Genomic DNA, 56877 nt, shown 5'->3' on the forward strand with positions numbered 1-56877 from the left:
ATCAGTTTACGCCGAGATTGCAAGGCTGTCGGAAAACCTTCGGAGTGCGGCCGCCGCGCGGGCGTCGCGCACGCGCGAATACAGCACGACCTGCGAGTGCGGCAGCGGTGGCAAGCCGAATTTCGCGCCGACGTCGACCAGCGTGCGCGGGGCGACGCGCCGCGCCAGCGGACAGACCGCGAGCCCGGCTGCGGCGGCCGCCGTGACCGCTGCGACGCCGCCGCCCGTAAAGCGCTCGCGCCACGGCCGTCCGGCATGCTCGAGTGCGCGCAGCGCGGCGGCCCGCACGCCGCACGGCCCGGCCAGCACCGCGAGCGGCAGCGGCTCGCCGGCGCGCGGCGTCCAGTCGGGCGCGGCGAGCCACGCGAGCGGTTCGGTAAATAGCAGCGTGCCGTCGTCGCGCGGAGGATCCTCGCCTGGTTCGTGCCGCACGATCGCCGCGTCGAGTCGCCTTTCGTCGTATTGCACGATCAGGCTCGCCGACGTGCCCAGGTGCATTTCCAGCGACAGCCCGGGATCCTGCCGGTGCAGGCTCGTCAGCACGGCCGGCAGGTCGGGCACCGCAACGTGTTCGCTGACGCCGAGCGACAGGCGGTGCGTGCCGGCCGAAATCGCGCCGAGCGCCTGATCGTGCGCGTCGAGCAGCGCGCGGGCGGCGGGCAGGAAGTTCTCGCCGTCAGCGGCCAGCTTGACGACACGCGGCGTGCGCGCGAGCAGCGGCTTGCCGAGGTGCGCTTCGAGCCGTTTCAGCTTCAGGCTGACGGCCGATTGCGTGGTGCCGAGCGCGTCGGCGGCGCGCGTGAAGCTCGCGAGATCGGCGACCAGCACGAACGCGCGCACCGCATCGAGGTCGAGGACTTTCATTTCAGACGTAAATGGATGAAATATTGATTGATGACTGTTAATTATAGTCAGGCGCACCTAACCTGACGTGGCGTTTCCATTTTTCAACGTCACCGAAAGGAGCAGGATCATGCCGTTCACCCGTATCGCAGTGCGCGAAGGCAAACCGGCCGCCTACCGTGCGGCGCTCGTCGACGGCGTGCATCGCGCGCTGATGCACACGTTCAACGTGCCCGAGGACGACATCTTCATGGTCGTGACCGAGCATTCGGCCGAGAACTTTGTGTTCGGCCGCCACTACCTCGACATCGAACGCAGCGACGATCTCGTGATGATCCAGATCACGGCGAACAACACGCGCACGCTCGAGCAGAAGCAGGCGCTGTACCGGACCATCGCCGAAAACCTCGCGCGGCAGCCCGGCGTGCGGCCGCAGGACGTATTCATCAGTCTCGTCGAAGTGCTGAAGGAGGACTGGTCGTTCGGCAACGGCATCGCGCAATACGTCGTCTGATACGTCGTTTGATGCGCGACAGGCGCGGCAGGGCCAGATCGTCTCCTGCGCGTTTTTGCGGCGTGTACTATGGAAGCTGCTTCACGGGCGACGCCGGCGCGGACGATGCGCCGGCGATTCTTCATGTGCAGGAGCCTCCATGTCGCGTGTGCTGGAAATCGTGTTGTGCCTGTCGCTGGAAGGTTGGCCGGTCAAGACGGGAAGCCGGGCCCGTGGCGAGCAGCGCGACTTCGGTGCCGAACTCGTCCGTGCTTGGCGGATCTGCCCGCAGGTGCGGATGCGGCGCGGCCAGGAGCGCGTGACGATCGAGCCGTGCCAGGTCGAGGAAGCCGAGACGAACCCCGGCGAGTGCTGGTGGACGTGGATCGAGTCGAACGCGCAGGGGCGCCGGGTCGTCGCGTCGCGCACGAAGGCATTCGCGCCCGGTGTCGTGGCGCGTGAGTTGTTCGATGCCGAGCATGCGGGCATCGTCGTGGCCACGCCGGTGTCGGTGCCGATCGCCGATTCGGAATCCGCGGAGGCCACGGGCGAGGGCGACCGCGTGACGGCCGGCGCCGTCGACGAAGCGGCGGTTGCCGCATCGTCGGCGTCGGCACCGCCGCGGCTCGTCAGCGAGCGGCGGCGCGGGCGCTGGGCGGACGACAGCGGCGTGGTGGTCGAGATGACGCTCGACGACATCACCCTGCACGGCGGCACCGAGCCGCCGCGCCGCCATGTCGAGCTGCGCCTCGCGGCACCCGACTGGGAAACCGCCGCCGCACGCACGGCGGCGCTGCGCGCGCTGTTTGCCGCCGCGCGCGAGCTCAGCGGCGCATGGCCCGCGTTCGTGCAGCTGACCAGCGTGATCGATCGCGCGTGCGCGGGCGAGCCTGCCGTCGCCGGGCCGGTCAAGGCGCAACTCGTCGACCTGACCGGCATCCGCACGCAGCGGGCAGCGCTGTTCGCGCTGTCGGGTGACATCGCCGCGCAATGGCTCGGCAACGAGGGCGGCGTGCTCGACCGCGACGATCCCGAATTCGTGCACCAGATGCGGGTCGCGCTGCGGCGGCTGCGTACGCTGATGCGCTTCTTCCCGCGTTTCGCGGACGATCAATGGCAGGACACGTTCGGCGTCGACTTGAGCTGGCTTGCGGCGCTGCTCGGCACGGTGCGCGACTGGGACGTGTTCTCGACCGAGAGCCTGCCCGCGCTGATCGCGGCCGACGGCGGCAGCGCGGACTGGGACGGCACGCTCGACGCCGCGCGTGTACAGGCGATGGCCGCGCGCGTCGAACTGCGCCAGGCGCTGCATTCGGCGCGCTATGCGCGACTGACGCTCGGGTGGCTCGAGTGGCTGAGCGGGCTTGCGCTACCGCCGACCGATGCCGACGACGATGCACCGTCGCTGCGGCGTCACGCAACCAAGCGCGTGCGGCGGCTGTTCGGTCACCTGTATGCATCGCCGTCGCTCACGTCGCTCGACACGGCCGCGCGGCACCAGGTGCGGATCGACACGAAGCGGCTGCGCTACGCGCTCGAATTCTTCGCGTCGCTGGCATCGCGCCGCACGCGCAACGAAACGGTCAAGACGCTCGCGCGCGTGCAGAGCGTGCTTGGCGAGGCGAACGACACGATCGTCGCGCTGCATCATCTCGAGCAACTGGCGGCGCCCGCTTACCAGCTGGGTTTCGTGCGCGGCTACGGCGCCGCGCTCGAGCAACGCGCGGCGAGGGACGCCGAGACGCTGCTCGCGAGCCTGCGCCCGCCGAAGCTGGATGGCAAGCCGCGTTGAGCGGCGCGCGCTCACTATAATGGCCCCCCGTTTTCTTCAGACAGACCGATGAGCGACGCGTCGCCTCCTTCCTCTTCTGCCGGACCGCTCGAGCTGGGCGGCGAACTGTGGCTGCGCGCGGGCGAGCAGACGCTCGGCGGCGCCACCCGCATCGCGCTGCTCGCGGCGATCGGCGACACCGGGTCGATCACGCGCGCGGCGAAGGCCGTCGGCCTCAGCTACAAGGCCGCGTGGGATGCGATCGATACGATGAACAACCTGGCCGGCGAGCCGCTCGTGACGCGCTCGACGGGCGGCAAGGGCGGCGGCGGCACGACGCTGACGCCGCGCGCAACGTCGCTGATCGCCGCGTTCCGCACGATCGAGCGCGAGCATCGCCGCTTCATCGACGCCGCGAGCGCGGCGGTGTCCGGTTTCGACGTCGACTGGGCACTGATCGGCCGGATCGGGATGAAGACGAGCGCGCGCAACCAGCTGTTCGGCAAGGTCGAGTCGATCGTGCGCGGCACGGTGAACGACGAGGTGACGCTCGTGCTGCCCGGCGGGCAGGTGATCGCCGCGGTGCTGACGCACGAAAGCGCCGATGCGCTCGGCCTGCGGCCGGGCGCGGATGCGTGCGCGCTCGTGAAGGCGTCGTGGGTCGTGCTGGCCGTCGACGACGAAGGCGGAGCCGAAGCGTCTCTGAAGGTATCCGCACGCAACCAGTTGCACGGGACGGTCGAAACCGTCGCGGCGGGCGCGGTGAACAGCGAGGTGACGCTGGCGCTCGACGGCGGCGGGACGCTCACGGCCGTGGTCACGAACGACAGCGTCGGGGCGCTGCAACTCGACGCCGGCCGGCGTGCGATCGCGCTGTTCAAGGCATCGAGCGTGATTCTCGCGGTGACGGGCTGATTGCGCGCGGCGGCGGTGTGGGCCGTTTCCGGCGATGACCGTGGGCGGGCGAGGCGAAACCGGCGCCGCCCAACGTACGCGAGGCGCCGGCTTCGATCCCGTTTTCAGCTTGTGCCGCCAGTGCGGCTTCTCTCAGGTCAAACGTGGCCGCTTGGGCCACCGCCTTCGCGCGATCAGGTGACGCGCGTCGGCCACTCGGCGTGCGGCGTGGCGGCCTGCACGCGTCCTTCGCTCAATTGCACGACCTGGTCGCCGAATGCGGCGACGTCGTCGGGGTCGTGCGTGATGAGCACCATCGGGATATCGAGCCGCGCCTGCAGTTCGGCGAGCTCGTGGCGCATGCGCTGGCGCATCGCGCCGTCGAGTGCCGCGAACGGTTCGTCGAGCAGCAGGATGCGCGGCTGCGCGACCAGTGCGCGGGCAAGCGCGACACGCTGCTTCTGTCCGCCCGACAGCTGCGACGGGAATTGCCCGGCGAGCGTGTCGAGTTCGAACGCATGCAGCCAGTACGCGACTTCGGGCGGCACGGTCTTCGCACGCGGATTGCGCAGGCCCGACGTGAGCCCGAACGCGATGTTCTGGCGCACGTTCAGGTGCGGAAACAGCGCATAGTCCTGGAACAGGTAGGCGACGCGGCGCGCACGGGTCGGCACGTCGATGCCGCGCGCGGAATCGAACAGCGGTTCGCCATTCAGCGCGATCGTGCCTTCGTCGGGCGACAGCAGGCCGGCGATCGCCTGCAGCGTCATGCTCTTGCCTGCGCCGGACGGCCCGAACAGCACCACGCGCTGCGTGGCGGCCGTGAACGACACGTCGAGTGTGAAGCGGCGCTCCGCATTCACGTAGGTCTTGCGGATGTCGACGGCGACGCTCATGCCGGTCTCCGTCGTGCCGCGCCGCGCGTGCGGGAAGCCGATCGCGCGACGGCAAGGCGTTTTGCCGCGACCCGTGAGGCGCGGCGGTACGGATGCGGCAGGCGCGTCATGTCAGCTGGCTCCGCCCGGCGCGCGACGGCACGAGCCAGCCGGTCGCGAGCAGCACGAGCACGCAGGTGATCGACGTCACCAGCACGAGGAAGTTGGCCGTGCTGTCGTCGCCGGCCTGCACCGCCGCATAGATCGCGACCGAAAGCGTCTGCGTGCGGCCGGGCAGGTTGCCGGCGATCATCAGCGTCGCGCCGAATTCGCCGAGCGCGCGCGCGAAGGCGAGCAGCGCACCGGCCAGGATGCCGCGCGTGGCGAGCGGCAGCGTCACGCGGAAGAACACCGCGGCTTCGCCGAGCCCGAGCGTGCGTGCCGCGCGCTCGAGATGCGGATCGACGCTTTCGAACGCCGTGCGCGCCGATTTGAGGATCAGCGGGAACGCGACGACCATCGATGCGATCACCGCGCCCTGCCACGTGAAGACGAGTTCGATGCCGAGCTTGTCGAGCCATGCGCCGAACACGCCGCGCCGGCCGAGCAGCACGAGCAGGTAATAGCCGAGCACCGTCGGCGGCAGCACGAGCGGCAGCGTCAGCAGCGAATCGACCACGTCGCGCATCGGCGAGCGCCAGCGCGCGAGCAGGAAGGCGGCGGCGACGCCGAGCACGATGTCGAGCGCGGTCGCCCAGCCGGCGACCTTCAGCGACAACAGCAGCGGCACCCAGGCGTCCTGCATCATGCTGCGCTCACTTGCCCGCGGGCTTGAAGCCGAACGTGGCCAGCACGGCCTGGCCCTGCGGCGACGCGACGAAGTCGATGAACGACTGCGCCTGTGCGGCATGGCGGCTGTCCTTGACCACCGCGATCGGATAGGTGATGGCCGTCTGCGTCGGCACGGTCAGCACCACCTTCACGCGGCCCGGCATGATCGCCGCGTCGGTGCCGAATACGAAGCCGGCGTCGACTTCGCCGCGTGCGACGTAATCGAGGCTCTGGCGCACGTTGGCGGCCAGCACGCCCTTCGCGCTGACGGCGTCCCATACGCCGGCCGCACGCAGCGCGCCTTCCGTGTAACGGCCGACCGGCACCGACGCCGGGTCGCCGTACGCGATGCGCTTCACGCCGGGCGCCGTCAGGTCGTTCAGCGACGTGGGCGCGGCGACGTGGCTGTCGGCCGGCACGATCATCACGAGCGAGTTCGCCGCGAAATCGCGGCGCGTACCCGGCACGATGACCTTTTCGCCGACCGCACGATCCATCGCCTTCTGGTCGGCCGATGCGAACACGTCGGCCGGCGCGCCCTTGGCGATCTGCTGCATCAGCACGTCCGACGCGCCAAAGTTGAACAGTACCTTGGTGTCCGGATGCTGCTTCTGATAAGCATCGCCGACGGCCTTGAACGCATTCGTCAGGCTTGCCGCCGCCGACACGACCAGCGCGTCGGCGGCGGAAGCCGGCCCGCTGAACGAGACGGCCGCGGCAAGCGCGGCGAGCGGCAGCAGGCGGAGCAGGGTGCGGCGAAGCGGGCGGACGGTTGAGCGCATGGACTGGTCGTTCGAATGGAATGGTTGGAACCGTAATCGTAATATAGGGCGGGTTATAACGCTCGACATACCGTTCATGCGACGGCGCGCATGAAATCTTCAGGCCTGAATGGCGACGGGAATGACGTGCGCGCGGCCCGTCACGCGTGCAGCAACGGCGGCGATCCGGTGCGGGGCAGCGACGACGGCTGCAATGCGGGCCGGTAGTGGGGATTGGCTTTCCAGCGGGCACGGACGAACGGCCGCTCGTGCCCCGACAGTTCCAGCGCGACCCTGGTGACCCAGCGATGCGACGGCACCGTGACGCCGTGCAGCGCGACGGTGACGAGCGCGAGGCTCACGACGACCGCCGGCACCGACCAGCGGTGCGGCACTGCGTGCCACGAGCCGGCGATGAATGCCAGCGCGGCGATCGCGCCGACGATGCAGCCGGTGATCGATTCGGACGGCGAATGCGCGTCGAGCGCGACGCGCGACACGCCGACCGCGATGCCGGCCGCGAGCCCGAGCGCGATGCCGGCGATCCGCACCGTCGTGCGCGTGCGGATCAGCGCGAGGAAGATCGCGACGGGATAGACCGACGTCGACAGCATCGCGTGGCCGCTGAATCCCGTGAAGTCCCATGCGCGGATCCCGACGCCCCAGCCGAGGAATGCGATCTTGGTGAGCGCGACGACCCCGATCGCGACGGCGAGCACGCCGAGCCACGCGGCCGCACGCTGCCACGAGTAGCCGAGCGCGAGCCACACGGCGATCGTGATCGCGAGCGGCAAGGTCAGTCCGGCGCCACCGAACGCGGTGATCGTGATCCACAGGTGAGAGGACAGGTCGAACATCGGGAGAGGAACGAGCAGAGGCGGGACGAATGCTTAAATCAACGCGCGAGCCGGAGAGAACGACTACAACGGATACAAGCAGCTAAACCCCAGTATAGCGCCGCGTATGCTCGGGGCCCGTTTTTTGCGCCGTGGGGGAACTATCCGCGTGCAGGAAAAATCCCATAAACAATGCTATGGTGCATTGCACAAAGTCGAACGATCCACCGAGTGTTGTATCCCTATTTTTCCTGAACGCGAGCTCGATCGATGACCAAAAGTCTGACGAAGGTATGGCTGGGCGGCATGAAACGTATGCTGTCTCCGGCCGCCAAACGAGCGGCACGTGATGCACAGCGTATCGCGCGCGATACGCTCGAGGCCGCCGCATCGCCCGCCGCAGCCGATCTGTCCCCGCCGCGAGAGTCGCGCGTGCGGCCGCGCGCGGCTGCATGGGCGGCCGGCGAGTGGACGCGCGGCGAGCATCCGATGGCGCCCGCGCTCGGTCGCCTGGTCCAGCAGCTCGCCTACGGGCTGTACGTTCCACCTGGCCGCCGGCGCGGTGCGATACCGCTCGTGGTGATGCTGCACGGCTGCCAGCAATCGGTCGACGAGTTCGCGCAGGGCACCCGGATGAACCTGCTGGCCGACAAGCATGGCTTCGCGGTGCTGTATCCGGAGCAGTCGCTGCGCGCGCACGCGCACGGCTGCTGGCACTGGTACGAAGACACCGACCGCGCGGGGCGCGGCGAGGCGGACGCGGCCGCCTCGCTCGTCGACGCCCTCGTCGACGAGCACGGCTTCGACGCATCGCGCGTCTATGTCGCCGGGCTGTCGGCCGGCGCGGGCCTGGCAGCACTGCTCGCGCTGCACCACCCGGATCGCTTCGCGGCTGTGGCGCTGCACTCGGGCCCCGCGCTCGGCGAGGCGAATTCCGGGATCAGCGCGATGGACGTGATGCGGCGCGGCCTGCGGCAGAACCCGGCCGCGGTGGTCGACACGCTGGTCGATGCGGGGGCGTATCCGGGCATGCCCGTGTTGATCGTGCAGGGCGACCGGGACCATGTCGTCGCGCCGAAGAATGCGGACCAGTTGATGGTGCAGTTCATGCGCCTGAACGGGCTCGCGGACAGCCGCGGCGCACTGCGCGGCGGCGAGCGTGTGGAAACGCGCGAGGCTGGCGCGCAGATCACTGACGTGCGTCGCGATGGCGAGTCGATCGTGCGGCTCTGTCACGTGAAAGGGCTCGATCATGCCTGGGCGGGCGGTGACGAAGCGGTGCCGTTTCATGCGGCGGTCGGTCCCGATGCGAGCGCGATGATCTGGTCATTTTTCGAAGAAAATCGGCGCACTGTGGCGACCGAACGACGCACCGTCTGATCGACGCTGGCCAAAGCCTAGGGTTTTCCCTATAATTCGGGAAAACCCTAGTCAAAGAACCTTTGGATTGCGAGATCAAACATGTACCTGCTGAGCCACCTCTTCCTGATGTTGACCAAGAACGCTGAAAAGGCCGCGAAAGAGCGCGCCGATGCCTATCTGGCCGAAGCAACCGACATCTACGATCTCGAATTCCGCATGCGCAAGATCGATCGCGAAGCGGCGATGAACCGTCCGTTCTCGTTCGGCTCGCGTTAAGCAGCGCAGCGCGGGCCGGCTCACCAGCCGGCCCGGCGAATCACGCAAAAGGGCGTGTGTGGCGAGCAGCCGCACACGCCCTTTTTGCATTCGGCGCCGCGCGTTGCGTCAGACGACCGTCAGGCGCACCGGCACGTTGTTGCGGGTCGCGTTCGAGTACGGGCACACGTGGTGCGCCTTGTCGACCAGCGCCTGTGCGTCGGCCTTGTCGAGCCCCGGCAGCGACACGCGCAGTTCGATGTCGAGCCCGAAGCCGCCGGCGTCGTTCGGGCCGATGCCCACTTCCGCGGTCACTTGCGTGTCGGCCGGCAGCGCCTGCTTGTTCTGGCCGGCGACGAACTTCATCGCGCTCAGGAAACAAGCCGAGTAACCTGCGGCAAACAGCTGCTCCGGGTTCGTACCTTCCGCGCCCGTACCGCCGAGCTCGCGCGGCGCGGCCAGCTTCACTTCCAGCTTGTTGTCGGCGGATACCGCGCGGCCGTCGCGGCCGCCCGTGCTGGTGGCGCTGGTCTTGTACAGAATGTTCATGGTGCAGCTCCTGTCGGAAGAATGGTAGGAAGCGGTCCGGTCGGACGGGGTGTCGCCGGCCACGGAAGAAATATAGAACACAAATGATTAGTGTGCAAATGAAATTTGAAGAAAAAGCCCGGCAGTGCCGGGCCTGTTTGAGATCGACGTGCCGTCAGCCTTCGTTGGCGGCCGACAGCGCGTTGCGTAATTGCTGGAGATCCGCGCGCAGCCTGACCAGGAACTCGGGCGTTTGCTGCATCGCGCAAAAGAGATCGGCTGGCACCGAGCGCGCCTTGAGCTTCAGCGCTCGGCCTTCCGTCGTCACGCGCACGTTCACGACGCGCTCGTCGGTCGCACTGCGCACGCGTTCGACGTAGCCGAGCGCCTCGAGCCGCTTCAGCAGCGGTGTGACGGTGGCCGGGTCGAGGTCGAGGCGGGCGGCGATATCCTTCACCGCGATATCGTCACGTTCCCACAGCACGAGCATCGCCAGATATTGGGGATAGGTCAGCGACAGCTTGTCGAGCAGCGGCTTGTACGCCTTCGTCATCGCATGCGAAGTCGAATAGAGCGCGAAGCACAGTTGCTCGTCGAGCGTCTGGGGCAGCGGGGGCAGGCGGTCCATGATTCGGGTGGCGCGGCGGACGCGCTAATGATTTGCATGCAAATCATTTTGCGCGCAACAGATTCGATTGAACAGGGGGCAGCGTGAAGGTTGGGGCGGCCGGCGGCGTGCGCCGGCCGAGTCTGCGTGAACGGCCCGACTCGACGGCCCGGCTCAACGGCCCGAGGCGGGCGTTGCGGCCCCTGGTTCCTGCACGCCGAAGCAGCCGCGATAGGTCGCATAGAACGAGCAGTACATCATCGTCACGATGATGATCGTCACCGGCATCATGATCGTCAGCACGTAGGCGCCGGCGCCGAGCGCCTGCAGCAGCAGCGACAGGCCGAACGACGTGCCGAGCGCAACGCCGAACCACAGCAGCCCGTACACCACGAATGCGCCGCGATTGCGCCAGCAACTGACGATGCTGAAGAACAGCGCCTTGGCGGGCGGGATGTCGTGCCACGCGGTCAGCACCGGCGCGAACCAGAACAACATCGCGACCGGCGCGTAGAGCAGCGTCGCCAGCAGCAGCGCGCCGAGCGTGCCTTGCGCGGCAAGCGCTTCCGGCGTCGGACTCGTTTCGCTCGTCGCGCCCAGCATCATGGTGAGCAGCCCGCCACCGTCCACGATGGACGATGCGGCGAACACCAGCACCATCAGCGCGACGTAGACCACGCCGAGCACGAGCAGACGCTGTGTCGTCACGGAGCCGTACGAGCGAAAGCCGTCGATGAGGATCGTCGGCATCACCGGCTTGCCGGCCACCGTGTCGCGGCACGCGGCCATGAAGCCGACGGCGATGCCGGGGATGAACAGCAGCGGCAGCGCCGCGCCGATGACGGGCACCATCGACACCAGCGTGATCGCCAGCAGGTACGTGAAAAACAGCGTGATGAACGCGAGCGGGTTCCGGCGGAACAGCCAGATGCCTTGACGGAACCAGACATAGCCCGCTTTCGCGGGCACTTCGATCAGTTGCATGCGGTATGGGTCTCGGGAAGCGCGGGCGTGTGGGCGATACGCTCACGAAGGATGCGTTCGAAATGACCGGGGTCGTGCGGTTTGAGCATTTCGGCCGCGCGCGGCAGGTAGAAGTCGTACAGGCGCGACACCCAGAAGCGGTACGCGCCCGCGCGCAGCATGTTGCTCCAGTGGCGGCGCTCCTCGGCCGTGAACGGCCGGACCGTCTGGTACGCGCGCAGCAGCGCGTCCGCGCGCGCGACGTCGAGCACGCCCGTCGCGAGGTCGACGCACCAGTCGTTGACGGTCACCGCGACGTCGAACAGCCATTTGTCGCAGCCCGCGAAATAGAAATCGAAGAAGCCGCCGAGCCGGATGTCGTGACCGGTGCCGGGCGCCGCGTGCGCGAACAGCACGTTGTCGCGGAACAGGTCGCAGTGGCACGGGCCGCTCGGCAGCGCCGCGTAGTCGTCCGACGAGAAGAACGCGGTCTGGTGCGCGAGTTCGTCCTCGAGCAGCGTGCGCTGCGCGTCGGAAATGAACGGCACGATCGCCGGCACGTTCTCCTGCCACCACGGCAGGCTGCGCAGGTTCGGCTGGTGGCGCGCATAGTCGCGCCCCGCGAGGTGCAGGCGCGCGAGCATCTGCCCGACTTCGATGCAGTGTTCGACCCCCGGTGCGAGTTCGGCGGCGCCGTCGAGCTTCGTGACGATCGCCGCCGGCTTGCCGTGCAGTTCGCCGAACAGCGCGCCGTCGTCGCGCGGGACCGGATCCGGCACCGGCACGCCGTGGCTGGCCAGATGGCGCATCAGGTCCAGGTAGAACGGCAGCTGTTCCGCCGTCAGCTTTTCGAAGATCGTCAGGACGTATTCGCCGCGCGTCGTCGTCAGGAAGAAGTTGCTGTTTTCGATGCCGGACGGAATGCCGCGGAACGCCAGCACGTCGCCCAGTTCGTAGTGGCGCATCCATTGCGCGAGATCGGAGTCGGAAACAGCGGTGAAAACGGCCATGCGAGATGCGTCTGGTCAGTTGTCGGCACGCGCGCGGCGTGCGGCGCGACAGGAGGTGAAGGGAAAGCCGGCGCGCCGCGTCGGGATCGACGCGGCGCGGCAGGAAATCAGTAGCGGAGGTTGACCGACGGCAGGCGCGTGATCGGGACGCCCGCGTCATGCGGCTTCGGCGAGGTGTCGAGCGTCGAGCTCATCTGGTAGCGCGTGCCGAAGTTCGACTTCACGTCGATCTCGACCGGCTTGCCGCGATCGCGATACTCGGTGACCTCGGTGCCGTTCTTGCTCTTTTCATGGAAGCTCGGCGTGCGACGAATGTCGGCGAAGTCGACTTTCGACGTGACTTCGGCGCCGGGCCGGTTGATCTTGCGGAGATCGGGCAGGCCGGCGGCTTCGTTGGCCTCGGCCCGGGCCTGCGTGTCGGCGTCGGGCGTGCCGCCGGCGGCGTAGGCGGCGGCAAACGTGCCAGCGAGCACGGCGGCAGCGGCGACGAGAATGAGCGGCTTCATGATGAGTCTCCAGTGAACCTTTGGATTTTAGCAAATACTGCGCGCGGCCCGGCCCTCGCGTGCAAGCGGCGTGCGAGCGGGCGGCCATGAGCGTGACCGGGTTCCGTGGTAATGTCGTCCGATCAGACGAGGTGATGAAAATGAAGAACGATTTGAGCCGCCGGCATCGGGTGCTGACGCCTGAGAGCCCGCCCGTCGAAGCATTCGACGATTCCGTCGCCGCCGTCGCGCGGCTGTCGGCCATCTACGACACCAATACCGGCTTCCTGCGCGACGCGTTCGCGCGTTATCGCCGCCATGAATCGATCACCGAGCACGTGCGCGCGTGCTACCCGTTCGTGCGGATTCGCACCGACGTCAACACGCACGTCGATTCGCGCCGTTCGTACGGCTTCGTCGCGGGCCCGGGCGTGTTCGAGACGACCGTCACGCGTCCCGACCTGTTCGCGAACTACTATCGCGAGCAGCTGCGCCTGCTGTCGAAGAACCACCATGTGAAGATCGAGATCGGCGTGTCGTCGCAGCCGATTCCGGTTCACTTCGCGTTTCCCGAAGGCATTCACCTCGAAGGCGAGCTCGACCGCGACCGGCTGCTCGCGATGCGCGACATCTTCGACACGCCCGACCTGTCGTACCTCGACGACCGCATCGTCAACGGCACGTTCGAGCCGGCACCCGGCGAGCCGCATCCGCTCGCGCTGTTTACCGCGGCGCGCGTCGACTTCTCGCTGCACCGGCTGCGTCACTACACGGCGACATCGCCCACGCACTTCCAGAATTACGTGCTCTACACGAACTACCAGTTCTATATCGACGAATTCGTGAAGCTCGGCCGCACGCTGATGACGGAAAGCACCGATCCCGACGTGCGCGCGTACCGCAGCCAGTACAGTTCGTTCGTCGAGCCGGGCGACGTCATCACGTACAACGCGAACCTCGGCAGCGAGCCGGCCGAGGGCGCCGCGCCGCCGCGGCTGCCGCAGATGCCCGCGTATCACCTGAAGCGCGCGGACGGCAGCGGGATCACGATGGTCAACATCGGTGTCGGTCCGTCGAACGCGAAGACGATCACCGATCACATCGCGGTGCTGCGTCCGCATGCCTGGGTGATGCTCGGTCACTGCGCGGGCCTGCGCAACACGCAGCGCCTCGGCGACTACGTGCTCGCGCACGGTTACGTGCGCGAGGATCACGTGCTGGATGCGGACCTGCCGCTGTGGGTGCCGATCCCGGCGCTCGCCGAAGTACAGCTCGCGCTCGAACGCGGCGTGGCCGAGGTCACGCGTCTCGAAGGTGCCGAACTGAAGCGCGTGATGCGCACGGGCACGGTCGCGAGCGTCGACAACCGCAACTGGGAACTGCGCGATCACCGCGAGCCCGTGCAGCGGCTGTCGCAGAGCCGCGCGATCGCGCTCGACATGGAAAGTGCGACGATCGCCGCCAACGGTTTCCGTTTCCGCGTGCCGTACGGCACGCTGCTGTGCGTCTCGGACAAGCCGCTGCATGGCGAGCTGAAGCTGCCGGGCATGGCCGACACGTTCTATCGCGGCCAGGTCGACCAGCATCTGCAGATCGGCGTGAAGGCGATGGAGATTCTGCGCACGAACGGGCTCGACAAGCTCCATAGCCGCAAGCTTCGGAGCTTCGCGGAAGTGGCGTTTCAGTAACAAGCCATTGCGGTAGAAGGCTCCCCGGATGATCCGGGGAGCCTTCGCGTCCAACATGGGCGGCGATGTCTAACTTGGACGCGTCAATGGAACGGGTTGAACGCGTTCTACTTCACGTGATTTCGCGTAGTGCGCCGTCATGCTTTCGGTCGTGTGGCCGGCCAATGATTGCGCTGCCGCGGCCCCCCCGCTGCGGTTTCAGATCGGTCAGCGCTTTCGCCCACAGGTCGTGGAAGTGCGTGCCGATCTGAACGCACGTACCAACATCCAAATCATCAACGGGTCGGACGGAGCGCCAGCCTTTGTGGTGATCCCCTACGCGGACTACATGGCGCAGCACGAAGAGGAGCGCGACCTGATCCCGCACGAAGTGATCAGCGCCACAGTAGACGGGGCGACGCCCCTGCGCGCATGGCGCGAACATCTGAAACTGACACAGGCGATATCGCGGCCCGACTCGGCATCAGCCAGTCCGCGTACGCGCAGCAGGAGCGAAGCGAGAAGCTGCGCAGGTCGACGCGCGAGAAGATCGCCGCCGCGCTTGGCATCACGGCCGCGCAGCTCGATTTCTGACGCGCGGTCAGCCGCGAAAGAAAGCCGCCAGACACTACGGTGCTGGCGGCTTTTTTATGGTTCTTCGTGGAATTTCGTGAACCGATGACGATGCGTATGCCTCTGGCCGCGAAAATCCCAACCGTGTCGCCACGATGACCGTGGTCATCCTTTGTGCGCGAATGCCAGCACGATCGCGTTGCCCAGTTCGTCGACAACCCTGGTCGACGCGCCCGGCGCCGCGAACATCGTGAACTCGACATCGGGCAGGGCCGGCAGGCCGGCATCCGGCGGGATCGCACGCAAGCCGTGCGCAAGTTGTGTGTGCACGATCGGTGTCACCGCAAAGCCCGCGTGCGCGGCGGCGCACAGGCCGGCGCCGCTCGGGCACACGAGCACGATCCGGTAATCCACGCCCGCGCGGGCCAGTGCTGCCAGCGAGGCCTCACGATACGGGCAGGGTTCCGGCAGCAGCGCAATCGGCACCGGTACGCCAGGCGTGAGCGACATCCAATCCGCACCGGCCCACACAAGCGGCTCGCGCCAGAGCACGCGTCCGGTGGGCCCGTCATGGCAGCGTCCACCCATCACCACATCCAGTTCACCGTGATCCAGCGCCTGGAGCAATTCGCCCGGGATACCGACTCTGATGCTGAATGCGATGCGCGGGTACCGCACGGCAAACGCCTGCATCACATGCATCAGCCTGACATTGGCGAGGTCTTCCGACAGCCCCACGCGGATCGCGCCTGCACTCGGTTCGCGCAGCAGTTGCGCGCGCGCGTCCTGATTAAGCGCGAGGATGGCGCGCGCGTAACCCAGCAGCAGTTCGCCGTCCACTGTGAGCGTGACCGAGCGCGTGGTGCGCACGAGCAGGTCACGGCCGGTCTGTTTTTCCAGGCGCCGCAGATGCGCGCTGACCGCGGACTGCGTCAGATTCAGACGGGCCGCGGCATGCGTGAACCCGCCTTCCTGGACGACGGCCACGAAAGAGCGCAGCAAAACGGTATCGAACATGACATGCCCCGAAATACAGTGCGAATGCTACTGAGTACCGCGATGATACTTCGTTTATATTTTGAATCGAACTATGTTCTGATGAGGGCCGTCAACCCGTCAGGAGTCGTTTCATGTCGACCTTGCTGCATATCGAATCCTCCCCGCGCAAGTCGCGGTCCGCATCACTCGACGTTGCGCGCGCGTATCTGGAAGCCTGGCGCAACGCGCATCCGGAGCATCGGGTCGACGTGCTCGACCTGTGGGCGACGCCATTGCCGGAGCTCGACGGCGATGCACTCGATGCCAAATACGCGGACTTGAGCGGTACACCGCTCAGCGAAGGCCAGCAGCAAGCGTGGGCAGGTTTCCGGCAGCTGGCGCAGCGGATGCACGACGCGGATACGCTGCTGTTCTCCGTGCCGCTGTGGAATTTTTCCATCCCATACAAGCTCAAGCATTTCATCGACGCCGTGTCCCACCGCGACGTCCTCTTCTCATTCGACGAGCGTGGGTTAGCGGGATTGCTGAACGGCAAGAAAGCAGTCGTGATCTATGCGAGAGGCCTCGACTATTCAAGGCAATCGAGCACGCCTGCCGAGTCGTTCGATTTTCAGCGGCCGTTTCTTGAAGCGTGGCTGCGCTTCATCGGTATCACCGACATCGAATCGATCATCGTCGAGAAAACGCTGTTCGGACCTGAAGTCGATCACGCGGGCAGAGAGGCTGCGCGCAAACGGGCGGTGACGCTGGTACACGCAGCATCAGCATCAGCATCAGCATCAGCATCAGCATCGGCTTCGGTTGATGGCTGAACTGGCCAATGGCTGGAGACCGCCGAGCACCGACGGGCGAATGCCGCGCAAGCCGCGGGCGTAACGACAAAGGCCGCACGCGAACTTTCGTTCACGTGCGGCCTTGTTCTTTGTCCTGCGGTGCGCGACCCCGATCGACCCCGCACTCAGATGCTCAGCACTCACCTTTCTTCGCGTGTCCCGGCGGGCAATGGTAGCCGCCGTGACCGCGATGGCGCTGATGATCTTCCCACTCGCGACGCTCCCAGTAGCGGCGGCCGTCCCAGTAACGATCGCCGTGCCAGCCGATCACGACCGCAGGCCCCGGAGCGACCACGACAGGCGCGGGCGCGACGACGACCGGCGCGGGCGTGCCGATGTTGACGTCGACGTTGACGGCTTGGGCGAGGCCGGACAGCGAAAGACCGAGGCCGGCGAAGGCGAGGGCGATCAGCGAGCGTTTCATGTTGTTTTCCGTGATGTCGTTGTCAAAAGGCCGGCGCGACGCGATGGACGCGAGGGGGATCGTTCCACCGGGGGACGCCACGCCGACGAGATGCAGTGTGCAGGCGCCGCGCGAAAAAGGCGAGACGGGTTTGTTACGTCGGATTGACGTCAGATGCGCCGGCCGGATCGATGACAGGCTGCATGATTTGACAATGGCGGGCCACGCATGGGAGGCGTCGACCGCATTGCGCGATGCAGGCTGCCCGGATTTGACATTCGCCGGCGCGCGGCTGCGCGGCGGGATTAATACGGCGTTACAAAATGACGCGCGACGGGTGGCGGAATTACCGTGCGCCCGCCGCGCGGGAGACGCGATGCCGGCCGTGAGGCCGGCCATCGCACCGATCGAATTACAGATAGAACATGCGGTCTTCTTCGGGCCGCGGCGGATGGTCTTCGCCGTCCGCGCCTTCTTCCTCGCCGCTGTCCTCGTAGAACGCGAGCACGGCGTCGAGCACCTGGTCGGGATCGTCGATTACCTGCATCAGATCCATGTCTTCCGGATTGATGAGGCCCATCGGAATCAGCTGGTCGCGGAACCATTGCAGCAGCCCCTGCCAGAACGTGCTACCCACGAGAATGATCGGCACGAGGCGCGACTTCTTCGTCTGGATCAGCGTGAGCACCTCGGACAGTTCGTCGAGCGTGCCGAAGCCGCCCGGCATCACGATCACCGCGTCGGAGTTCTTCACGAACGTTACCTTGCGCGTGAAGAAGTGGCGGAAGCGCAGCGAGATGTCCTGGTAGTGGTTGCCCGCCTGCTCGTGCGGCAACTCGATGTTCAGGCCGACCGACGGCGCCTTGCCGGCGTGCGCGCCCTTGTTCGCGGCTTCCATGATGCCGGGGCCGCCGCCGGAGATCACAGCGAAGCCCGCGTCGGACAGCTTGCGCGCGATCTGCACGGCCAGCTTGTAGTGCGGCGTGTCGGGCTTGAGACGGGCAGAACCGTAGATGCTGACGGCCGGTCGGATCTCCGACAGGTACTCGGTCGCCTCGATAAACTCTGCCATAATCGTGAACATCTGCCACGATGCGCGCGCCTTCTTGGCCGTCGCGCGTTCTTGATCTGCGAGCGAACGCAGACTCGGAATCACTTTTCTCTTGTTCATAATGCCTGAAGAACGAAATCTGGAAGGTAAGACCCTGCTATTGGTTGACGGTTCGAGCTATCTGTATCGGGCTTACCATGCGATGCCTGATTTGCGTGGCCCTGGCGGGGAGCCGACCGGAGCGCTCTACGGAATCATCAACATGCTGCGCCGTATGCGCAAGGAAGTCAGTGCAGAGTATAGCGCTTGCGTGTTCGATGCAAAGGGCAAGACGTTCCGTGACGACCTTTATGCCGACTATAAGGCAAACCGTCCGTCGATGCCGCCCGATCTTGCACTGCAGGTCGAGCCGATTCACGGCGCGGTACGTGCGCTCGGCTGGCCGCTGCTGATGGTCGAGGGCGTCGAGGCCGACGACGTGATCGGCACGCTCGCGCGCGAAGCCGAGCGGCACGGGATGAACGTGATCGTGTCGACCGGCGACAAGGACCTCGCGCAGCTCGTCACCGATCACGTCACGCTCGTCAACACGATGACCAACGAGACGCTCGATCGCGGTGGCGTGATCGAGAAGTTCGGCGTGCCGCCCGAGCGGATCATCGACTATCTCGCGTTGATCGGCGACACCGTCGACAACGTGCCCGGCGTCGAGAAATGCGGGCCGAAGACGGCCGTGAAATGGTTGTCGCAATACGACAGCCTCGACGGCGTGATCGAACATGCAGGCGAGATCAAGGGCGTGGTCGGCGACAACCTGCGCCGCGCGCTCGACTTCCTGCCGCTCGGCCGCAAGCTCGTGACCGTCGACACGGCCTGCGATCTCGCACCGCATCTCGAATCGATCGAAGCGTCGCTGAAGAGCGATGGCGAAGCACGCGACCTGCTGCGCGACATCTTTGCGCGCTATGGCTTCAAGACGTGGCTGCGCGAAGTCGACAGCGCGCCCGCCGAAGGCGGCGGCGCCGACGCGCCGGAAGGCGAGCCGGCACAGGTGGTCGCGGCGGACATCGTCCGCGAATACGACACGATCCAGACCTGGGAACAGTTCGATGCATGGTTCGCGAAGATCGACGCGGCCGCACTGACCGCGTTCGACACCGAAACGACCTCGCTTGATCCGATGACCGCGCGGCTCGTCGGCCTGTCGTTTTCGATCGAGCCGGGCAAGGCCGCGTATCTTCCGGTCGCGCACCGCGGCCCCGATCTTCCCGAGCAGTTGCCGATCGACGACGTGCTCGCGCGCCTGAAGCCGTGGCTCGAATCGGCCGACCGCAAGAAGGTGGGCCAACACCTGAAGTACGACGCGCAGGTGCTCGCGAACTACGACATCGCGCTGAACGGTATCGAGCACGACACGATGCTCGAATCGTACGTGCTCGAATCGCACCGCACGCACGACATGGACAGCCTCGCGTTGCGTCATCTGGGCGTCAAGACGATCAAGTATGAAGACGTGGCCGGCAAGGGCGCGAAGCAGATCGGCTTCGACGAAGTGGCGCTCGAGCAGGCCGCCGCGTACGCCGCCGAAGATGCGGACATCACGCTGCAGCTTCATCATGCGCTGTATCCGCAGGTTGCGCGCGAACCGGGCCTCGAGCGTGTGTATCGCGAGATCGAGATGCCGGTGTCGCTCGTGCTGCGCAAGATGGAGCGCACCGGCGTGCTCATCGACGACGCACTGCTGCAGGCGCAAAGCAGCGAGATCGCGACGCGTCTCATCGAGCTCGAAGGGCAGGCGTACGAACTGGCCGGCGGCGAATTCAATCTCGGCTCGCCGAAGCAGATCGGGCAGATCTTCTTCGAGAAGCTGCAGTTGCCGGTCGTGAAGAAGACGCCGAGCGGCGCCCCGTCGACCGACGAAGAAGTGCTGCAGAAGCTGGCCGAGGATTACCCGCTGCCGAAGCTGCTGCTCGAGCATCGCGGGCTGTCGAAGCTGAAGTCGACCTACACCGACAAGCTGCCGCGCATGGTGAATCCCGCAACGGGCCGCGTGCACACGAACTACGCGCAGGCCGTCGCGGTAACGGGCCGCCTTGCGTCGAACGATCCCAATCTTCAGAACATTCCGGTGCGCACGGCCGAAGGCCGGCGGATCCGCGAGGCGTTCATCGCATCGCCGGGTCACCGCATCGTGTCGGCCGACTATTCGCAGATCGAACTGCGGATCATGGCGCACATTTCGGGCGACGCGTCGCTGCTGCGCGCGTTCTCGCAGGGCGAGGACATCCACCGCGCAACGGCCGCCGAAGTGTTCGGCGTGACGCCGCTGGAAGTCAACTCCGACCAGCGCCGGATCGCGAAGGTGATCAACTTCGGGCTCATCTACGGGATGAGCGCGTTCGGCCTCGCGTCGAACCTCGGCATCACGCGCGATGCGGCGAAGCTGTATATCGACCGCTATTTCGCGCGCTACCCGGGCGTCGCGCAGTACATGGAGGACACGCGTGCGGCGGCGAAGGAAAAGGGCTATGTCGAAACCGTTTTTGGCCGCCGCCTGTGGCTGCCGGAGATCAACGGCGGCAACGGCCCGCGCCGTCAGGCCGCTGAACGTGCGGCCATCAATGCACCGATGCAGGGCACGGCTGCCGACCTGATCAAGCTGTCGATGATCGCGGTGGACGACTGGCTGACGCGCGACCACCTCGCATCGCGGATGATCATGCAGGTGCACGACGAACTGGTGCTCGAGGTGCCCGACGACGAACTGTCGCTCGTGCGCGAGAAACTGCCGGAAATGATGTGCGGCGTGGCGAAGCTGAAGGTGCCGCTGGTCGCTGAAGTGGGTGCCGGCGCGAACTGGGAAGAGGCACACTGACGCACCCCAGCGTGATTCCCGCGTCCCGCGGCATATTGTTGCAGGGATGCTGAATATCGAGATGGTTTGCTTGTGGTCAACGCGCAAGCTCCCGGACAATGCATGTCAGTCAGGTCATTGTCGCGGGGGCAGCGCGCCCCGCGTTCCGGGATCGGCGCATCGAAGTGTTTCGAACTGCACATCGATGATGTCCGAACCGGTTAATCCAGCGGGCGGCGCGAACGCATCGCGTCTGCATCGTCCGGCGGCAGCAGTTTCGAATCGCAAAGGGGGAATCGGATGCATCGGATCATCATCGTAGGCGGAGGCGCGGGTGGCCTGGAACTGGCGACGCGGCTCGGCGATCGTTACAGCGCGCGCGGCAATCGTCCCGCGCGTGCGCTTGTCACGCTCGTCGACCGCAATCCGACCCACATCTGGAAGCCATTGCTGCACGAGGTCGCGGCCGGCAGCATGGACCCGTTCACGCAGGAACTCGAATACGCGGCGCAGGCGCGCTGGCATGGCTTCGAGTTTCAGCAGGGCGAACTGACCTCGCTCGATCGCGCGGCGAAGCGCATCACCCTGTCGCCCGTCAACGACAGCGACGGCGAGGAACTGCTGCCGGCGCGCGACCTGGAATACGACACGCTCGTGATCGCGATCGGAAGCACGACGCATTTCTTCGGCGTGCAGGGCGCGGCCGAAAACGCGATTGCGCTCGATACGGTCGGCGAGGCCGAGCGCTTCCGCAAGCGCCTGATCGCCGCGTGCATGCGCGCCGAGCACCATGCGCCGGCGCAGCCCGCGCCAGGAGCGCCGGACGAGCCGCGCATCCAGGTGGTGATCGTCGGCGGTGGCGCGACGGGCGTCGAGCTGTCCGCGGAACTGCGCAACACCGCGCAGGTGCTGTCCGTCTATGGGCTGCACAAGCTCGACCCGCAGCACGACGTCGGCATCGTGCTGATCGAATCGGGGCCGCGGATTCTGCCTGCGCTGCAGGAGCGCGTATCGACCGCAACGGCCGAGCTGCTCGAAAAGCTCGGCGTGCGATTGATGCTCGCGGAGCGTGTGACCGAGGTCGCGCCGGGTTTCGTGCATACCGCGAGCGGCAAGTCGGTGCGCGCGGATCTCACGGTCTGGGCGGCCGGCATCAAGGCGCCGTCCGTGCTGTCGAATCTTGACGGCCTGCAGGTCAACAAGCTCGGCCAGCTCGACGTGCGTCGCACACTGCAGACCTTCACCGACGACAACGTCTTCGCACTCGGCGATTGCGCGGCATGCGTATGGCCCGGCAACGAGCGCAACGTGCCGCCGCGTGCGCAGGCCGCGCACCAGCAGGCGAGCTTTCTGCTGAAGGCGATCGGCTGCCGGCTCGACGGACGTCAGCTGCCCGAGTTCACATATCGCGATTTCGGTTCGCTCGTGTCGCTCGGTCACTTCAGCGCGGTCGGCAACCTGATGGGCGGCCTGATCGGCGGCAACATGCTGATCGAAGGGCTGTTCGCGCGCTTCATGTACATGTCGCTGTACCGCCTGCACATCGCGGCGCTGCACGGCTATCCGCGCATGATGCTCGATACGTTCGCGCACTGGCTGCGCCGCACGACGCTGCCGCGCGTCAAGCTGCACTGACCGCACGGTTCGTGCTCCGACGGGCAGGGAACGCGTATCGAGCGCGTTTCCTGCCCGTTGTCGTTTCAAGTGCGGTTGACCTGGATTCGCGCACCGGCCCTGGTATTGCGCATCGTTTGGTTCCAATCCGTGGACATTCGAGCGCGCGACGGCGCTCGCCGCATGCGTGCCCCGCATGGATTTGCCGGGCCGGGGTGCCGCGGTTGTCGATACCTTTGGATGCCACCGCATGACACCGTCGTAATCGAGTCTTACACATCTGACAGTTGACGCGACAACGGATTATTGGGCATCTTGTCCGGGTTTCCGCTTGCGGCGGGGTGCCAACCGCCGCGACATCCGCGCCGTCCGCCGGCATGACGCCGGGTCGAGTCCCTGGCCGCGACGGCGGTGCCCAATCGAGGAGTGCATTCATGTTGAAACCCGAAGTCGACAGCCTGGTTCCCCACATTCCGTTCTCGCGCCGCAAGTTCATGCAGGCCGCGCTGGGCGGCACCTTCGCGGCGGCCGTGCTGCCCGTGTCGGCGCAGACGATCACGACCGACAGCACCGGGCTGGACGTCGACACCATCGAGATCCGCTCGGGCGACGCGAGCATCCCCGCGTATCGCGCGCAGCCGGTCGACAAGACAAACCTGCCGGTCGTCATCGTGATCCACGAGATCTTCGGCGTGCATGCGCATATCGCCGACGTCTGCCGCCGCTTCGCGAAGCTCGGCTATCTGGCGATCGCGCCGGACCTGTTCGCGCGCCAGGGCAATGCGTCGAAGTATCCGACGATGAAGGAGCTTTTCGACAACATCATCAGCAAGGTGCCTGACCGGCAGGTCACCGAGGATCTCGATGCGACCGTCGCGTGGGCCGGCAAGAACGGCGGTGACCTGTCGCGTCTCGGCGTGACGGGGTTCTGCTGGGGCGGCCGCCAGGCGTGGCTGTACGCGGAGCATAATCCGCACGTGCGCGCGGCCGTCGCATGGTACGGGTTCGTCGAGGGCACGACCGACGAGATGACGCCGTTCAATCCGGTCGATCATGCGTCGTTGCTGAAGGTACCCGTGCTCGGGCTGTACGGCGAGAAGGACACGAACATCACGCAGGCGTCGCTCGCGGACATGCGCAAGGCAATCCAGACGAGCGATTCGAAGCTCGCGCGTCAATCGGAGATCGTCGTGTATCCGGATGCCGGCCACGCGTTCTTCGCCGATTATCGGCCGAGTTACGTGAAGGGCGACGCTGAGGACGGCTGGAAGCGCGCGATCGAGTGGTTCCACAAGTACGGCGTGATGTGAACGACAAGGCGGCAGATGCCGCCGCCTTGTCGTCGCGCCGCGCAGGTGCTTACGGGTTCGGGCCGGTCGCGATCGGACGCGACGGATCGGCGCTCCATTCGCTCCACGAGCCCGGATACAGCGACGCGCCATGCAGCCCCGCGATTTCGAGCGCGAGCGCGTTGTGGCATGCGGTCACGCCGGACCCGCATTGCAGGATCACGCTGTTCGGTTCGGTGCCGGCCAGCAGCGTGGTGAATGTCTCGCGCAGCTCATGGCCGGTCTTGAAGCGACCGTCGGCGGCCAGGTTGTCCTTGAAGAACCGGTTGCGTGCGCCGGGAATGTGGCCGCCGACACGATCGATCGTTTCGTTTTCGCCGCGATAGCGATCCGGTGCGCGCGCATCGATCACGACGCGCGTGGCCGACGTCACGTTCGCGAGCACGGCTGCCGCGTCGACCGTCGATTCGAGCGGGGTCGTCGCGCGGAAGTCGCCGGCGGCCGGATGCGGCACGTCGGTGGTCAGCGGCTGGCCGGACGCTTCCCATGCCTGCAGGCCGCCGTCGAGCAGCGCGACGGAATCGTGCCCGAGCCAGCGCAGCAGCCACCAAAGCCGCGCCGCATAGGCGCCGCCTTGTGCGTCATAGGCGATGACCTGCTGGCCCTGCTTGACGCCGCGGCTGGCGATCAGCGTCGCGAATGCGTCGCGGGTCGGCAGCGGATGGCGCCCGTTGGTGCCGGTCTTGCGGCCGGACAGGTCGCGGTCGAGATGGAGATACTGCGCGCCGGGGATATGGCCGGCCGCATAGGCGGCTTCGCCTGCGCCCGGATCGACGAGGTCGAAGCGGCAGTCGAACACGGCGACGCTGCCCGGCGCCGCGGCCAGCCGCTCGGCGAGATTGGCTGCGGAGATGAGTGTGGTGTAGTGGGTGTGTGGCATGACGGCTCCCTGGAGTGCAAACGGCCTGATACTCCAAGTCTAAACAAAAAAAGACGGGCCGAAACCCGTCTTTTGATATGCCGAATGCCATGCGGCGCTGGCGCGCCGCGCGCGGTCAGATGTCGCCGAGGTGGCGGCGCAGAAACTCGTGGAAGTGCTGCATGCCGTCTTCCATCGGGCTCTGGTATGGCCCGACCTGCGATTCGCCGCGCGCCATCAGTGCGCGGCGGCCCGCGTCCATCCGCATCGCAATTTCGTCGTCCTCGATGGCCGTTTCCATATAGGCGGCGCGCTCGGCCTCGACGAACTCGCGTTCGAACAGCGCGATTTCCTCGGGGTAATAGAACTCGACGACGTTGGTCGTCTTCTGCGGCCCGCGCGGAATCAGCCACGACACGACGAGCACGTGCGGATACCACTCGATCATCAGGCCCGGGTAGTAGACCATCCAGATCGCGCCGAACTCCGGCGGCACGCCGTTGCGGAACTTGAGCACCTGCTCGTGCCACTTCTGGTAGGTCGCGCTGCCCGGTTTCGCGAGGGCGTTGTGCACACCGACCGTCTGCACGCTGTACCAGTCGCCGAACTCCCATTTGAGATCGTCGCACGACACGAAGCTGCCGAGGCCCGGGTGGAACGGGACGACGTGATAATCCTCGAGGTAGACCTCGATGAACGTCTTCCAGTTGTAATCGCACTCGTGCACTTCGACGTGATCGAAGTGATACTCGGAGAAGTCGAAGTGATGCTTCGTGCCGAGGTTCGCGAGATCGCGCGCGACGTTGCGGCCTTCGGCCTCGAACAGCAGCCCCTGCCAGTTCTGCAGCGGGCTCTTGCCGAGGTTCAGGCACGGCTTGTCGGGGAAGTGCGGCGCGCCGAGCAACTGGCCTTCCAGATCGTACGTCCAGCGGTGCAGCGGACACACGATGTTCTGCGTGTGGCCGCGCCCGTTCAGCATGATCGCCTGCCGATGACGGCACACGTTCGACAGCAGTTCGATCTGGTTCGCCGGGTTGCGGACCAGCACGCGACCTTCCTTCTCGGACGGCAGCGCAAAATAATCCCCCGCCTCGGGCACCATCAATTCGTGCCCGACGTAACGAGGTCCTTTCTTGAAGAGGGTTTCGATCTCGCGCTCAAGGAGCGCCTCATCGAAATATGCAGTGACTGGAAGCTGGCTGTGGGCCGACTTCAACTGAAGCGCATCGCTCAGATTGGACATTCCCACTCCCGGTGTTAGCGTGAAAGCAGTGAACAACCCAACCATCGAAAAATCGATTTAGGGAAACGGGGAATTATACCCGGTTCGCCTCGCAAGGCTAGGATTAAGTGCCTGATTTGTGTCAATTTTTTGTCGGGAGACAATCGGGGTGCGCACCCCGTGTGTCGAAGATGGGGCCGGAAGATGTGCCGGGGTGCCCACGTCGGCAGATCGGAGAATTGTCTTTTGCCGTAGAATGTCCGACTTGTTTTGAAATTTGACACCCTCGTCCATGGCGAAAACCGCATCCCCAGGCGCCACGCCGCCCGGCAATGGCACCGAACCGTTGCCGGACAATTATGAGATGGCGCTCGCGGAACTCGAGACGCTGGTTGCACGGATGGAAGGCGGCGCGTTGAGCCTCGAGGATTCACTGGCGGCGTATCGCCGCGGTGCGACCCTCGTTGCGTTTTGCCAACAGCAGCTCGAGAAAGTGGAGCAGCAGGTTCGCGTGCTGGACGGCGCGACCCTGAAGCCGCTTTCGTCCGGCACGGCCGCCACGGACGGCGAAGACGACGATCTATGACATTCGAACAATGGATGCGGTCCGTGCTCGACCGTGTCGAGGACGCACTCGGCCACTATTTGCCGGCTGATAATGTGGTGCCCACGCAGCTTCACGAAGCGATGCGTTACGCGGTCCTCGGCGGCGGCAAACGCGTTCGCCCGCTGCTGTGCCATGCAGCAGGCGAACTGACCGGCGCGACCGAAGCGGCGCGCAACGCAGCGGCGGCGGCGCTGGAGATGATCCACGTTTACTCGCTCGTGCACGACGACATGCCGTGCATGGACGACGACGCGCTGCGACGCGGCAAGCCGACCGTGCACGTGCAGTATGACGAGCCGACGGCGCTGCTGGTCGGCGATGCGCTGCAGTCGCAGGCATTCGTCGCGCTGACCGACGCCGTGGCACTGACTCCGGTGCAGCAGGCTGCGCTCGTGCGCGAGCTGGCGCTGGCGAGCGGCTCGATCGGCATGGCCGGCGGGCAAGCGATCGACCTGGCGAGCGTCGGCCTCAAGCTGACGCGCGAACAGCTCGAGACGATGCACCGGATGAAGACGGGCGCGCTGCTGCGTGCCGCCGTGCGGATGGGCGCGCTGGCCGGCGACACGCCGTCGGCGGAAGCGATGGCCGCGCTCGACGTTTACGCGGGCGCCGTGGGTCTGGCCTTCCAGGTCGTCGACGACATTCTCGACGTCACGACCGATTCGGCGACGCTCGGCAAGACGGCAGGCAAGGATGCGGCGAACGACAAGCCGACCTACGTATCGATCCTCGGCCTCGACGCGTCGCGTGAGCTCGCGGCCCAGCTGCGCGCCGAAGCGCACGATGCGCTGAAACCGTTCGGCGCACGCGCACAGCGTCTCGCCGAACTTGCCGACCTGGTGGTGAACCGGGTCAGCTGACGCGAAGCCCGCCGCTGCGCACACGCTACGGTGCGTGCAATAGAATGCGGGCGCGTTTGATTTCCTACAATGGAACGACGATGTACGACTTGCTGAAAACCATCGACGACCCGGCGGATCTGCGCCGCCTCGATCGTCGCCAACTCCAACCGCTCGCGGATGAACTGCGCGCGTTCGTGCTCGACAGCGTGTCGAAGACGGGCGGCCATCTGTCGTCCAACCTCGGGACGGTCGAGCTGACGATCGCGTTGCACTACGTGTTCAACACGCCGAACGACCGGATCGTCTGGGACGTGGGTCACCAGACCTACCCGCACAAGATCCTGACGGGCCGCCGCGACCAGATGCATTCGCTGCGCCAGTACGGGGGCATCTCGGGTTTCCCGCGCCGCAGCGAGTCCGAATACGACACGTTCGGCACCGCGCATTCGAGCACGTCGATCTCGGCGGCGCTCGGGATGGCGATCGGCAGCCAGCTGAACGGCGACGACCGCTTCTCGATCGCGGTGATCGGCGACGGCGCGATGACGGCTGGCATGGCGTTCGAGGCGATGAACAACGCGGGCGTGTCGGAGGATGCGAAGCTGCTCGTGATCCTCAACGACAACGACATGTCGATTTCGCCGCCTGTCGGCGCGCTGAACCGCCATCTCGCACGCCTGATGTCGGGCCGCTTCTACGCGGCCGCGCGTGCGGGCGTCGAGCGCGTGCTGAGCGTCGCGCCGCCGGTGCTCGAACTCGCGCGCAAGCTCGAGGAGCACGCGAAGGGCATGGTCGTGCCGGCCACGCTGTTCGAAGAGTTCGGCTTCAACTACATCGGCCCGATCGACGGTCACGATCTCGATTCGCTGATCCCGACGCTGCAGAACATCCGCGAACTGCGCGGCCCGCAATTCCTGCACGTGGTGACGAAGAAAGGCCAGGGCTACAAGCTCGCCGAAGCCGATCCCGTGCTCTACCACGGCCCCGGCAAGTTCAACCCGGCAGAAGGCATCAAGCCGTCGGCCACGCCCGCGAAGAAGACATACACGCAGGTGTTCGGCGAGTGGCTGTGCGATGAAGCCGAGCGCGATTCGCGCGTCGTCGGCATCACGCCCGCGATGCGCGAAGGCTCGGGCATGGTCGAGTTCGAGAAGCGCTTCAAGGATCGCTACTACGACGTCGGCATCGCCGAGCAGCACGCGGTGACGTTTGCGGGCGGCCTCGCGACCGAAGGGCTGAAGCCCGTTGTCGCGATCTACTCGACGTTCCTGCAGCGTGCGTACGACCAGCTGATCCACGACGTCGCGCTGCAGAACCTGCCGGTCGTATTCGCGATCGACCGCGCGGGCCTCGTCGGCGCGGACGGTGCGACGCACGCGGGCGCGTACGATCTCGCCTTCATGCGCTGCATTCCGAACATGACGATCATGGCCGCGTCCGACGAGAACGAGTGCCGCCAGATGCTGCACACGGCGCTTCAGCAGCCGAACCCGACCGCGGTGCGTTATCCGCGCGGCGCGGGCACGGGCGTGGCGACGGTGAAGGAATTCACCGAAATTCCGCTCGGCAAGGGTGAAGTGCGTCGCCGCACGTCGCAGCCGGAAGGCAAGCGCGTCGCGATCCTCGCGTTCGGCACGATGGTTGCGCCGTCGCTTGTGGCAGGCGAGGAGCTCGATGCAACGGTCGCGAACATGCGCTTCGTGAAGCCGGTCGATGCCGCGCTCGTGCGCGAACTCGCCGAGACGCACGACTACCTTGTCACGGTCGAGGAAGGTTGTGTGATGGGCGGCGCGGGCTCGGCCTGCGTGGAAGCCCTGATGGAGAGTGGGGTTATCCGACCCGTACTACAATTGGGCCTCCCTGACCAGTTCGTCGATCACGGCGACCACGCAAAGCTGTTGTCGCAATGCGGCCTCGACGGCGCGGGCATCGCGAAATCGATTCGCGAACGCTTCCTCAACGCGGCGGCCGATGTCGCCGGTCAGGCGAAGCGCGTCGCATAAGCTGGCGCCGCCTGCGGGCGGCGTCGGTGCGACTGGCGCAACCGGTCTACATTGATGCGGAAAACATGGGCCTGCGGGCCCATGTTGCTTTTCCGGCTGCCGCATGACGCGGCGTGCGCGTCGTCGGACGCGCGGCTTACAAGGATTGAAAAAGATGAACCAGATGAATCCCGCCTTCGTGATGCCCGACGTGCAGAGCACGGTGGATACCCGCCAGATTCCGATTCAGCGCGTGGGCGTGAAGGCGGTCCGGCATCCGTTGACGGTGTGCACCGAGAGCGGCGACGTGCAGCCGACCGTCGGCGTCTGGAATCTCGACGTGCGCCTGCCTGCCGATCAGAAGGGCACGCACATGTCGCGCTTCGTCGCGCTGCTCGAGGAGAATCGTGCGCCGCTGACGGTCGAGCGCTTCCGTGCGATGCTCGCGTCGATGCTCGAGAAGCTGGAAGCCGAGGCCGGCCGGATCGAGGTCACGTTCCCGTACTTCGTGAACAAGACGGCACCGGTGTCGGGCGTGCAGAGCCTGCTCGACTATGAAGTGACGCTCGCGGGCGAAAGCCGCAACGGCGAAGCGCGCCTGTTCCTGAAGGTGCTCGTGCCGGTGACGAGCCTGTGCCCGTGCTCGAAGAAGATCTCGCAGTACGGTGCGCACAACCAGCGCTCGCACGTGACGATCGACGCCGAGCTTGCGGCCGACCTGCCGGTCGAGGCGCTGATCCGCATCGCGGAAGAAGAAGCGTCATGTGAGCTGTGGGGCTTGCTGAAGCGTCCGGACGAGAAGTTCGTCACGGAGCGTGCGTACGAAAATCCGAAGTTCGTCGAGGATCTGGTGCGCGACGTCGCGCAGCGTCTCGATGCGGACGACCGCGTCGTCGCCTACGTGCTCGAAGCCGAGAACTTCGAATCGATCCACAATCACAGCGCGTATGCGCTGATCGAGCGCGACAAGCGGCACGCTGCGTGACGTTGTGCCGCTGCAACGGAAAAGGCCGCTCGATCGAGCGGCCTTTGTGTTTTGGCTGGTGATGTCCGGTGCGTCGTGCGAATCAGCGTGCGAGCGACGCGAGATCCCAGCGCGGTTTCACCGTGAACGCGTAGTCGGCGTTCGCCTGCTCGGGCCAGCGGCCGAGCCGCAATGCGCCGGCGAGTGCGATCATCGCGCCGTTGTCGGTGCAGAGCGCGAGATCCGGATAGTGCACGTCGAAGCCGCGCTTGGCCGCGGCGGCCGACAGCGCGGCCCGCAACTGGCGGTTCGCGCCGACGCCGCCCGCGACGACGAGGCGCTTGAGCTTCGTCTTCTTGAGTGCGGCGAGCGACTTCGCGACGAGCACGTCGACGGCCGCGTCGACGAAGCCGCGCGCGAGATCGGCCTTCGCGCGTTCGAGCGCTTCGCCTTCGAGTTTTGCCGCCTCGAACTTCTTCATCTGCGTGAGCACGGCCGTCTTCAGGCCGCTGAAGCTGAAGTCGAGATCGCCCGAATGGAGCATCGGGCGCGGCAGCACGACGGCGCCCGGCGTGCCCGTTTCCGCGAGTTTCGACACTTCCGGGCCGCCCGGGTAGCCGAGGCCGATCAGCTTCGCCGTCTTGTCGAATGCTTCGCCGGCCGCGTCGTCGAGCGTCTCGCCGAGCGTCTCGTACACGCCGACATCGGTCACGCGCATCAGCTGCGTGTGGCCGCCCGACACCAGCAGCGCGATGAACGGGAACGGCGGCGGTTCGTCGACGAGCAGCGGGGACAGCAGGTGGCCTTCGAGGTGATGGATGCCGACGGTCGGCTTGTTCCATGCCAGCGCGAGCGCATTCGCGATGCTCGCGCCGACCAGCAGCGCGCCGGCCAGACCGGGGCCTTGAGTGAATGCGATCGCGTCGATGTCCTCGCGGCGCGTGCCGCTTTGCGCCATGACTTCCTCGAGCAGCGGCAGCGCGCGGCGGATGTGGTCGCGCGATGCGAGCTCGGGCACGACGCCGCCGTATTCGCGGTGCATCGCGATCTGCGAATGAAGCGCATGCGCGAGCAGGCCGCGCTGCGTGTCGTAGAGCGCGAGGCCGGTTTCGTCGCAGGAGCTTTCGATGCCGAGAACGAGCATGGGTAGAGGCGGTGCGAGCTGCGTCGAGCGCGCCGCACGAAGGTAAACGTAACCGCAAATTATAGCAGGCGAGGGCCTGCCGCCGCTGGGGCGCGGCCCGGGTGCGCGGCCAGGCAGGTACAATCCGCGCCATGGAAACTTACGATATCGCCGTGATCGGCGCGGGCGCCGCCGGGATGATGAGCGCCGCAGTCGCCGGGCAACTCGGCCGCCGCGTGGTGCTGATCGACCACGCGCCGCGGCTCGCCGAGAAAATCCGCATCTCGGGCGGCGGCCGCTGCAACTTCACGAATCTCCATGCGGGCCCCGACAATTATCTGTCGTCGAATCCGCATTTCGCGCGCTCGGCGCTTGCGCGCTACACGCCGCGCGACTTCCTCGGGCTGCTCAAGCGCCATCACGTCACCTGGCACGAAAAGCACAAGGGGCAGCTCTTTTGCGATCACGGCAGCGACGCGATCATCGACATGCTGAAGCACGAATGCGATGCGGGCGGGATTGCCTGGCGCCGGCCGGTGGCCGTCGACGCGGTGCGCCACGCGCCGGCCGACGGCTTCACGCTCGACACGCAGCAGGCGGGGCCGATCCGCGCACGCGCGCTGATCGTCGCCACCGGCGGACTGTCGATCCCGAAGATCGGCGCGACCGACTTCGGCTACCGGCTCGCGAAGCAGTTCGGCCACAAGCTCGTCGATACGCGGCCCGCGCTCGTGCCGCTGACCTTTGCGCAGCGGGACTGGGAGCCGTTCGCGGCGCTGTCCGGCGTGTCGCTCGAAGTGCGCGTGTCGACCGGCGACAAGAAGCACGGCGGCGAATTCGTCGAGGATCTGCTGCTGACCCATCGGGGCTTGTCGGGCCCCGGCATCCTGCAGATTTCCAGCTACTGGCAATCCGGCGACCCGATCCGCATCGACCTGCTGCCGCAGCGCGACGTGGTGGCCGACCTGCTCGACGCGAAGCGCACGTCGAAGCGCCAGATCGGCTCGCTGCTCGCGGACTGGGTGCCGTCGCGCCTCGCTCACGTCTGGCTCGACACGCATCGCGTCGCGGCGGACGCGCGGCTCGCGGACCTGCCCGACAAGATGCTGCGTCAGATCGGCGATGCGCTGTCTGGCTGGACGCTGACGCCGAACGGCACCGAGGGCTACAAGAAGGCCGAGGTGACGAAGGGCGGCGTCGATACGCGCGAACTGTCGTCGGCGACGATGATGAGCGCGCGGGTGCCGGGGCTGTTCTTCATCGGCGAGGCGGTGGACGTGACGGGCTGGCTCGGCGGCTACAACTTCCAGTGGGCGTGGGCATCCGGCACGGCGGCCGGGCAGGCGGCGGCGGAGTTTGCGCGGGGCGCCTGACACGGCTGCGTGGGCCCCCGTTGACGGGGGCCGGCCCTTATGTCTTTGCGTGGCGCTCTGCTATACTTGCAAATCTTCCCTGCAAACCTTTATTCGTGTCGGATCATGACGATCATTCGCGTTAAAGAAAACGAGCCGTTCGAAGTCGCCATGCGCCGCTTCAAGCGCACGATCGAGAAGAATGGTCTGCTGACCGAGCTTCGTGCGCGGGAGTTTTACGAGAAGCCGACCGCCGAGCGCAAGCGCAAGAAGGCTGCCGCAGTGAAGCGTCATTACAAGCGGATCCGCAGCCAGACGCTGCCGAAGAAGCTGTACTGAACGATTGAGCGCCGCGCGATTCACTGAGCGGCGCACCGGCGACCTCCGCACGATCGGCCTCGATCTGGGGCTGCGAGTCGCCGATGCCGGATTCGAGCAACCCGCTTGAGACTTAGTCCCAAGCGGGTTTTTGTGTTGACGCCCGTTCGCGGGCGTTGAAGTCACGTTTCCATCCCGGGTGCAAGATGAGTTTGAAAGAGCAGATCAGCGAAGACATGAAGGCCGCGATGCGCGCGAAGGAAAGCGAGCGTCTGGCGACGATTCGCCTGCTGATGGCCGCGATCAAGCAGCGCGAGGTCGATGATCGGGTGACCCTCGACGACGCGGGCATCACCGCCGTGATCGACAAGATGATCAAGCAGCGCAAGGACTCGATCAGCCAGTTCGAAGCCGCAGGCCGCGACGATCTCGTCGCGAAGGAGCAGGCCGAGCTGACCGTGCTGGGCGCCTACATGCCCGCGCAGCTGTCGGACGCCGAAGTGGCTGCCGAAGTCCAGGCCGCGGTCGCGGCAACGGGCGCGGCCGGCCCGCAGGACATGGGCAAGGTGATGGGCGTGCTGAAGGGCAAGCTTGCCGGCCGGGCCGACATGACGGCAGTTTCCGCGCAGGTCAAGGCCGCGCTGTCGAAGTAAAACCCGCTTCCCGGCGCGCCGCATGCGCGTGCGCCGGGGCGTCGTATTGTCTTTTTTTCGCTCGATCCCACGGTGATTCCGCATTCGTTCCTGCAGGATTTGCTGAACCGCGTCGATATCGTCGACGTGGTGGGCCGGTATGTGCAGCTCAAGAAGGGCGGCGCCAACTTCATGGGGTTGTGCCCGTTCCATAACGAGAAGAGCCCGTCGTTTACTGTCAGCCCGACCAAGCAGTTCTATCACTGCTTCGGCTGCGGCGCGCACGGCACGGCGATCGGTTTCCTGATGGAGCATGCGGGACTCACGTTCCCGGAAGCCGTGCAGGAGCTCGCGCAATCGGTCGGACTGACCGTGCCGCACGAGCCGTCCATGCGCGGCGGAGGCGGTGCGGGTGGCGGTGACTATCCGGCGCCCGTGTCGAAATCGGTCGCGACCGCGCTGTCCGACGTGATGTCCGCCGCGTGCGACTACTACCGCAAGCAATTGCGCGGCGCGACCGTTGCGATCCAGTATCTGAAGAACCGGGGCCTGACCGGCGAGATTGCCGCGCGCTTCGGGCTCGGCTATGCGCCGGACGGCTGGCAGAACCTCGAAACCGCGTTCCCGGACTACCGCGACGACTCGCTCGTCGAATCGGGGCTCGTGATCGTCAGCGAGAAAACCGATGCACAGGGCGTCGCGCGACGCTACGACCGGTTCCGCGAGCGGATCATGTTCCCGATCCGCAACGTGAAGGGGCAGGTGATCGGGTTCGGCGGCCGCGTGCTCGGCAGCGGTGAGCCGAAGTACCTGAATTCGCCCGAAACGCCACTGTTCAACAAGGGCAGCGAGCTGTACGGGCTGTTCGAGGCGCGCCTTGCGATCCGCGAGCGCAAGTACGTGCTGGTCGTCGAAGGCTACATGGACGTCGTCGCGCTCGCGCAGCTCGGCTTCCCGAACGCGGTCGCGACGCTCGGCACGGCGTGCACGCCGATCCACGTGCAGAAGTTGCTGCGTCAGACCGACACGGTCATTTTCAGCTTCGACGGCGACTCGGCCGGCCGGCGTGCGGCGCGCCGCGCGCTCGAGGCGTGTCTGCCGCATGCGGCGGACAACCGGACGATCCGATTCCTTTTCCTGCCGTCCGAGCACGATCCGGACAGCTACGTACGCGAATTCGGCGCGGACGCGTTTTCCGAGCAGGTCGAGCGCGCGATGCCGCTGTCACAATTTCTGTTGAACGAAGCAATTGCCGGCAAGGCGCTCGACCAGCCGGAAGGTCGAGCGAAGGCGCTGTTCGACGCGAAGCCGCTGCTGCAGGCGCTGCCGGCGAACGCGTTGCGCGCGCAGATCATGCACATGTTCGCCGACCGGCTCGATATCCCGTTCGAGGAAGTCGCGGCGCTGTCGGATGTCGATGCGCGCATCGCGGCGCCGGCGCGCCAGGCGCCCGCGCGCAGCGAGCGGCGGCGTGTGACGGACAGCGAAAAGCGCGCGTTGCGTACGCTCGTGATGCATCCGCGGATTGCGTCGCAGCTCGACGACGAACAGCTTGCGACCCTGCGCGCGCTGCCTCGGATCGGCGAGCTGTTCGCCGAAGTCGTCGAGCATGCGCGTGCGCTGGGCGACGGCGCGGAGTTCCGGCTGCTGTCGGATGTCCTGCGGACGTCCTCGAACGGCGCGACTTACGAGGAAATCTTCCGCGAAATTCTGGACTATGATGAAAACGTCCGCGATTTGCTGTTACAGAATCCGGAAGACGAGACGGTGCCCGAGCGGCAGCGTGAACAGGAACGGATCGCGGGGGAGGAACTGCAGGCCGCGGTGCTCAAGATGCGCTATGACGCCTGCTGCGACCGGCTCGATCGGCTTGCGCGGCAGTCCACCTTCACACCCGAGGAACTGGCGGAATTGACGGAATTGAACCAGCAGCGAACCGACATGAAGCGTCGGCTCGGGCTGTAGGCGGCCGGGGCGCCAAGAGAGGGCGCCCCAGCGTGCTATAATATAAGGTTTCCAGCGGTTTGTTTTCTAAGCAGAGGCGAGATTCGCGATGGCAAAGACGACAGGCGGAAAGAAAGCAACAGGCAAGGGCTCGACGGAGCCGACCACGAAGGTCACAGCGGCCAAGTCTGCTTCTTCCACCAGGACAGTGTCTTCAGCCACGTCAGCCCCGGCAGGAAAGAAAACCGCGGCCGGCACTGCTCAGGCTGCGCCGGCGCCGGCAGCCAGAACACGGGCTGCCGCCAGACCCGACTCCGGGCCGGCCAAGCCGGCGGCGAAGCGGGCAAGTGCGAAAAGCGCAAGGGACACGACTGCCGCCGCGGACGAAACGGCAGTACGTACTACTCATGCACCCACGGTTCAACCGGCTGTCGTCCAGCAGCCGCGAGTCGATATAGCCGGTACGGCGAACTCCATGACCAAAAAGCTGAACGAAGTATCCGTCGATGACGACGCAAATCAGAGCGACGAGCAGCCCGCAGCCGCGGCTGCCCCGGGCAAATCCAAGGTGCGCGATCGTCGCGCCAAGGAAAAGGCGCTGCTGAAGGAAGCGTTCGCGACGAGCACGCCCGGCACGGCCGAGGAGCTCGAAGAGCGCCGCGTGAAGCTGCGCGCGCTGATCAAGCTCGGCAAGGAGCGTGGCTTCCTCACGTATGCCGAAATCAACGACCACCTGCCGGACAACTTCACCGAGACCGAAGCCCTCGAAGGCATCATCGGCACGTTCAACGACATGGGCGTGGCGGTTTACGAGCAGGCGCCGGACGCGGAAACGCTGCTCCTGAACGACAACGCGCCGGCCGCGTCGTCGGACGATGAAGTCGAGGAAGAAGCGGAAGTCGCGCTGTCCACCGTCGATTCGGAATTCGGTCGCACGACCGATCCGGTCCGGATGTACATGCGCGAGATGGGCACGGTCGAGCTGCTCACGCGCGAAGGCGAAATCGAGATCGCGAAGCGGATCGAGGACGGCCTGCGCCACATGGTGATGGCGATTTCCGCGTGCCCGACGACGATCGCCGACATCCTCGCGATGGCCGAGCGCGTCGCGAACGAAGAGATCCGCGTCGACGAACTCGTCGACGGCCTGCTCGATCCGAATGCTTCGGACTCCGCCGATACGGACGGTTTCTCGGCGAAGGAAGCCGAAGCGATCGAGAACGAGGACGAGGAAGCCGAAGAGGAAGAGGAAGAAGAGGAAGAGGAGGATGATGACGGTGCCGCCCAGGCAACCGCCAACGCCGCCCAGCTCGAAGCCCTCAAGCGCGCATCGCTCGACAAGTTCTCGCAGATCAGCGAGTGGTTCGACAAGATGCGCCGCGCGTTCGAAAAGGAAGGCTACAAGTCGAAGTCCTACCTGAAGGCGCAGGAAACGATCCAGACCGAACTGATGACGATCCGCTTCACCGCGCGTACCGTCGAGCGTCTGTGCGACACGCTGCGTGCGCAAGTGGACGAAGTCCGTCAGGTCGAGCGCCAGATTCTGCACATCGTCGTCGACAAGTGCGGCATGCCGCGTTCGGAATTCATCGCGCGCTTCCCCGGCAGCGAGACGGATCTCGACTGGGCCGAGAAGATCGCGGCCGAAGGTCATTCGTACAGCGCGGTCCTGTCGCGCAATATCCCGGCGATCCGCGAACAGCAGCAGCGTCTGCTCGACCTGCAGGCGCGCGTCGTGCTGCCGCTGAAGGACCTGAAGGAAACCAACCGCCAGATGGCGGCCGGCGAACTGAAGGCACGTCAGGCGAAGCGTGAAATGACCGAGGCGAACCTGCGTCTCGTGATTTCGATCGCGAAGAAGTACACGAACCGCGGCCTGCAGTTCCTCGACCTGATCCAGGAAGGCAACATCGGCCTGATGAAGGCGGTGGACAAGTTCGAATACCGTCGCGGCTACAAGTTCTCGACCTATGCGACGTGGTGGATTCGCCAGGCCATCACGCGTTCGATCGCGGACCAGGCGCGCACGATCCGTATTCCGGTTCACATGATCGAAACGATCAACAAGATGAACCGCATCTCGCGGCAGATCCTGCAGGAAACCGGTCTCGAGCCGGATCCGGCAACGCTCGCCGAGAAGATGGAGATGCCGGAAGACAAGATCCGCAAGATCATGAAGATCGCGAAGGAGCCGATCTCGATGGAAACGCCGATCGGTGACGACGACGATTCCCATCTCGGCGACTTCATCGAGGACAACAACACGGTCGCGCCGGCGGATGCCGCGCTGCATGCAAGCATGCGCGACGTCGTGAAGGACGTGCTCGATTCGCTGACGCCGCGCGAGGCGAAGGTGCTGCGGATGCGCTTCGGTATCGAGATGAGCACCGATCACACGCTCGAGGAAGTCGGCAAGCAGTTCGACGTCACCCGCGAGCGGATCCGTCAGATCGAGGCAAAGGCGCTGCGCAAGCTGCGTCACCCGAGCCGTTCCGACAAGCTGAAGTCGTTCCTCGAAGGGAACTGATTTCCAGCGTCTTACTTGCGAACGCCGCCGGTATCCGCGTGATGCCGGTGGCGTTTGTCCTCTTTAGCGTCTTTGTTGTTACAATGCCGGCCCGGCTTGGTTGCCGGAGCGGCGTGTAGCACACGTTGCTTCTTGTCTGGGCCCCTAGCTCATGCTTGGTTAGAGCAGCGAACTCATAATTCGTTGGTGCCGGGTTCGACTCCCGGGGGGCCCACCAGATTCCCTTCCAAGGCTATCCAAGGAAGTCTCGAAACCCGCGACGCCGCAAGGCTTCGCGGGTTTTTCTTTTGCGCGCTGCCTGAATGTGTCGAGCGTGTTGAATGCGTTCACGCCGGCGTCGCGTGTCGCATCGCCGCCACCGGGAAAACGCGCGGAGCGTGCCGTCCCGATATCATCGAAGTATGCTGTAGCGCGGTCGGCGCGCACGATCGAGAATCGTCGAGTGCGCGAACCGCAGGGCAGCGCCGCGTTCCGTTCGGCAGCCAGAACAAACACAAACAGACTTCGCCCGACAGTGGGGGCGGCCATCATGATCACGTTGCGTTCGTGGAGTGCGATTCTGTCGTTGCTGATGCTTGCCGCATGCGCCAGCCTGCCGCCGCAGGCCGGTCGCGCGCCAACGCACGCATTTACCGATACGGAAACCACGCGCCTCGGCGTCGCATTCCGTCAGCAGGCCGCCGCCCATCCGGGGCAGGACGCGTTTCATCTGCTGCGCGATCCCGTCGATGCACTCGATGCGCGCGTGCTGCTCGCCGATCGCGCGGACCGCTCACTGGACCTTCAGTACTACATCTGGCACGACGACCTGACCGGGCACGAGCTCGCGGATGCGATCATCCGTGCGGCCGATCGCGGGGTTCGCGTGCGCGCGCTGCTCGACGATCTCGGGACGAATGCGGACGACCAAAAGCTGCTCGAGATCAGTTCGCATCCGAACATCGAGATCCGGCTCTTCAATCCAGTCGCCACACGCCACTTCAAGAAGGTCGGCACGGTGCTCGAATTCTCCCGCGTCAACCGGCGCATGCACAACAAGGCGATGATCGCGGACAACCAGGCGGCGATCGTCGGCGGCCGCAATATCGGAGACGAATATTTCGGCGCGTCGTCGATGCTGGAGTTCGGCGATCTCGATGTGGTCGTGCACGGCCCCGTCGTGAACGACATCTCGACCGAATTCGATACGTTCTGGAATTCACCGTATGCGTATCCGATCGATGCGCTGGTCGGGCACGACGCGGCGCCGGGCGGCCTCGACCGGGAGCGCGAACGGTTGCGCGATTACCTGCGCGCGATGGAGGACAATCCGTACGTGCTCGAGGCGCGACACAGGCTCGACCAGATCGTGCACGGGCAGGGCACCGAGCTGTCCTGGGGCCAGGCGACGGTCCTGTACGACGATCCGGCGAAGATCGCACGCTCGCCGAAGGACAGCGACGGACACCTCATGCCGCAACTGCGCGCACTCGCGTTGCGGCCCGAGCAGGAGCTGCTGATCGTGTCGCCGTACTTCGTGCCGGGCAAGGACATGGTCGAACGCCTGCACGCGCTCACGGCACGCGGCGTGCGCGTGACGATCCTGACCAACTCGCTCGCATCGACCGACGTCGCGGCCGTGCATGCCGGCTACCGGCGCTATCGGCGTGCGCTGCTGGAAGCCGGCGTGAGGCTTTACGAACGGCGGCCGTCCGGCGACAAGAGCATTTCGAAGCAGGTCATCATCGGCTCGTCGCGTGCTTCGCTGCATGCGAAGACCTATGTGTTCGATCGCAAGAGCATCTTCATCGGTTCGATGAATCTCGATCCGCGTTCGCTGAATCTCAATACCGAGATCGGCGTTTACTGCGAGAGCGCGGCGATTGCGTCGGAAGTCGCGGCGGACCTGGAGCCGCGGCTCGATCAAATCGCGTGGCGAGTCGAATCGAGGACCGACCCGGCCGGGAAGGGGCGGCTCAAGTGGATTCAGACTGACGCGGACGGGAAAGTGACCGAACTCGATCACGAACCGGAAGTATCGGCGGCGCGGCGCATGGAAGTATGGTTTCTGGGCTTGTTTCCGATCGAATCGCAGCTGTGATTTCGCTTGCCCGCGACGACCGCGGGCGGCGTGTGCCGACGCGCAGCGTCGATCCGGAGGCCGTGCGCGCACTGGCGCTGATGCGGCTCCGGGCGCGCAAAACGACCCGCACCCGGAAACCGCACCATTCATCGCGCGATCAGCGCGCGAAATCAGACGTGCTCTGGATGAACGTGTTCAGCTTCGAGATGTTCACGCTGCCGAAGCCCGTCGTCGCGTCCCAGCCGGCCTTCGCCTTGTAGCCGTACGTGCCGCTGCCGTTGTTGCCGGACGTCACGTCGTGCACCAGCGCCGCATTGCTCGGAAAGTACTTGTAGATGCTCGACGCCGGGAATCCGAGCGCGTTGTTGTTGGCCGATTGCAGCCGCGCCCAGATGCCGGTGAAGATCGGTGCGGCGAGGCTCGTGCCGCCTTCGTTGTTCAGGTAGCCCGAGCCCCAAAGCGTATCGGACGTCTGGCCGTTCACCACGAGGATCGCGCCGGTGCGCAGGTCGGCGTCGAAACCGACGTCCGGCAGTGCGCGCTTGGTCGACCCGGTGAGGCTCGACGATTGCCACGACGGCGCGGCTTCGTACTTGCTGTAGCCGCCGCCCGTCGACCATACGGTGCCCGGCTGCCAGCTCGGATCGTTCCACACGATTTCGCTGTTGTATGCGTTGGTCGACGTGTTGGTGAATAGCGTCGTGCCGCCCACTGCGATCACGTACGGCGAAGTCGCGGGCTCGCTCACCGTGTAGGTCGAGCGCGACGGCGTGCCGCTCGCGCATTCGTACGCGCCGTGGTCGCCGGCCGATACGGAGAAGGTCTGACCTTGCGCGATGGCCTGCTTGAAGATGGTATCGTCGGTCGCCTGCGAGCCGGTGCTGTACGCGGACGATTCGCACACGCCGAGCGACACGTTGATGACCTTCGCGACGTTGTCGCTCACCGCCTTGTTGTACGCGGCGGTAATCGCGGTGAGCGACATCGACGGCGCCACGTAGAACACGACCTGCTTCACGCTGCCGCCGGCAGCGCCGACGATAGACTGGCTGTCGAGGTTCCATTCGACGGTGCCGGACGTATCGGTGTACGAACTACCTGACGGACCCGTCTGCACGACGCTGCTGCTGATCGTACCGAGGCCGTTGTTGGCGGCGAACGTGTTGAGGTCGCTGACCGTCTGCGACAGGTCGCCTTCGGAGATGATGCCGACGGTGGTTTGCGAGGCCGTCGGCGTGCCGTCGCCGCCATAGAGCGACGAGAATTCCGTCGGGTAGTGCGGCACCGCGGATGCACCTGCCGGAATCGTCAGGTTGCTGGTGTTGCCTTGCGGTTTGCTGCCCGCGCCGGTATGCATGAGCTCGACGTTCTGCAGCCCCAGCACGGCACCGACGATGCCTGAGATTGCGTTCGGCACCTGCGCGGCATCGGTGTTCGCGTAAACGTTGCGGCCGTTGCGCGTGAAGCGCTTGAGCGTCGTGCGGAACGCCGATTTGACCGTTGCCGCGGTGCCCGACGCGGACACGAGCAGGCGGTTCGGCGCAACCACGATGTTGACGAAGCCGGCCTGGCGCAGGTGCGCGACGACGGAGGCAACCTGCTGGTCGGTCGGCGCGTATTGCGCGGCGAACTGCGCCGACGTGAGGAACTGCTTGTAGTGCGGCGAGCCGGGTGTATGCAGATCGTGCAGGTACTGGTCGAGTTGCGCTTCGTTGCGCAGGTTCAGCCCGAGCACGATGTCGACCGATTCGCCGGGCGCCATCTCGGTGGCAGCCGCGGCAGCGGCGGCGGTACTGGCCGCCGGCGCGCCAGCGGTACTGCTGCTTTCACCTTGCTGGACGAGTGGCAGGAATCCCTTGGTGCGCGTTTCCGTCCAGCCGGCGGCCGGTGCGGCATGGGCGGCCGTCATGCCGAACGAAGCGGCTGCTGCTGCGGCGAAGGCGAGCTTGGCGATGCGGATGTGCTTTAGTTTCTTGTCTGCAACCTGATTCATTTTGAATTACCCCTCCGGTTGAACATCGAACTGCACGAACAACAACGATCGACGACGGCGCGGATCGTGCGCCGCCGATATCCGCCGCGCTCGCGCGGATGGCGCGGACGCGACGGGGCCTTTCGCCCGACCCGGATGGGTGGTGATCCTCCGGGGGCGAAATGCTGGAATGCTCGGTAACGGGGGCGCTGCGCCGCGATGCGGCCTGGCCGCGCCGGCAGGCCTGATGCAGGCGAGCTAGAGCAAAAGTTTCGGTATCCTGCTCATCTGGTTCGGTCCTTCGGCCTGCTGCCGGACGGCAGCTGACCAATGAATGCATCGGGATGTTGCATGCGCCAACGGAAGAAGCGACGGTCGGCGGCGAGAACTTCGGTGCGGCGGAAGCGAGAGATGCGTTGAGCGGGAACGATTGCGTGGTCTGCAGTTCGTCGGATTGCTTGCATCGGACGGTATCAAGAACGAAAGTTCGGTGTCAAACTTTTTCTGATTATATGAAACAAAGTTAAATGGAATTGAATGAAATGTTTTTGAAAAGTCATGAGGTATTTTGTAATTTTCAAACCGGAAACAGGGTGCAATTGCAGCTCCGTCCTTCGGATAATTCGCGATTCGATTCGTAATGCACGAACCGTATTCGAGAAATCATTCGAATCTCCCGTGCCCGTTTTCCGTCCCGGAACGCAGGGTTCGACGCGCGTCGGGCGCGTCCGGCGAGTCAACCTGATCATATCGACGGCTCGTCGCGAGCAGTCCAGCCGGCGACAGCGTTTCGGGAACGGGGTGGGTCGGCGCATCGTGATGGATCGCATCGGGCGGCGAAGCGAACGGATGACACAACGTGTCGACGATCAGCACGGCGACAACCAGTTGCGCGCGATGAGTCCGTTCGGCCAGTTGACGGTATTCCACCTCGTGCCGCGTTCCACGCTGCAACTGCTCGATTGGGATCGTTTAGCGGTGAAGGTGCCGCGCGCTGCTGATGGCGACCATTGCGGATCAGACGCGGGTTCTGCGCGAACACTGGCATGTGCCGCGCGGCGCATCGGGCGGCGAGCGGGCCGCGCCGGCGAACGCGGCGAAGCGCGTTCAGCGCGCGATGAAAACCGCCGCGCGTCGAGCGCGGCTATCGGTCGCTCGATGGCACGGGCACAGGCACGGCGCGACGCGCGGTGGCCGGGTCAACGGCATCCGCACGATCAGTCCGGCTTGCGCTCCGGTGCAGCACGCGGTGGCGGCTCGGCGACCGGGGTGCCGGCGGTAGGGCCACCATTCTCATCGTTCTCGGGCGCCACGGGCCGCGAACCGTCGTCATACGCGACGAGGCTGCGCTGCGGATTCGCGATCCGGATTCCGCGTTCGCGGAACAGCACCGCGATACGCCGGTTGAATTCGCGCTGCACACCCCAGCGCGCCGAGTCCTTGCACTGGATCTGTCCGGCCAGCGCGATCGTCGCGCCGTCGACCTGGTCGATGCCCCAGTAGCTGAAATCCGACAGGATGCCGTCCTTGTAATTCGGATCGTCGCGCAACGCGGCGCCGATCTCCTTCAGCGTCTCGATCGCGCGATCGATGTCCTGGCCGTACGCGATGCTGACCTTGACGGCTGCGTTGCCGAGCCCGCGATTCGTGTTGTTGACGGTCGTAACGGAGCTGAACGGGATCGTGTACAGCGACCCGTCGCCCGCGCGCAGCCGCACGGTGCGGATCGACAGGTATTCGACCGTGCCGGACACGCCGGCGAGCGTGACCCAGTCTCCCACCTGCATCGCGTTCTCCATCAGCAGGAAGATCCCGGTGATGAAATCCTGCACGAGCTTCTGCGAGCCGAAGCCGAGCGCGACGCCGAAGATGCTGGCGCCGGCGAGCAGTGGACCGATGTTCACGCCGATTTCGCTGAGGCCCGTCAGCACGACGACGAGCGCGATCATGATGAACAGCAGCGAACGCAGCATCGGCAGCAGCGTGCGTAACCGCGCCGCGCGCACGAGGTTGCCTTCGTGTGTCCACTGCTGCAGGCGGCGCTCGATCGCGATGTTCGCGGCTTCCCATACGATCAGCGCGACGACGGCCGCGATCGCGATCGTGATCAGCGCCGACGCGAGCCGATGGCCGATCGTGCCGGTCTGGAAGGCGTGGAAGATCGGCACGCCCCAGATCTGCAGCAGCACCACGACGGTCGCGACGGCGATCACCGCCGACACGATCTGGCGCACCAGCGGGTAGTAGCGGTACGCGTGCAGGTGGACCAGCGTGCGATCGTCGTCGCGGCGCTGGAACAGTCTAGCGAGTGCACCGAACACGACGATCGACACGATCCGCATGCCGATCATCGCGGCGATCGAGCGGCCGCCGAGCGTGATCAGCACGCGGTAGCCGTTGTGGACGTCGAGCGCCCACACGAACCACAGCGCCATCACGACGAATACCGAAACGGGCGCCCACGCGTCGGCGAGCGCGTTGCCGATCATCGCGAAGGCCGGCCGATCGTCGCCGGCCGCGCGGATGCGGGCGGCGACCGGCTGGCGGCACCTGAGAATCAGCGCCGAGATCATCAAGTGGCCGACGAGCGCGACGGCTTTCAGCAGCGCGACGTGACCGGCGTCGCTGAGGCCGAAGCTCGCGGCGATCTCGACCGCGGCCGTGCAGACGCCGACGACGATCGCGATCCGCGCGATCGAGCGCTGCGCGATCGCGGCCCATGCGTCGCTGACGTGCAGCAGCCGCAATTGCGGCGCATCGGGCTGGAAGAACAGCCGGCTGACAATCGTCACGAGGCGGCAGATCACGTAGATGTCGATCAGCGATTCGAGTGCGGTTTCGGTCGGCGTGCCGGCGCCGTCGAGCACCGACATCGTCAGGCTCGCGACGCCGACGAACGCCAGCAGCGGCACCACGCGCAGCGCGAGGCTGACCAGCGCGCGCGGCATCCGGCGCAGCAGCGTGGTGTGGCGCCGCGCATGGCCACGGCCTTGCGACGACGTATCGGGCGCGGCGGTGCCGTCGGCGCCGGCGCTGGCGTCGTCCGGCCCGGCTGGCTCGGGCTCGGCCCGACGCGACGATTCGGCCCGACGCGTGCCCATGGCGGCCAGCGCGCGCCGCAGGAGCCGCTTCGCGAACCATTCGACGACGAACGCGGGCACGAGCACGGCGAGGATGACCAGGATCGCGCGCGTGAGGTCCGCGCGTTCGTCGGTTCGCACCAGCCGCTCGTGCCACCAGCGGCCGACGGAGCCGACATCGAGTAGCGAGCGCAGCGATTCGTTCAGCGCGGCGCCGATTTCGCCGGCCCAATGTGCCCCCTGCCGGACGAGCATCGACGCGAGCCCGTTCGTCGTGAGCGCGGCTGGGGCGGCGGATGCCGCGCTGGCCGGTGTCGCGGCGCTCGCCGGAAGCGCGGGCGTGCTCAGCACGCCGACGGCCGCGATCGCGCGCAACGTCGTTTCGACCTGCTCGCGCTCGCGTGGATTTTGCAGGACGGAGAGGGCCTGCTGCGCCTGTTGCGGCGTCAATGCCGGCACGGCGCCGGAGGCCGCCGATGGGGCGGCTGGTGCAGGGGTAGCCGCGTGGGCGATCGATACGACGGCGGCGAGCAGCCAGCCGAGCAGGAAATGTCGCATGGGGAGGCATGCGGGCGCACATCGAAAAGTGGCCCGCCGGTCTGGACGATGGACGGAAGTTAACATGATCGCGAACGGACCCGAATAGTTCCGCCGACGAATATTCGCTTGCGACGTGGCGGGTCGGGAACGAAACGTGCTCGCCGGCACATCGATTCGGTGCAAACCACGACTGCGGCTACATGCAGCGAACTCCGGATTCCTGATGAATCAGCCCTGCTCGTCGTGAAAGATCGGCAGCACGTGCTCGGCGATTTCCTCGATGACCTCGCGCACGGGCCGGTCCGAGCCGGGATTCAGCGTGACGTGGTGCGTGCCGGCTGCGCGCATGTCCCGCAAGATGCCGACCAACGCATTCCGTCCGGTCGCGTAGCCGAGCGACAGCGCGCGGGCCGGCGCATCGCGATTCGCATCGAGATCGAGCCGCATCGACACGCCGAATGCGCGAAAGCCCGGTTGAGCCAGCCGGTCGACGGCCGCGCGCCACATCGAATAACGAGAACGCTGCGTGTCCGGATCGCGGTGGTACGTCATCCAGCCGATCGCGTTCCGAGCGATCCAGTCGACGCTTTGTCCGCCCGAACCGACCGCGAGCATCGGCACCGCGGCATCGCCGCGCGGCAGCAGCGTGAAGTCGGGTGCGTCCGGCGGTGTTTCGTCGGGCAGCACGCGGGACGGCACGCCGAGCGCGGCCGCAACGATGTCCCAATGCCGGCGATACCGGTCGCGCCGCGTTTGAGCATCGACGCCGAACGCCGCATATTCGGGCGGCCGGTCGCCGGAGCCGAGGCCGAGGATGAAGCGCCCGCCGGACAGCGTCGCGACCGACAGCGCGCCTTTCGCGATATGCAGGGGATGACGCAGCGGCAGCACGATCGCGCCGCTCGCGAGCACGATCCGGCGCGTGCGCGACGCGAGCGCGCCGAGCAGCACCCACGGATCGAGGTGCCCGACCGGGTCGGGATAGTCGGCGCTGTTCAGCGGTACGTCGCGAATCCACAGTGCGCGAAAGCCGAGCGAATCGGCCCGCGCCGCGAGTTCGAGCTGCTCGTTGAAATCGGGGACGGTCCGGCCGCCGCGCAGCAGCGGCAGCGTCAGGCCGATCGACAGCCGCTCGGCCGAGAAGATGCGCTGCGCGACGTCGGCGCGGCCGGAGGCGGGCAGGGGCATGTCCATTCCTTGAAGACGGGGCGAAGCGGGCGCGCTCCGTACGGTGTTCGCATGCTAGCGTGTTTGCGCGACGCTTGCGACGCGCGGCGAGCGATACACGGCGGCATCGGCGGGTCCGGCATGATCGGCGCCTTCGGTCACCGGGCGATCAATCGGCATGAACTGACTTCGGCAAGTGGTGGTCGGTCTTGTGGCGGGCACGGTGCTGTTCGTGTTCGGCGGCGCTCGCACGGTTGAGGCGACGCACGCCGATCTATGCAGGACCGCCGAGGAGTCGGGCATCACGGCGGGCCTCCGGGATGGGTTGCCTCGGATCACGTGCGCGCTCGACCACGCATGCGCGGCCACGGGCGGGCGATTGTAAGCGGATCGTCGGGCGTCGTGCAGGCGCAAACGTCGCGCCGGCGCACACGTCTCGCCGGCGCACACGTCACATTCCTGCAACACCGGCGCCGCGCCCGTCCGCCGATCGCGCGCGCCGTTTCCCGTCGTTTCACTTTCGAAACGTTCACGCATTTCTGTCGCCGCCCGATCTGCATCGGGGTCACTTCACCGGCCGCGCCGCCTTGCGCTGCGAAGCATGGTGCGCTCCTTGCATATCTGTGTGTGCCGTGAGCGCGATCGCCGGCGCGGTAGAGGGCCGGCCATCGCTTCAGTGGGTCGGACGCATCGAAGACGGGGACAAGAGAATGAGAACAGACCGAATCGCAACGTGTCGTGTTGCAAAAATGAATCGCCGACCTGCCCGAGAATTCGTTTCACCGTTGATTGCGGTGACATGAGCGTGCGGCTTTTCGTTCCATCCGAACAATCCGGGTTCGTTCCGAACGACGACGTGCAGGCGTGACGCACCAGGCCGACCGGTGCCAGTCGGCCGTCGGGGATGAACCGCCGAGCACGTGGATGGGCAATCAATCATGAGATATGGATCGTCATGCCGACGCGCGAAACGCCTGCGTGCCGAGCGCGACGCATGCGTGTGCCTGCCGCACGCACCGCCGCGCGGCGATCCGCCCGACATCGGGAAATCGAAGGTGTAGTCCAGGGGAAAGGTCCGCCGGCGGCGCCGCGGTGGATCCGACGACATTGTGCTGTCAGTTGATCCACTACCCCGATGGATCAATTGTTGGAGCGCCCATCGCCATGTGGTCGATGGGCGTCTTTTTTTGCTGCGCCGGTGTCGCGCGCGCCGCCGGCTCGATCGCCCGGCGTTCTGTATCATGTGCTGGCGCGCTGGCCGCACGGCTTGCCACCGCGCCCGATCACGCGCCGCCAACATGAACGACATCGCCTTGCCCGACCCCTCATCCGCCAGCCTCGATCCGGCCGCGCTCGATGCGCTGCACGCGTTCGTCGAGCGCCATCCGCGGCTGCTCGTGCTGACCGGTGCAGGCATCAGCACGGATTCCGGCATTCCCGGCTATCGCGACCGCAACGGTCAATGGATGCGCTCGCCGCCGATCCAGCTCCACGAATTCCTCGGGTCCGACACCGCGCGCCGCCGCTATTGGGCGCGCAGCATGATCGGCTGGCCCGTGGTGGGCCGTGCGCGGCCGAACCGCTCGCATGTCGCGCTCGCGCGGCTCGGCGGCACCGGCCGGATCGAGCGCCTCGTCACGCAGAACGTCGACGGGCTGCACCAGCGTGCAGGCAGCGGCGACGTGATCGAACTGCATGGCGGCATCAACGGCGTCACGTGCCTCGATTGCGGCGCGCATCACGCGCGCGCGACGATCCAGACCTTGCTCGAAACGGACAACCCCGAGCTGCTGGGCACACAGGCGGAACCCGCCGCCGACGGTGACGCGCACCTCGAATGGGCCGCGCTCGACACGTTCCGCATCCCGGCCTGCCCGGCCTGCGGCGGGCTGCTGAAGCCGGCGGTGGTGTTCTTCGGCGAGAACGTGCCGCGCGAACGCGTCGCGCTGGCGTCGCAGGCGCTCGATGCGGCCGATGCGCTGCTCGTCGTCGGCTCGTCGCTGATGGTGTATTCCGGCTACCGGTTCTGCGTGTGGGCCCAGGCGCAGAACAAGCCCGTCGCCGCGTTGAACCTCGGCCATACGCGCGCCGATCCGATGCTGACGCTGAAGGTCGAGGCGCGTTGCGCGCCCGCGCTCGACGCGCTTAACGCGCGGCTGGGCGTCGCCGGCGACGCGCCGGAGCATGCATCGTGACCGGGCCGACGTCCTCGCCCGATCCGTCCGCCCGGCTGTCGGCGCCGGCGGCCGAGCGCAATCGCGGGCCGATCCTCGACGTGCTGCGTCGCGTGCTGCCGGCCAGCGGCGACGTGCTCGAGATCGCGAGCGGCACCGGGCAGCATGCGGTCCATTTCGCGCAGGCGCTGCCGGCGCTGCGCTGGCAGCCGAGCGATCCTGACGCACACGCGCGCCGCTCGATCGCCGCGTGGGTCGCGCATGCCGGCCTCGCGAACCTGGCCGAGCCGCTGGCGTTCGACGTGCGGGATGCGTCGTGGCCGGCCGCGGCGTTCGACGCGATCGTCTGCATCAACATGATCCACATCTCGCCGTGGGCCTGCACCGACGCACTGTTCGCCGGCGCGTCGCGCGTGCTGCGTCCGGGCGGCGTGCTGTTCCTGTACGGACCGTATCGCCGCGAAGGCCGGCACACGGCGCCGTCCAACGAAGCGTTCGACCAGCAGTTGCGCAGCCGCGACCCGTCGTGGGGCGTTCGCGATCTCGAGGCGGTCGTCGCGCTCGGCCTCGACCGCGGGCTCGACTGCATCGAGGTCGTCGAGATGCCGGCGAACAATCTGAGCGTCGTGTTCAGGCGCCTGCCGCACGCGGAGCAGTGATACGCAAGCGCGCATCGCAGCCGGGTTTCCACTATCCTTTCGCCTGTGCGCGCGACCCGGTTCGGTCGCGCCCTGTTTTTTCCGGAGAATTGACTAATGGGCAAACAAGCAATCGGTGTGATCGGGCTCGCGGTGATGGGCCGCAATCTCGCACTCAATATCGAGAGCCGCGGTTACGCGGTGTCGGTGTATAACCGCAGCCGCGAGAAAACCGACGAACTGATCGCCGAATTCCCCGGCCGTAATCTGGTACCGACCTATACGCTCGAAGAGTTCGTCGCGTCGCTCGAGACGCCGCGCCGGATCCTGATGATGGTGAAGGCCGGCGAAGCGACCGATGCGACGATCGCATCGCTCAAGCCGCTGCTCGAGAAGGGCGACGTGCTGATCGACGGCGGGAATACGCACTTCACGGACACGATCCGCCGCAACCAGGAACTCGCGCAATCGGGCCTGCACTTCATTGGCACCGGCGTGTCCGGCGGCGAAGAGGGCGCGCTGCGCGGCCCGTCGATCATGCCGGGCGGCCAGCGCGACGCGTACGACCTGGTCGAGCCGATCCTCAAGCAGATCGCCGCGAAGGCCCCGTCGGACGGCGAGCCGTGCGTCGCGTACATGGGTCCGGACGGTGCGGGCCACTACGTGAAGATGGTCCACAACGGCATCGAATACGGCGACATGCAGCTGATCGCCGAAAGCTATGCCGTGCTGAAGGACGTCGCGGGCCTGACCAACGACGAACTCGGCGCGGTATACACCGAGTGGAATCAGGGCGAGCTCGACAGCTATCTGATCGAGATTACATCCAAGATCTTCGGCAAGAAGGACGAAGAAACCGGCAAGCACCTCGTCGACGTGATCCTCGATCGCGCCGCGCAGAAGGGCACCGGCAAGTGGACGAGCCAGAACGCGCTGGATCTGGGCGTGCCGCTGCCGCTGATCACCGAGTCGGTGTTCGCGCGCGTGCTGTCGTCGTTGAAGACCGAGCGCGTCGCGGCCAGCAAGATCCTGTCGGGCCCGGCCGCCGCGTCGTTCGACGGCGATCGCGCCGCGTTCGTCGAAGCGGTGCGCCGCGCGCTGTACCTGAGCAAGGTGATCTCGTACGCGCAGGGCTTCGCGCAACTGCGCATGGCGTCCGAAGAATATGGCTGGAACCTCGATCTCGGGACGATCGCGAAGATCTTCCGCGCGGGCTGCATCATCCGCGCGCGATTCCTGCAGAAGATCACCGACGCGTACGCGAAGGATCCGGCGCTCGCGAACCTGCTGCTCGACCCGTATTTCAAGGACATCGCCGCGAATTACCAGGCGTCGCTGCGCGACGTCGTGGTGGCTGCCGTAAAGGCAGGCGTGCCGGTGCCGGCGTTCGCGTCGGCGGTCGCGTACTTCGACAGCTACCGTTCCGAGCGGCTGCCGGCGAACCTTGTGCAGGCGCAGCGCGACTTCTTCGGCGCCCATACGTTCGAGCGTACCGACCGGCCGGGCAGCTTCCACGCGAACTGGTCGTAACCGGCTGGCGAGGACGGTATTGTTGCGAAATTCTATTCTTTGAGTAGGGTTTTTCGTTCCCGGATCCCGGAATTGTTGGCTCCGAGGAAACAGTGTTTTCGTTCTTTCATGGTTTTCCCTAGGTGATCTCGGGACTAAACTTTGTTCAATCGCTGCAGACATGGTGTGTGCGGCGGAGCAAAAAAATCCCGGAGGTAATCATGAAATCGCTGATCGCAACGTTCGCTGCTGCTGCTGTCCTCGCCGTTCCTGCCGTCTCGTTCGCCCAACAGAACGCCCCCGTCACCCGTGCGCAGGTGAAGGCCGAACTGGCCCAACTGCAACAGGCCGGCTACAAGCTGGGCAGCGACCGTACCGACTACCCGGCAAGCATCCAGGCAGCTGAAGCCCGTGTGAACCCGCAACAGAACGTGGCCGCTGCCGATACGAGCGGCTACGGTGCGCAACCGGCCGCCCAGCAGGAATCGGGCGCTCCGGCGGCCGCCAAGACCGGCTGGCAGGTCAAGCGCGTGTCGGATGGCGCACCGGTCTACAAGGGTCGTTAATCGTCATCGATCGCCGGCCGCATGTGCGGCCCGATGCGACCCCACGCAGTACCCGCAGCCCGTCGTTCCGCATCACGGAACGACGGGCTGTTTTCATTGGCGGCACCCGTCGTGTCAATGCAGCGGCCGTGGCCCGCGGCCGATGTCCCGGAACAGCGCGTCAGCCGGCTCCAGCGCCTGCAGCCAGGCCTCGTCGTAGCCGCTCAGCGTGTCGAGCGCGTCGCGCAGCCGCTCGATCGCGAGCACCGGCAGCTCGACGCTGTGCCGGGTGGCGCCGCTCAGGTGCGCGACGCTCGCCAGTTGGACGAGTGCGTCCGCTGCTTCGGCGACGTCCGTCGCGAACAACAGGTGCCGGTTGAGCAATTCGACGAGGCCGCTGGAACCGGCGAAATCCTCGGCGTTGAGCTGCACGGACAGAAACGTCGCATTGTTCATGGTTTTCTCCTCGTGATCGCTGGATCGTGCGCTGCACCTCCGAGTATAGGAGGCGGCCGGCAGCGGGGCGGCAGTCATCGGTGCGACACGGCTGGCGGCCGTGGAACCGTGGCCTGAAGCCTCCGGACGCCGCGCGCGATGGGGCTCGCGGCCCGCCGACACGCGTCAGCGATACCGCAAGATTGTTTCCGGATCGGGCGCCTGCCACGGTCCTGTCCACGACAGATGGTATCTTTGACGGCCGGGGCGATACGAAAATGGCGCGAAAAAGGGGCCGATGAGCCCGTTCGCGCCGACGTCCCGCCGTGGAAACTGACGGCCGCGAGAGCGGTCGGATACTGGTTGGTCCGGCCGCCTGGCCGGACATCGTGCGTCGCACGCCGGAGGGCGGTGGGCGGCGCAACGACGCAAATCCGGGAGGACCCTTGAGAAAAACGATTCCGATCCACGATGCGCTGGCGCGCTGGTTGCCGCAGGCGGCGCTCGTCGCCGCGGCCGCCGTGCTGACGGGCTGTACGATGACGCCGTGGACCGACAGCTGGCAGCCGGTACGACCGTCGACGCCGGCGTCGGTCGCCACGCCGGGCGTGATTGCCGGCTATTACCGCGTGAATCCGGGCGACACGCTCGCCGGCGTCGCCGCCGCCTACGGGCAGCGCGTTCAGGACGTGGCCAGCTGGAACCACATGTCGCCGAATGATGCCCTGTCGCCCGGCCAGGTGCTGCGCGTCGCGCCGCCGCCTGCCTCGACCTCGCTCGGGCAGGCGCCCGCCGCGGCCGCGCAACCGGGCTCGCTGGCCTGGCCGGCCACGGGCATGGTCGCCGCGCCATTCCTGGCCGGCAAGACGCGCGGCATCGTGATCGCCGCGACCGGGCCCGACCGTTCGGTGCGGGCCGCGGCAAACGGGCGCGTGGTCTATGCCGGGTCTGGCGTCAAGGCATACGGCCCGCTCGTGATCCTGAAGCACGACAACGGGCTCATCACGGCCTACGGGCACAACGGCAAGCTGCTCGTCAACGAAGGCGATGCCGTGCGTGCGGGCCAGCCGGTCGCCGAGATGGGCACCGACGCGAGCGGTCGCGCGACGTTCGACTTCGAAGTCCGGCAGAACGGCAAGGTCGTCGATCCGATGAACTTCCTGCCGCGCAACGGCGGCTGACGCGCCGCGTCACGACGTGTGCGCCGCGCGGCGCACACGTTCCCGTCTTCACCCTTCCTTGAGCTCCGCGGTGCCGGACTGCCGCGCACGATTGCCGAGCCAGCGAATGCCCAGCGCGAGTCCCGCCGCGCCGAGCGCGATCAGCGAACACTGGATCGCGACCGGCAGGTACCCGTGCGGCCGCGGATCGACGAACGGATAGGGATACCAGTTCTCCAGCGCGCCGCGCACGAGCGTATAGCCGAGATAGACGACCGGAAAACCGAGCCACGCGAACGCGCTGCGCCACGCGATCGGCGAGCGCGGTTCCACGTACAGCCAGTCGCACAGCACCACGAGCGGCACGATCCGGTGCAGGACCCAGTTGTTGAGGGCCGGCGTGACGTGGCGCAACGCATCGAGCCGGGCGAGCAGCAGCTCGTAGACGATCGCGGTGATCAGCATGTAGAGCACGGCGGCGCCGCGCATCGATTCGTAGCGCGCCGAGCCGGGACGCGTGACACGCGACAGCCCCACGACCAGCATGGCCGAGGCATAGAGGCTGCTCAGTTGCGTGAAGTAGCTGAGGTAGTTGCCGAGATGGACGGCAGGCATGCCCCAGTAGCCTGCGACGCTGTGCAGCGTGGTCGACACCGCGAGCAACGCGGCGATCAGCCGGTAGGCCGCAACGAAGAACGCTTTGCTCATGATGCCCGCGCAACGTCGCACCAAAGCTTCATCGTGCCACAGCCGCAGGCCCGCGCGATTCGGACTTTCCATATGCGGGCCAGTGGTCGGGCCGCGCGGATTCCTCGGATATTTGATCCGGTCGCACAACGATGGTCGCGCGTGAGGCTACAATCGGGGCAACCGCCGGGGTGCCGTCAGCCGCGGCGTGTGTCTGCCCCGCATACCACACGAGAAATTTCGAGACACAGCATGAAAAACATCCTCGCGAAACAGACGCGCTACAGCTCACCCGCGATCTTCTTCCACTGGGCCATCTTCCTGCTGGTGGCGCTGGCCTATCTGGCCATCGAGATTCGCGGACCGAAAGGCAGTGACAGTCGCGTGTTCTGGATGAACGTGCACCTGCTGGCCGGTACCTTCGTGCTCGTGCTGTCGGTGCTGCGCGTGCTATGGCGGATGATCAGCCGCGTGCCGGAAGCCATTCCGCAGACGACGCTGCTCAAGTGGATGTCGAAGCTCGCGCATTTCGCGCTGTACGTATTCATCATCGCGCAGCCGCTGCTCGGCATCATCCTGGTCAACATGGGCGGCAAGCCCGTGTCGCTCGACTGGATCGGCGTGTCGTTCACGCTGTTCGGCCCGGACAAGGCGCTGCGGCCGACGATCAAGGAAGCGCACGAACTGATCGGTAACGCGTTCTACTTCGTGATCGGCCTGCATGCGCTGGCCGCGCTTTACCACCACTTCATCCGGCGCGACGACGTGCTGCGACGCATGGCACCGTGATTGCCGCGCGCTGAAGCCGCGCAGCAGCCGGGGGTGCATGGTTGTATCGGCAACCATGCGCCCCCGGTCCGTTTACCGCAATGCGCGACTGGCCATCGCGGCGAACATTCTGTAACATCTCGGCTGCTTTTACATTCCGCTTACGCATCGCCGCGCATGCTGCACCGACATCGTCACCTGACCGCCTGGCTCGGCGTGTTCGCGATCTGGCTCGCGATCGCGGCACCGCTGGTGTCGCAGTGGCGCATCGCGCAGGCAGCCATCCCCGACGCAATCGTCTGTAGTGCAGAACATGGCGCACACCGCGCGCCCGATGCGGGCCGCGCGCAGGACCATGCACTGCATCTCGATGCGTGCGGCTATTGCGGCTTCTTCGCGCACAGTCCCGCGATCGGCGGCGCGGCCGCCGCATCGTTCGCCTTCGTCCCCCCTCATGCCGTTTCCGCCACCGCACCGCATGCGGTCGCGGCACGCGCCGACCGCTATCCGCGCGCGTATCCACGCGCACCGCCCGAGCGCGCCTGACGCGCTGTCTTCCGTTCCATTCATCGCCGATATCCGTGCGGTCTGTCGAGGTCGCGTGGAGGGCGTCACTCGGGCTTTCGATCATGACCATTCTTTCCTTGCGCGCGCCGAGGGCGGCGCGCCATTCCCGTGCGCGGCGCGTGCCGCGCATGCTGAACCTCACTGTTCCCGCGCTGGCCGTCGGCGCGATGACCGCGGCCGCGGCCGCGACCGAATCCGCGCAGGCCGCCGGTGCGCCGACGGACGACGCGACCGCGCTGCTGCCGCCCGTCGAGGTCGTTGCATCGCCGCTGACGACGCCGCTCGTCGTCGTCACGGATCCGAAGACGCCGCGCCAGCCGCTGCCGGCGAGCGACGGCGCGGACTACCTGAAGACGATTCCCGGCTTCACGTCGATCCGCAGCGGCGGGACGAACGGCGACCCCGTGCTGCGCGGGATGTTCGGGTCGCGGCTGAACATTCTCGCGAACGGGATGCCGACGCTCGGCGCGTGCCCGAACCGGATGGATGCGCCAACCTCGTATATCGCGCCGGAAAGCTATGACAAGGTCACCGTCGTGAAGGGCCCGCAAACCGTGCTGTACGGTCCCGGCGCATCGGCCGGCACCGTGCTGTTCGAACGCGTGACGCCGCGTTTCGACCGCCCCGGCATGCGCTTCGACGGCAGCCTGGTCGGCGGATCGTTCGGCCGCAACGACCAGAACGTCGACGTGACTGCCGGCACGCCGGATGTCTACGGCCGCGTGACCGCGAACCATGCACATGCGCAGGACTACGAGGACGGCAACGGCAACACCGTGCCGTCGCAATGGGACAAGTGGAACGCGGACGCGGCGCTGGGCTGGACACCCGACGATCACACGCGCGTCGAACTGACGGCGGGCACCGGTGACGGTTATGCGCGCTACGCGGGGCGCGGCATGGATGGCGCGCATTTTCGCCGCGAGACGTTCGGCCTCTCGTTCGACAAGCGGCATCTCGGCGACGTGCTCGACCGGATCGAAGCGCGCGTGTACTACAACGAGGCCGACCACGTGATGGACAACTACACGCTGCGGCAGCCCGACCCGACCAGCAGCATGCCGATGCGAATGGCATCCGAGGTTCGGCGCCGCACGCTCGGTGCGCGGGCGGCCGCGACGTTCCGTTTCGGCGACGACTTCAAGCTCGTGACCGGCGTCGATACGCAGTCGAACCGGCTCGATGCCCGCTCGGCGATGGGGCGACAGAACTACGGCGACCAGCCGTGGGATGCGCAGGCGACGATGTGGAACGCGGGCGCGTTCGGCGAACTGACGTGGTATGCGAGCGATGCATCGCGCGTGATCGGCGGCGCGCGGGTCGACTACGCGAGCGCGCGCGACA

General features: G+C 66.3%; 50 protein-coding genes, 1 tRNA gene and 3 pseudogenes (1 of these 54 running past the window's edge). 30 read left to right on the plus strand and 24 right to left on the minus strand.

All coding sequences use genetic code 11. The features are described from left to right. Positions 1-6: 6 nt before the first annotated feature. Complete coding sequence (locus DIE11_RS01820) at positions 7-864, minus strand: LysR family transcriptional regulator (protein WP_124621144.1); 858 nt, start codon at positions 862-864, stop codon at positions 7-9. A gap of 109 nt (positions 865-973) precedes the next feature. Between DIE11_RS01820 and DIE11_RS01825 the strand changes: the two genes are divergently transcribed. The 3 genes from DIE11_RS01825 (at position 974) to DIE11_RS01835 (ending at position 4022) form a co-directional block, all read left to right on the plus strand. Continuing rightward, positions 974-1357 (plus strand): tautomerase family protein, encoded by a 384-nt coding sequence (locus DIE11_RS01825; protein ID WP_059531531.1) that lies wholly within the window; start codon positions 974-976, stop codon positions 1355-1357. A 139-nt stretch (positions 1358-1496) separates the two neighbouring features. Beyond that, positions 1497-3128 carry a CHAD domain-containing protein gene (locus tag DIE11_RS01830; RefSeq protein WP_124621146.1) on the plus strand — a complete coding sequence of 544 codons (1632 nt, stop codon included), beginning with the start codon at positions 1497-1499 and terminating at the stop codon, positions 3126-3128. A 48-nt stretch (positions 3129-3176) separates the two neighbouring features. Continuing rightward, the gene (locus DIE11_RS01835) at positions 3177-4022 is read left to right on the plus strand and encodes a TOBE domain-containing protein (protein ID WP_124621148.1); all 846 of its coding nucleotides are present in this window, start codon (positions 3177-3179) and stop codon (positions 4020-4022) included. Positions 4023-4195: 173 nt separating this feature from the next. Here the strand turns inward: DIE11_RS01835 and DIE11_RS01840 are convergent, their stop codons facing one another. The 4 genes from DIE11_RS01840 to DIE11_RS01855 all read right to left on the minus strand — a co-directional run bounded on the left by DIE11_RS01840 (position 4196) and on the right by DIE11_RS01855 (position 7325). Next, on the minus strand, positions 4196-4897 hold the full coding sequence (locus tag DIE11_RS01840; RefSeq protein ID WP_124621150.1) for a sulfate/molybdate ABC transporter ATP-binding protein: 702 nt from the start codon (positions 4895-4897) through the stop codon (positions 4196-4198). Positions 4898-5003: 106 nt separating this feature from the next. Beyond that, complete coding sequence (modB, locus tag DIE11_RS01845; protein WP_059601856.1) at positions 5004-5681, minus strand: molybdate ABC transporter permease subunit; 678 nt, start codon at positions 5679-5681, stop codon at positions 5004-5006. A 10-nt stretch (positions 5682-5691) separates the two neighbouring features. After that, positions 5692-6489 carry a molybdate ABC transporter substrate-binding protein gene (modA, locus tag DIE11_RS01850; protein ID WP_124621152.1) on the minus strand — a complete coding sequence of 266 codons (798 nt, stop codon included), beginning with the start codon at positions 6487-6489 and terminating at the stop codon, positions 5692-5694. A gap of 140 nt (positions 6490-6629) precedes the next feature. Then, positions 6630-7325 carry a phosphatase PAP2 family protein gene (locus DIE11_RS01855; protein WP_124621154.1) on the minus strand — a complete coding sequence of 232 codons (696 nt, stop codon included), beginning with the start codon at positions 7323-7325 and terminating at the stop codon, positions 6630-6632. A gap of 249 nt (positions 7326-7574) precedes the next feature. On the opposite strand from DIE11_RS01855, the gene DIE11_RS01860 reads away from it, so the two are divergent. Next, entirely contained in the window at positions 7575-8684 is a 1110-nt protein-coding gene (locus tag DIE11_RS01860; protein ID WP_124621155.1) for a PHB depolymerase family esterase, read from the plus strand. Positions 8685-8765: 81 nt separating this feature from the next. Further along, positions 8766-8942: a DUF3563 family protein gene (locus tag DIE11_RS01865; protein WP_069228557.1), complete on the plus strand. Its 177-nt coding sequence runs from the start codon at positions 8766-8768 to the stop codon at positions 8940-8942. A gap of 108 nt (positions 8943-9050) precedes the next feature. On the opposite strand, the gene DIE11_RS01870 is transcribed toward DIE11_RS01865, so the two are convergent. From DIE11_RS01870 to DIE11_RS01890, 5 genes are all read right to left on the minus strand, one after another. Beyond that, positions 9051-9470 (minus strand): organic hydroperoxide resistance protein, encoded by a 420-nt coding sequence (locus DIE11_RS01870; protein WP_031399791.1) that lies wholly within the window; start codon positions 9468-9470, stop codon positions 9051-9053. Between the two features lie 154 nt (positions 9471-9624). Next, on the minus strand, positions 9625-10077 hold the full coding sequence (locus DIE11_RS01875; protein WP_059601701.1) for a MarR family winged helix-turn-helix transcriptional regulator: 453 nt from the start codon (positions 10075-10077) through the stop codon (positions 9625-9627). 153 nt (positions 10078-10230) lie between these two features. Then, positions 10231-11040, minus strand: coding sequence for a BPSS1780 family membrane protein (locus tag DIE11_RS01880; RefSeq protein ID WP_059466514.1), 810 nt, complete (start codon positions 11038-11040; stop codon positions 10231-10233). Continuing rightward, positions 11031-12029: a homoserine kinase gene (locus DIE11_RS01885; RefSeq protein ID WP_124621157.1), complete on the minus strand. Its 999-nt coding sequence runs from the start codon at positions 12027-12029 to the stop codon at positions 11031-11033. The genes DIE11_RS01880 and DIE11_RS01885 overlap by 10 nt, the downstream gene beginning before the upstream one ends. A gap of 107 nt (positions 12030-12136) precedes the next feature. Continuing rightward, positions 12137-12535, minus strand: a complete 399-nt coding sequence (locus DIE11_RS01890; protein ID WP_124621159.1) for a hypothetical protein — start codon at positions 12533-12535, stop codon at positions 12137-12139. 140 nt (positions 12536-12675) lie between these two features. On the opposite strand from DIE11_RS01890, the gene DIE11_RS01895 reads away from it, so the two are divergent. Further along, positions 12676-14202, plus strand: coding sequence for an AMP nucleosidase (locus DIE11_RS01895; protein WP_059601858.1), 1527 nt, complete (start codon positions 12676-12678; stop codon positions 14200-14202). 69 nt (positions 14203-14271) lie between these two features. On the opposite strand, the pseudogene DIE11_RS37485 reads toward DIE11_RS01895, so the two are convergent. Beyond that, positions 14272-14449: pseudogene (locus DIE11_RS37485) on the minus strand (integrase); the annotation flags it as partial. Here DIE11_RS37485 and DIE11_RS01905 point away from each other — a divergent pair. Then, positions 14450-14775, plus strand: a pseudogene (locus DIE11_RS01905) (helix-turn-helix domain-containing protein). Between the two features lie 144 nt (positions 14776-14919). On the opposite strand, the gene DIE11_RS01910 reads toward DIE11_RS01905, so the two are convergent. Next, positions 14920-15771, minus strand: coding sequence for a LysR substrate-binding domain-containing protein (locus tag DIE11_RS01910; protein WP_124621161.1), 852 nt, complete (start codon positions 15769-15771; stop codon positions 14920-14922). Positions 15772-15884: 113 nt separating this feature from the next. On the opposite strand from DIE11_RS01910, the gene DIE11_RS01915 reads away from it, so the two are divergent. Further along, a complete protein-coding gene (locus DIE11_RS01915; RefSeq protein ID WP_124621163.1) occupies positions 15885-16565 on the plus strand; it encodes an FMN-dependent NADH-azoreductase in 681 nt (226 codons plus the stop codon). Positions 16566-16719: 154 nt separating this feature from the next. On the opposite strand, the gene DIE11_RS01920 is transcribed toward DIE11_RS01915, so the two are convergent. Beyond that, the gene (locus DIE11_RS01920) at positions 16720-17010 is read right to left on the minus strand and encodes a hypothetical protein (protein WP_124621246.1); all 291 of its coding nucleotides are present in this window, start codon (positions 17008-17010) and stop codon (positions 16720-16722) included. 391 nt (positions 17011-17401) lie between these two features. Next, positions 17402-18160 (minus strand): TIGR00730 family Rossman fold protein, encoded by a 759-nt coding sequence (locus DIE11_RS01925; protein ID WP_059601715.1) that lies wholly within the window; start codon positions 18158-18160, stop codon positions 17402-17404. Between the two features lies 1 nt (position 18161). Between DIE11_RS01925 and polA the strand changes: the two genes are divergently transcribed. The 3 genes from polA (at position 18162) to DIE11_RS01940 (ending at position 23818) form a co-directional block, all read left to right on the plus strand. Further along, a complete protein-coding gene (polA, locus tag DIE11_RS01930; RefSeq protein ID WP_059601717.1) occupies positions 18162-20915 on the plus strand; it encodes a DNA polymerase I in 2754 nt (917 codons plus the stop codon). Between the two features lie 279 nt (positions 20916-21194). Next, on the plus strand, positions 21195-22529 hold the full coding sequence (locus DIE11_RS01935; RefSeq protein WP_124621165.1) for an NAD(P)/FAD-dependent oxidoreductase: 1335 nt from the start codon (positions 21195-21197) through the stop codon (positions 22527-22529). A 413-nt stretch (positions 22530-22942) separates the two neighbouring features. Beyond that, entirely contained in the window at positions 22943-23818 is an 876-nt protein-coding gene (locus tag DIE11_RS01940) for a dienelactone hydrolase family protein (RefSeq protein WP_124621166.1), read from the plus strand. 49 nt (positions 23819-23867) lie between these two features. On the opposite strand, the gene DIE11_RS01945 is transcribed toward DIE11_RS01940, so the two are convergent. Further along, positions 23868-24737, minus strand: a complete 870-nt coding sequence (locus tag DIE11_RS01945) for a sulfurtransferase (protein ID WP_124621168.1) — start codon at positions 24735-24737, stop codon at positions 23868-23870. A gap of 115 nt (positions 24738-24852) precedes the next feature. Beyond that, on the minus strand, positions 24853-25959 hold the full coding sequence (locus DIE11_RS01950) for an aromatic ring-hydroxylating dioxygenase subunit alpha (RefSeq protein ID WP_124621170.1): 1107 nt from the start codon (positions 25957-25959) through the stop codon (positions 24853-24855). Between the two features lie 271 nt (positions 25960-26230). On the opposite strand from DIE11_RS01950, the gene DIE11_RS01955 reads away from it, so the two are divergent. The 4 genes from DIE11_RS01955 (at position 26231) to folE2 (ending at position 30354) form a co-directional block, all read left to right on the plus strand. Then, positions 26231-26524 (plus strand): exodeoxyribonuclease VII small subunit, encoded by a 294-nt coding sequence (locus tag DIE11_RS01955; RefSeq protein WP_006479428.1) that lies wholly within the window; start codon positions 26231-26233, stop codon positions 26522-26524. Further along, on the plus strand, positions 26521-27405 hold the full coding sequence (locus tag DIE11_RS01960; protein WP_059601727.1) for a polyprenyl synthetase family protein: 885 nt from the start codon (positions 26521-26523) through the stop codon (positions 27403-27405). Before DIE11_RS01955 ends, DIE11_RS01960 begins: the two co-directional genes overlap by 4 nt. Before the next feature lie 80 nt (positions 27406-27485). Continuing rightward, on the plus strand, positions 27486-29390 hold the full coding sequence (gene dxs, locus DIE11_RS01965; RefSeq protein ID WP_059601729.1) for a 1-deoxy-D-xylulose-5-phosphate synthase: 1905 nt from the start codon (positions 27486-27488) through the stop codon (positions 29388-29390). A 154-nt stretch (positions 29391-29544) separates the two neighbouring features. Beyond that, entirely contained in the window at positions 29545-30354 is an 810-nt protein-coding gene (gene folE2, locus DIE11_RS01970; protein ID WP_059601731.1) for a GTP cyclohydrolase FolE2, read from the plus strand. An 82-nt stretch (positions 30355-30436) separates the two neighbouring features. On the opposite strand, the gene tsaD is transcribed toward folE2, so the two are convergent. Continuing rightward, positions 30437-31477 (minus strand): tRNA (adenosine(37)-N6)-threonylcarbamoyltransferase complex transferase subunit TsaD, encoded by a 1041-nt coding sequence (gene tsaD, locus DIE11_RS01975; RefSeq protein ID WP_059503574.1) that lies wholly within the window; start codon positions 31475-31477, stop codon positions 30437-30439. A gap of 122 nt (positions 31478-31599) precedes the next feature. Between tsaD and DIE11_RS01980 the strand changes: the two genes are divergently transcribed. The 7 genes from DIE11_RS01980 to DIE11_RS02015 all read left to right on the plus strand — a co-directional run bounded on the left by DIE11_RS01980 (position 31600) and on the right by DIE11_RS02015 (position 40309). Further along, on the plus strand, positions 31600-32829 hold the full coding sequence (locus DIE11_RS01980) for an NAD(P)/FAD-dependent oxidoreductase (RefSeq protein WP_260437062.1): 1230 nt from the start codon (positions 31600-31602) through the stop codon (positions 32827-32829). Positions 32830-32934: 105 nt separating this feature from the next. Next, positions 32935-33147 carry a 30S ribosomal protein S21 gene (gene rpsU / locus DIE11_RS01985; RefSeq protein WP_006479415.1) on the plus strand — a complete coding sequence of 71 codons (213 nt, stop codon included), beginning with the start codon at positions 32935-32937 and terminating at the stop codon, positions 33145-33147. 185 nt (positions 33148-33332) lie between these two features. Beyond that, entirely contained in the window at positions 33333-33779 is a 447-nt protein-coding gene (locus DIE11_RS01990; protein ID WP_059524656.1) for a GatB/YqeY domain-containing protein, read from the plus strand. A gap of 72 nt (positions 33780-33851) precedes the next feature. Then, positions 33852-35723, plus strand: coding sequence for a DNA primase (gene dnaG, locus DIE11_RS01995; protein WP_124621173.1), 1872 nt, complete (start codon positions 33852-33854; stop codon positions 35721-35723). Between the two features lie 88 nt (positions 35724-35811). Beyond that, positions 35812-38229: an RNA polymerase sigma factor RpoD gene (gene rpoD, locus DIE11_RS02000; protein WP_082728921.1), complete on the plus strand. Its 2418-nt coding sequence runs from the start codon at positions 35812-35814 to the stop codon at positions 38227-38229. Positions 38230-38367: 138 nt separating this feature from the next. After that, positions 38368-38446 (plus strand) — tRNA-Ile (locus DIE11_RS02005). A gap of 312 nt (positions 38447-38758) precedes the next feature. Next, positions 38759-40309: a phospholipase D family protein gene (locus tag DIE11_RS02015; protein ID WP_124621175.1), complete on the plus strand. Its 1551-nt coding sequence runs from the start codon at positions 38759-38761 to the stop codon at positions 40307-40309. 139 nt (positions 40310-40448) lie between these two features. Here DIE11_RS02015 and DIE11_RS02020 read toward each other — a convergent pair whose 3' ends face one another. From DIE11_RS02020 to DIE11_RS02035, 4 genes are all read right to left on the minus strand, one after another. Beyond that, entirely contained in the window at positions 40449-42284 is a 1836-nt protein-coding gene (locus tag DIE11_RS02020) for a protease pro-enzyme activation domain-containing protein (protein ID WP_124621177.1), read from the minus strand. Positions 42285-42926: 642 nt separating this feature from the next. Continuing rightward, positions 42927-43139 (minus strand): hypothetical protein, encoded by a 213-nt coding sequence (locus tag DIE11_RS36140; protein ID WP_185633699.1) that lies wholly within the window; start codon positions 43137-43139, stop codon positions 42927-42929. A 341-nt stretch (positions 43140-43480) separates the two neighbouring features. Next, a complete protein-coding gene (locus tag DIE11_RS02030; RefSeq protein WP_124621179.1) occupies positions 43481-45901 on the minus strand; it encodes a mechanosensitive ion channel family protein in 2421 nt (806 codons plus the stop codon). A gap of 210 nt (positions 45902-46111) precedes the next feature. Continuing rightward, positions 46112-47071 (minus strand): LLM class oxidoreductase, encoded by a 960-nt coding sequence (locus DIE11_RS02035; protein WP_124621181.1) that lies wholly within the window; start codon positions 47069-47071, stop codon positions 46112-46114. 1277 nt (positions 47072-48348) lie between these two features. Between DIE11_RS02035 and DIE11_RS02045 the strand changes: the two genes are divergently transcribed. Together DIE11_RS02045 and DIE11_RS02050 are read left to right on the plus strand one after the other, a co-directional pair. After that, on the plus strand, positions 48349-49245 hold the full coding sequence (locus DIE11_RS02045) for an NAD-dependent protein deacetylase (protein WP_124621183.1): 897 nt from the start codon (positions 48349-48351) through the stop codon (positions 49243-49245). Next, on the plus strand, positions 49242-49883 hold the full coding sequence (locus DIE11_RS02050; RefSeq protein ID WP_059601751.1) for a DUF938 domain-containing protein: 642 nt from the start codon (positions 49242-49244) through the stop codon (positions 49881-49883). The genes DIE11_RS02045 and DIE11_RS02050 overlap by 4 nt, the downstream gene beginning before the upstream one ends. A 15-nt stretch (positions 49884-49898) precedes the next feature. Here the strand turns inward: DIE11_RS02050 and DIE11_RS36780 are convergent. After that, a pseudogene (locus tag DIE11_RS36780) lies at positions 49899-49973 on the minus strand (6-phosphogluconate dehydrogenase); the annotation flags it as partial. A 6-nt stretch (positions 49974-49979) separates the two neighbouring features. Here DIE11_RS36780 and gndA point away from each other — a divergent pair. Both gndA and DIE11_RS02065 read left to right on the plus strand, forming a co-directional pair. Continuing rightward, a complete protein-coding gene (gene gndA, locus DIE11_RS02060; protein WP_059601753.1) occupies positions 49980-51392 on the plus strand; it encodes an NADP-dependent phosphogluconate dehydrogenase in 1413 nt (470 codons plus the stop codon). 200 nt (positions 51393-51592) lie between these two features. After that, positions 51593-51937, plus strand: a complete 345-nt coding sequence (locus DIE11_RS02065; RefSeq protein WP_044845294.1) for a DUF4148 domain-containing protein — start codon at positions 51593-51595, stop codon at positions 51935-51937. A gap of 114 nt (positions 51938-52051) precedes the next feature. Here DIE11_RS02065 and DIE11_RS02070 read toward each other — a convergent pair whose 3' ends face one another. Then, positions 52052-52372 carry a hypothetical protein gene (locus DIE11_RS02070; RefSeq protein WP_006760526.1) on the minus strand — a complete coding sequence of 107 codons (321 nt, stop codon included), beginning with the start codon at positions 52370-52372 and terminating at the stop codon, positions 52052-52054. Positions 52373-52797: 425 nt separating this feature from the next. On the opposite strand from DIE11_RS02070, the gene DIE11_RS02075 reads away from it, so the two are divergent. Beyond that, a complete protein-coding gene (locus DIE11_RS02075; RefSeq protein WP_124621185.1) occupies positions 52798-53532 on the plus strand; it encodes a peptidoglycan DD-metalloendopeptidase family protein in 735 nt (244 codons plus the stop codon). Positions 53533-53580: 48 nt separating this feature from the next. Here the strand turns inward: DIE11_RS02075 and DIE11_RS02080 are convergent, their stop codons facing one another. Next, on the minus strand, positions 53581-54219 hold the full coding sequence (locus DIE11_RS02080; protein ID WP_124621186.1) for a Pr6Pr family membrane protein: 639 nt from the start codon (positions 54217-54219) through the stop codon (positions 53581-53583). A 231-nt stretch (positions 54220-54450) separates the two neighbouring features. On the opposite strand from DIE11_RS02080, the gene DIE11_RS02085 reads away from it, so the two are divergent. From DIE11_RS02085 to DIE11_RS02100, 3 genes are all read left to right on the plus strand, one after another. After that, positions 54451-54987: a cytochrome b gene (locus DIE11_RS02085; RefSeq protein ID WP_124621188.1), complete on the plus strand. Its 537-nt coding sequence runs from the start codon at positions 54451-54453 to the stop codon at positions 54985-54987. A gap of 156 nt (positions 54988-55143) precedes the next feature. Further along, positions 55144-55512, plus strand: a complete 369-nt coding sequence (locus DIE11_RS02090; protein WP_124621190.1) for a DUF2946 domain-containing protein — start codon at positions 55144-55146, stop codon at positions 55510-55512. 83 nt (positions 55513-55595) lie between these two features. Further along, on the plus strand, positions 55596-56877 hold the 5' portion of the coding sequence (locus tag DIE11_RS02100; RefSeq protein WP_124621193.1) for a TonB-dependent copper receptor. 851 nt of this gene lie beyond the right edge of the window; only the first 1282 of its 2133 coding nucleotides appear in the window; it begins with the start codon at positions 55596-55598; its stop codon lies off the right edge, out of view.

Origin of the sequence: Burkholderia sp. Bp9012, from assembly GCF_003853825.1 — a bacterium.
Classification (GTDB): Bacteria; Pseudomonadota; Gammaproteobacteria; order Burkholderiales; family Burkholderiaceae; genus Burkholderia; species Burkholderia diffusa.

Coding starts and splice junctions, on each gene's coding strand:
- DIE11_RS01820 (WP_124621144.1), bottom strand. CDS start 864: ATGAAAGTCCTCGACCTCGATGCGGTGCGCGCGTTCGTGCTGGTCGCC.
- DIE11_RS01825 (WP_059531531.1), top strand. CDS start 974: ATGCCGTTCACCCGTATCGCAGTGCGCGAAGGCAAACCGGCCGCCTAC.
- DIE11_RS01830 (WP_124621146.1), top strand. CDS start 1,497: ATGTCGCGTGTGCTGGAAATCGTGTTGTGCCTGTCGCTGGAAGGTTGG.
- DIE11_RS01835 (WP_124621148.1), top strand. CDS start 3,177: ATGAGCGACGCGTCGCCTCCTTCCTCTTCTGCCGGACCGCTCGAGCTG.
- DIE11_RS01840 (WP_124621150.1), bottom strand. CDS start 4,897: ATGAGCGTCGCCGTCGACATCCGCAAGACCTACGTGAATGCGGAGCGC.
- modB (WP_059601856.1), bottom strand. CDS start 5,681: ATGCAGGACGCCTGGGTGCCGCTGCTGTTGTCGCTGAAGGTCGCCGGC.
- modA (WP_124621152.1), bottom strand. CDS start 6,489: ATGCGCTCAACCGTCCGCCCGCTTCGCCGCACCCTGCTCCGCCTGCTG.
- DIE11_RS01855 (WP_124621154.1), bottom strand. CDS start 7,325: ATGTTCGACCTGTCCTCTCACCTGTGGATCACGATCACCGCGTTCGGT.
- DIE11_RS01860 (WP_124621155.1), top strand. CDS start 7,575: ATGACCAAAAGTCTGACGAAGGTATGGCTGGGCGGCATGAAACGTATG.
- DIE11_RS01865 (WP_069228557.1), top strand. CDS start 8,766: ATGTACCTGCTGAGCCACCTCTTCCTGATGTTGACCAAGAACGCTGAA.
- DIE11_RS01870 (WP_031399791.1), bottom strand. CDS start 9,470: ATGAACATTCTGTACAAGACCAGCGCCACCAGCACGGGCGGCCGCGAC.
- DIE11_RS01875 (WP_059601701.1), bottom strand. CDS start 10,077: ATGGACCGCCTGCCCCCGCTGCCCCAGACGCTCGACGAGCAACTGTGC.
- DIE11_RS01880 (WP_059466514.1), bottom strand. CDS start 11,040: ATGCAACTGATCGAAGTGCCCGCGAAAGCGGGCTATGTCTGGTTCCGT.
- DIE11_RS01885 (WP_124621157.1), bottom strand. CDS start 12,029: ATGGCCGTTTTCACCGCTGTTTCCGACTCCGATCTCGCGCAATGGATG.
- DIE11_RS01890 (WP_124621159.1), bottom strand. CDS start 12,535: ATGAAGCCGCTCATTCTCGTCGCCGCTGCCGCCGTGCTCGCTGGCACG.
- DIE11_RS01895 (WP_059601858.1), top strand. CDS start 12,676: ATGAAGAACGATTTGAGCCGCCGGCATCGGGTGCTGACGCCTGAGAGC.
- DIE11_RS01910 (WP_124621161.1), bottom strand. CDS start 15,771: ATGTTCGATACCGTTTTGCTGCGCTCTTTCGTGGCCGTCGTCCAGGAA.
- DIE11_RS01915 (WP_124621163.1), top strand. CDS start 15,885: ATGTCGACCTTGCTGCATATCGAATCCTCCCCGCGCAAGTCGCGGTCC.
- DIE11_RS01920 (WP_124621246.1), bottom strand. CDS start 17,010: ATGAAACGCTCGCTGATCGCCCTCGCCTTCGCCGGCCTCGGTCTTTCG.
- DIE11_RS01925 (WP_059601715.1), bottom strand. CDS start 18,160: ATGAACAAGAGAAAAGTGATTCCGAGTCTGCGTTCGCTCGCAGATCAA.
- polA (WP_059601717.1), top strand. CDS start 18,162: ATGCCTGAAGAACGAAATCTGGAAGGTAAGACCCTGCTATTGGTTGAC.
- DIE11_RS01935 (WP_124621165.1), top strand. CDS start 21,195: ATGCATCGGATCATCATCGTAGGCGGAGGCGCGGGTGGCCTGGAACTG.
- DIE11_RS01940 (WP_124621166.1), top strand. CDS start 22,943: ATGTTGAAACCCGAAGTCGACAGCCTGGTTCCCCACATTCCGTTCTCG.
- DIE11_RS01945 (WP_124621168.1), bottom strand. CDS start 24,737: ATGCCACACACCCACTACACCACACTCATCTCCGCAGCCAATCTCGCC.
- DIE11_RS01950 (WP_124621170.1), bottom strand. CDS start 25,959: ATGTCCAATCTGAGCGATGCGCTTCAGTTGAAGTCGGCCCACAGCCAG.
- DIE11_RS01955 (WP_006479428.1), top strand. CDS start 26,231: ATGGCGAAAACCGCATCCCCAGGCGCCACGCCGCCCGGCAATGGCACC.
- DIE11_RS01960 (WP_059601727.1), top strand. CDS start 26,521: ATGACATTCGAACAATGGATGCGGTCCGTGCTCGACCGTGTCGAGGAC.
- dxs (WP_059601729.1), top strand. CDS start 27,486: ATGTACGACTTGCTGAAAACCATCGACGACCCGGCGGATCTGCGCCGC.
- folE2 (WP_059601731.1), top strand. CDS start 29,545: ATGAACCAGATGAATCCCGCCTTCGTGATGCCCGACGTGCAGAGCACG.
- tsaD (WP_059503574.1), bottom strand. CDS start 31,477: ATGCTCGTTCTCGGCATCGAAAGCTCCTGCGACGAAACCGGCCTCGCG.
- rpsU (WP_006479415.1), top strand. CDS start 32,935: ATGACGATCATTCGCGTTAAAGAAAACGAGCCGTTCGAAGTCGCCATG.
- DIE11_RS01990 (WP_059524656.1), top strand. CDS start 33,333: ATGAGTTTGAAAGAGCAGATCAGCGAAGACATGAAGGCCGCGATGCGC.
- rpoD (WP_082728921.1), top strand. CDS start 35,812: ATGGCAAAGACGACAGGCGGAAAGAAAGCAACAGGCAAGGGCTCGACG.
- DIE11_RS02015 (WP_124621175.1), top strand. CDS start 38,759: ATGATCACGTTGCGTTCGTGGAGTGCGATTCTGTCGTTGCTGATGCTT.
- DIE11_RS02020 (WP_124621177.1), bottom strand. CDS start 42,284: ATGAATCAGGTTGCAGACAAGAAACTAAAGCACATCCGCATCGCCAAG.
- DIE11_RS02030 (WP_124621179.1), bottom strand. CDS start 45,901: ATGCGACATTTCCTGCTCGGCTGGCTGCTCGCCGCCGTCGTATCGATC.
- DIE11_RS02035 (WP_124621181.1), bottom strand. CDS start 47,071: ATGCCCCTGCCCGCCTCCGGCCGCGCCGACGTCGCGCAGCGCATCTTC.
- DIE11_RS02045 (WP_124621183.1), top strand. CDS start 48,349: ATGAACGACATCGCCTTGCCCGACCCCTCATCCGCCAGCCTCGATCCG.
- gndA (WP_059601753.1), top strand. CDS start 49,980: ATGGGCAAACAAGCAATCGGTGTGATCGGGCTCGCGGTGATGGGCCGC.
- DIE11_RS02065 (WP_044845294.1), top strand. CDS start 51,593: ATGAAATCGCTGATCGCAACGTTCGCTGCTGCTGCTGTCCTCGCCGTT.
- DIE11_RS02070 (WP_006760526.1), bottom strand. CDS start 52,372: ATGAACAATGCGACGTTTCTGTCCGTGCAGCTCAACGCCGAGGATTTC.
- DIE11_RS02080 (WP_124621186.1), bottom strand. CDS start 54,219: ATGAGCAAAGCGTTCTTCGTTGCGGCCTACCGGCTGATCGCCGCGTTG.
- DIE11_RS02085 (WP_124621188.1), top strand. CDS start 54,451: ATGAAAAACATCCTCGCGAAACAGACGCGCTACAGCTCACCCGCGATC.
- DIE11_RS02090 (WP_124621190.1), top strand. CDS start 55,144: ATGCTGCACCGACATCGTCACCTGACCGCCTGGCTCGGCGTGTTCGCG.